Below are 57,671 nucleotides of genomic sequence, written 5' to 3' on the forward strand. Positions count from 1 at the left end.
GCATCGGAGAGCAGGGCGCGGTCGTCGCCGATAAAGCGCGACACACTGGCCTTGGATACGCCAGCGCGCTCGGCGACGTCGAGCATGGTCACGCGGCTGCGCTGGGCGGCGGAAAAGTTGTTCACGGTCATCGACCTTCTTTTCTTATTGGAATGACTGAAACCGGTTTCAGGAAAACACTAAACCAGCAAAGTCGTCAAGAAGATGCAGGGCAAGGCCAGATGATCGGTACGTTCAGACCAGCACACCCAACCAGGTCGCGGCCAATAGCAGCAGGGCCATACACTGGTTGAAACGTTGCATGGCCGTGGCCGAACGAAACACCCGTGAGGCGCCGGCCCCCAACAGAGCCCAAGTGCCCAGGCAAGGTATCGATATCAGGAAAAACACCAGGGACAACTGCACCACCTGGCTTTGGCGCTCGGCCCCCTGGCCGGCAAATATACTCACCACCGCGAGCGCCATCATCCAGGTTTTCGGGTTGATCAATTGCAGGCTGGCTGCGCCAATCAGGCCGAGGGGCTTTTCGCGGGTATTCACTTCGATGGCTTGAGCGGGTGCTCTGAAGATCTGCCAGGCCAAGTAGCTCAGCCAGGCGACGCCGGTCAATTGCATGGCCGTTTGCACCTTGGGCAAATGCACCAGGGATTGGCCCATGCCGGTTCCCACTAGCAATACAAGGCCGGCAGCCCCGGCGCAGGCGCCGAAAATAATGGGCAACGCGGCTCTCAAGCCATACTGCGCGCTGTTACTCAGTACCAGGATATTGGTAGGGCCTGGTGTGATCGAGGCGACAAAGGCAAACAACATGAACGGCAACATGGCAGGTGACTCCGACAAACCGAAGGATGGCGTCGATCTTCCCGGGCCGGTATGTCATCTGTCTGGAAGATTTGAGCAGCGTTTGCGGTAGGCGGCGGGCGTCAGACCGTAGGCACGCATGAACCAGCGGCCCAAGTGGCTCTGGTCGGCAAAGCCCAGGGCAATCGCGACATCGGCGGGTTGCTCGCCCTTGGCCAGCAAGTGCCGGGCGCGGGCCAGGCGCAGTTGCACCAGGTAGGCATGGGGCGGCAGGCCGAATGCGCTCTTGAACGCACGGGTCAGGCGGAAACGGTCGACGCCGCAGGCCAGGGCCAGTTCGTCCATGCCCACGTCCACGTGCAGATGAGCGTGCAGGTATTCCCGCGCCTTGTGCGCAACCAATGGCAGTCGCGGGTCGTCGCGGTAGCGGGTGCGCCAGTAGAGTTGGCCGGTGAGGCGCTCCAACAGATGGTCCATGGCGCGCTGGCGCACGATGCGCAGTTCGCCGCCGTGCAGGGTCTGGAAGGCCTGGCTGGTCGCCATGGCCAGGCGCGGGTCGCTGGTCAAGGTATTGGCGAAACTCAGTTGGCTATCGAGTGGTGCCTCTTCAAACACCGCGCTCACCTCCCGCGCCAACCACTGCGGGTCGAGATAGAGCATGTGGTAAGTGAAGCCGTCGGCAGTGGGCGCATCGCCATCATGCAGTTCCCCGGGCTCCACCAGGAACACCTGGCCGGGCACGCTGTTGTGGCGGGTACGGCGGCAGTTGAATTGCTGCACGCCTTGCTCGGTCACGCCGATCAGGTAGCTGTCGTGCCAATGCGGGTCGTACGCATGGCCTTCGAAATGCGCGCGCAGGGTCTCGATGCCGGTGTCGGCGTCCTGGGACAGGTCGATCCAATTGTGCGCGGCCATAAAACACCGAGGCGGAATAGGTGAGGTAATTAGCGCCCAGCTGGGCATAAGCGTCTAGAAGGTTTGTGCAGCCTCAACCGAATAAGCCAGCGGCGATATTGATCGAGAACCCCAGGATCGCCGTGTTGAACAGAAACCCGATCAATGATTGACCCAGCACTACCTTGCGCATGCCTCGGGTGGCAACCCCGACATCAGAGGTCTGCACCGCCACGCCGATGGTGAAGGAAAAGTACAGGAAGTCCCAATAGTTGGGGGTCTGCAAACCTTCGGCAAAGCGCAGCGCCGGCTCCTTGCCGTCCCAGGTGTAATAAAGGCGCGCGTAATGCACGCTGAAGATCACCCCGATCAGCAACCACGAACCGATCACTGTCAGCCCGGTGAAACCGTAGTGCAGCAGGCGTTCCGAGGTGGCCAGGTCTTTGCTGCCCACCAGTTCGAAGGTGATGGTTGCCAGGCTGGCGAGAGCGGCGATGCACACCGTGAACAGCACCAGCCCGGCATTTTCATCTTCGATTTCGGCGATGCGCTTCACATCCTCGGCCTTGGCCCGCCGGGTCAGCCATAGCATCAGTACCAGGTAGGTCCAGACCCCGGCATTCCAGCCGATGAGGATTTTGCTGACGACGGTGTCTGCCGGCGCCAGGATGCCCACGGCAATACCCAGCACGGCGGCGGCGGAGAGGCGAGGGTGGGTGCGGGCGAGGAACGGCATGGCGGCTCACAATGAAATGTCTCTGCGAGCACCATAGCGCATTCTTTAGTCCCTGACTGACTGCGTCGAACACTCCTTTTTGTCAGTTGCACGTCCTGGCCATCAAACATGGCGGTTACAGCCGTGCTTATTCAACGTGACGGATGGCGCCGTCCCTGAGTTTGACTGCGGGGTAGTGCGCGACAGGAACCAAGATGGCTTCAAACGTCGCATCAAGCATTTTACGTGTAGGGTCCCACACGAAGGTTATGCTTCCGCTACCGGCATGGCGGGTAGGATAGCCGTACCGTTCGTAGGTGAGCTGCGAAGGGTTGCCAGGACCAACCGGTATGGCTGTTCCACCATTCCCAGGGTTATTGACCGTGATGATGAATTCTCCGGCTGAGTTTCCAGTGCCCGGTGCCTCAATACGCAGCAATTGGCTCGTATGGATTACTGTTAAGTCTTCGCTGACAAAAAAACTGTTTCCAATGCCTACCGCCAGGTACCCGTTGGAAAGCAGTAAGCCTGAGTGTTCGCTCATGGGAAGCTTCTCTTTACTGATCGTTCGGATTGAACAAAGGCACACTAAAACGAAAAAGAACCCTGCGAAACTGTCAACATTGACAGTTTGTAAGGGCTCTTTTCAGTGGGCTTGCGTCGGTTGACGTCAATCAGTCGCGGCGCTTTTTAACCAACTTCATCACCACCACAAAAAACACCGGCACAAACACCACCGCCAGTGTCGCGGTGATCATCCCGCCGATCACGCCGGTACCAATCGCTTGCTGGCTGGCGGAACTGGCGCCGGTGGCAATCGCCAACGGCACCACGCCGAGGATGAACGCCAGCGAGGTCATGATGATCGGGCGCAAGCGCAAGCGCGCAGCCTTCAGGGTGGCGCTCATCAGGTCTTCACCCTGGTCGTACAGGTCCTTGGCGAATTCGATGATCAGGATCGCGTTCTTCGCCGACAGGCCGATGATGGTGATCAGGCCCACTTTGAAGAACACATCGTTGGGCATCCCCCGCAACGCCACGGCCAGTACCGCGCCGAGCACGCCGAGCGGCACCACCAGCAACACCGAGGTGGGGATCGACCAGCTTTCATACAGCGCTGCCAGGCACAGGAATACGATCAGCAGCGACAAGCCCAGCAGTATCGGGGCCTGGGAGCCGGACAGACGTTCCTGCAACGACAACCCGGTCCATTCCTGGCCCAGGCCGGCGGGCAATTGGCTGACCAGGCGCTGGATCTCGTCCATGGCCTCACCGGTACTGTGTCCCGGAGCGGCTTCGCCGGAAATCGCGATGGCCGGGTAGCCGTTGTAGCGGGTCAACTGGGTCGGGCCCTGGGTCCATCTGGCTTCGACAAAGGCGGACAGGGGCACCATCTTGCCGGCGTTGTTGCGCACGTTGATCTTCATCAAGTCCGCCACCTGGCTGCGTTGGTCGCCTTCGGCCTGCACCACCACCCGCTGCATGCGGCCCTGGTTGGGGAAGTCGTTGATATAGGCCGAACCGACGGCCGAGGACAGCACATTGCCGACGTCGGCAAACGACACGCCCAACGCATTGGCCTGCTTGCGGTCCACTTCAAGCTGCACTTGCGGTGCCTCGGCCAGGGCGCTTTCGCGCACGTTGGCCAGGATCGGGCTTTTCGCGGCGGCGGCCAGCAACTCGGTACGCGCGGCCATCAACGCGGCATGGCCGACGCCACCGCGGTCCTGCAGGCGGAACTCGAAGCCGCTGGAGGTGCCCAGGCCGTCCACTGGCGGCGGCAGAATGGCGTAGGCGACCGCATCTTTCAGTTCGCTGAAGGCCATGTTGGCGCGGTCGGCAATCGACGATGCGGAGTCATCGCTGCTGCGCTGCGACCAATCCTTGAGCGTGGTAAACGCCAACGCTGCGTTCTGCCCCGAACCGGAGAAGCTGAAACCCATGATCATGGTGGTATCACCCACCCCAGGCTCTTCGGCGTTGTGCGCTTCGATCTGCTCGGCCACCTGCACCGTGCGGTTCTTGCTCGCACCCGGCGGCAACTGGATATCGGTGATGGTGTAGCCCTGGTCTTCCACCGGCAGGAACGAGGAGGGCAGGCGACTGAACATCCAGCCCAGGCCCACCAGCAATACCAGGTAGATCAGCAGGTAACGGCCACTGCGCTTGAGGGCATAGGCCACCCAGCCTTCATAGCGGTCGGTGAGGCTTTCAAAACGCTGGTTGAACCAGCCGAAGAAACCGCCCTTGGCATGGTGCTCGCCCTTGGGGATCGGCTTGAGCAAGGTGGCGCACAGGGCCGGGGTCAAGGTCAGGGCGAGAAACGCCGAGAACAGGATCGAGGTGGCCATCGACAGCGAGAATTGCTGGTAGATCACCCCCACCGAACCGGCCATGAACGCCATCGGCAGGAACACCGCCACCAGCACCAGGGTGATGCCGATGATGGCGCCGGTGATCTGGCCCATGGCTTTTTTCGTCGCTTCCTTGGGCGACAGGCCCTCGGTGGCCATGATGCGCTCGACGTTTTCCACCACCACAATCGCGTCGTCCACCAGGATGCCGATAGCCAGCACCATGCCGAACATGGTCAGCACGTTGATCGAAAAGCCCAGCAGCAACATGGTGGCAAAAGTGCCCATCAGCGCAATCGGCACCACCAGCGTCGGGATCAGCGTATAGCGCACGTTTTGCAGGAACAGGAACATCACCGCGAACACCAGCGCCATTGCCTCAAGCAGGGTGTAGACCACCTTGGTGATCGAAACCTTGACGAACGGCGAGGTGTCGTACGGGATCTTGTATTCCACATTGGCCGGGAAATAGCGCGACAGCTCGTCCATCTTGGCTCGCACCAGGGTGGCGGTGCTCAACGCGTTGGCGCCGGGCGACAGCTGTACGCTGACGGCGGTGGAGGGCTTGCCGTTGAGGCGCGTGGAGAACTGGTATTCCTGGCTGCCGACTTCCACCCGCGCCACATCGCCGATGCGCACGGTGGAGCCGTCCGGGTTGGCCTTGAGCACGATGTCGGCGAACTCGGCCGGCGTCGACAACTGGCCCTTGACCAGGATCGCCGCGGTGATTTCCTGGGTATTGGTACCCGGCAAGTCACCGATGCTGCCCGCCGAGACCTGGGCGTTCTGCGCGCTGATCGCCGCGTTCACATCGGCCGGCGTGAGGTTGAAACCGATCAGCTTCTGCGGGTCGATCCAGATCCGCATGGCACGCTCGGCGCCGTACAGCTGGGCCTTGCCCACACCGTCCAGGCGCTTGAGCTCGTTCATCACGTTACGCGCCAGGTAGTCGCTGAGCGCCACGTCATCGAGCTTGCCGTCGTTGGACGTGAGGGTCACCAGCAGCAGGAAGCCGGCGGAGACTTTCTCCACCTGCAAGCCTTGCTGGGTAACGGCTTGCGGCAGGCGCGGCTCGACCGCTTTGAGGCGGTTCTGCACATCGACCTGGGCCATTTCCGGGTTGGTGCCCGGTTGGAAGGTGGCGGTGATGGTGGCCGAACCCAGGCTGCTCTGGGATTCGAAATACAACAGGTGATCGGCGCCGTTGAGCTCCTGCTCGATCAGGCTCACCACGCTTTCGTCCAGGGTCTGCGCCGATGCACCGGGGTACACCGCGTAGATCTCTACTTTCGGCGGCGCGACGTTGGGGTACTGCGCCACCGGCAACTGCGGGATGGCCAGCAAGCCGGCCAGCAGGATAAACAGGGCGACCACCCAGGCGAAGATCGGGCGGTCAATAAAGAACTGCGGCATGGCGGGTTATTCCTTTACGAGCGGGCTGTCGTCCACTTCAACTTTTTCACCGGGGCGCGCGTGCTGCAGGCCTTCGACGATGATGCGGTCACCGGCTTTGAGACCGCTGCTGACGATCCAGCGATCGTTGACCACCGCGCCCAACTCCACCGGCTGCTGGCTCACGGTCTGCTCGGCGTCCAGCAGCAAGACCATCGGGATACCGGCGCTGTCACGGGTGATGGCGCGTTGCGGCACGCTGATGCCTTGCTTGTCGACGGCTTGCTCCAGGCGCACCCGTACAAAGCTGCCGGGCAGCAGGTCGAGGTCCGGGTTGGGGAACTCGCTGCGCAGGATGATCTGCCCGGTACCCGGGTCGACGCTGATCTCGGCGAACAGCAACTTGCCCGGCAGTGGGTACAGGCTGCCGTCGTCCTCGATCAGGGTGGCCTTGGCCTGGTCCTGGCCGACTTGCTTCAGGCTGCCGGCACGGAAGGCGCGGCGCAGGTCGTTCAGCTCGCGGTTGGACTGGGTCAGGTCGGCATGGATCGGGTCCAGTTGCTGGATGATCGCCAGCGGCGTGGCCTCGTTCTGCCCGACCAGCGCGCCTTCCGTCACCAGCGCCCGGCCGATGCGCCCGGAAATCGGTGCGGTCACAGTGGCGTAACCCAGGTTCAAGCGGGCGCGTTCCACGGCTGCCTTGTTGGCGGCGACTTCGGCGTTGGTCTGGCGTACGGCGGCGCGGGCGTTGTCGTAGTCCTGGCCGCTGATGGCGTTGCCTTCCACCAATTGGCTGTAGCGCTGCTCCTGCAGGCGCGCCTTGAACGCATCCGCCTCGGCCTTGCTCAGGTTGGCCTGGGCGCTGTCGAGGTCGGCCTTGAAGGGCGCGGGGTCGATGCGAAACAGCACGTCGCCCTGTTTCACGTCATGGCCTTCCTTGAACACCCGTTGCATCACCACGCCGGCGACCCTTGCGCGCACTTCGGCGATGCGCGGCGCGGCAATGCGCCCGCTCAGTTCGCTGCTGATCGACAGGGGCTTGGCTTCCAGGGTTTCGATGCGCACTTTGGCCAGGGGCATTTGCGGCGCTTCGGCGGCGGAGTCGCCACACGCGCTCAGGGCCAGGGTGAGGGCCAGCAGGCAAAATGGCGCAAACAGATTCTTCGACATGCTCTTATCCCAATATTGACTGGCGCATCCTAAAGTCACCTGCGCCGTGGTGCTGTGAAGCTGTGTAGCGGGTCTGTGAAGAAATGTAAGGTGCGGCGCGCGGGGCGCCGGGGGCGTATATCCTTGCACAATCCTGCAAACATGGAGATGCCATGTGGGAGGGGGCTTGCCCCCGATAGCGGTGTAGCAGTCGAAATACGCTTCACTGAGCCACCGCTATCGAGGGCAAGCCCCCTCCCACATGGGATTTGTGTACGACCAACAACTGTATTTTCTGGAAACACCTTTATGCCCAACATCCTCCTGGTGGAAGACGACGCCGCACTCTCCGAGCTGATTGCCAGCTACCTGGAACGCAATGGCTACCACGTCAATGTGCTCAGCCGTGGCGACCATGTCCGTGAGCGCGCACGCCTGAACCCGCCGGACCTGGTGATCCTCGACCTGATGCTGCCCGGCCTCGACGGCCTGCAGGTGTGCCGCCTGCTGCGTGCCGACTCGGCGGGCCTGCCGATCCTGATGCTCACCGCCCGCGATGACAGCCACGACCAGGTGCTGGGCCTGGAAATGGGCGCCGACGACTACGTGACCAAGCCCTGCGAGCCACGTGTACTGCTCGCCCGCGTCCGCACCTTGCTGCGTCGCAGCAGCCTGTCCGAGCCCCAGGTGGCCAACGACCAGATCATCATGGGCAACCTGTGCATCGACCTGTCGGAGCGCACCGTGACCTGGCGCGATCTGGCGGTGGAGTTGTCCAGCGGCGAATACAACCTGCTGGTGGTGCTGGCGCGGCATGCCGGTGAAGTGCTCAGCCGCGACCAGATCCTGCAACGCCTGCGCGGCATCGAGTTCAACGGCACCGACCGCTCGGTGGACGTGGCCATCTCCAAGCTGCGTCGCAAGTTCGACGACAACGCCGGCGAGGCGCGCAAGATCAAGACGGTGTGGGGCAAGGGCTACCTGTTCAGCCGTTCCGAGTGGGAATGCTGAGCCATGTTTCGTGTATTGCTGCGCCTCTACCTGATCACCATCGTCACCTACAGCCTGGCGATCTATTTGATCCCTTCGTTGGTGATCCAGCTGTTCGAACACCGCTACATGAACTACAACATCGAGCAGACCCGCGGCCAGCAAAAGCTGATCGTCAAGCAATATCAGCGGGCGCCGGTAGAGCGTTGGTCACAGGTGACCGAGCAACTGGGCCGCGATTTTGCGCCGCTGAAAGTGCAATTGCTGTTGCGCCAGGACGCCAGCTACACCCCGGCGGAAGAACAGCTGCTGGAGCAGGGCAAGTCGGTGGTGCGCCTGGGCGAATGGGGCTGGATGGAGCAGATCAGCTCGCCGATCAATGAGCAATTCGTGGTCAAGCTGACCATTCCGCCCGACCCGATGGACATGAACGTGCTGTATTGGGCGATCAACGTGCTGATCGTCGCCGCGCTGCTGGCCTGCCTGCTCATATGGCTGCGTCCGCACTGGCGCGACCTGGAACGCCTGAAAAGCACCGCCGGGCAACTGGGCCAGGGTAACCTGGCTGAACGCACCGGTCTTCCGGCCAGTTCCAGCATCGGCAGCCTGGCATCGGTGTTCGACGCCATGGCCGACGACATCGAGCACCTGCTCAACCAACAGCGCGATCTGCTCAACGCCGTTTCCCATGAACTGCGCACACCGCTCACGCGCCTGGATTTCGGCCTGGCCCTGGCGTTGTCCGAAGATTTGCCCGAGGCCAGCCGCGAACGCCTGCACGGCCTGGTGGCACATATCCGCGAGCTGGATGAACTGGTGTTGGAGCTACTGTCGTACAGCCGCCTGCAAAACCCGGCGCAACTGCCGGAGCGGGTCGAGGTGGTGCTCGATGAGTTTATCGACAGCGTGCTGGGCAGCGTCGACGACGAACTGGAAAATCCCGAGATCGTCATCGATGTCGCGCTCGACTGCGCCGTGGAGCGCTTCAGCCTCGACCCGCGCCTCACCGCCCGCGCTTTGCAAAACCTGCTGCGCAACGCCACACGTTACTGCGACAAGCGCATTCAGGTCGGCGTAAAGGTCTGCGCCAAGGGGTGTGAAATCTGGGTGGACGATGATGGCATCGGCATCCCGCTTGACCAGCGTGAACGCATCTTCGAACCGTTCTACCGCCTGGACCGCAGCCGTGATCGCGCCACCGGCGGTTTCGGCCTGGGCCTGGCCATCAGCCGGCGCGCCCTGGAAGCCCAGGGCGGCACCTTGACGGCGTTGGCGTCGCCATTGGGTGGTGCGCGGTTCCGGTTGTGGTTGCCCAGCGCCGGCTGATCAGAGCACCTTGACCGCACGGCCGATCGCCTGGATCGGCCCGGTGGGCTTGCCGGTCGGCGAGCCCTGTGAGTCTTCCAGGGTCAGTTCGAACAGCTGGTTCTGTGTCAGCGGCGGCAGTTGGTCCAGCGGCACCGACAGTGTCTGGCCCGGCTTGACCAGCCCCAGGGACACCGGCCCCTGCCAGCCATCACCTTTGGTCCAGAACTGCAGGGCCTTGTCGCCCGGCACGTCCATCACGCCCAATGGAATCAATTGGATCTGCTGGTCATTGCTGGCCTGGATCACCCAGCCCGGCGCCTGGCTTTGCGGGGCGACCAACACGACCACAAAGCTGGGTTCAAGGACAGGCGGACGCGTCAGCAGCAGCGCGGCGAGGACCAGCGTGGTGACCATCCCGGCACCGGCCAGGCTGCGCCATACGGCGAGCAGGTTCCACCAGGGGGGGCGGGCACTTGCCGTGTGGCGCTCGATGCGTCGCCATAATTCAGCGGAGGGGGGCACGGGCTCCGCCAAGGCGGTCAGCGGCAACAGACGCTGCTCCCAGGCGTCCACTGCGGCACGCAGTTCGGCGTCGTGCTGGAGACGTTGTTCCACCTCGGCGCGCTGTTCGCCGGGCAGGGTGCCCAGCACGTATTCGCCGGCCAGTTCGTCCAGAGGGTTGCTCATGCCATGCACTCCCGCAGCGCGGCGAGGCTACGTTTGATCCAGGCTTTGACGGTCCCCAGCGGGGCGTCCAGTTTCCGGGCGATTTCGCTGTGGGAAAAACCGTCGACATAGGCATGCAGGATGCACGTGCGACGGGTCGGGTCGAGCTGCTCCAGGCAGGTATGGACTTGCCCGGAGCGTGTGCTGAATTCAACAGTGTCGGTGGCTGCGACCTGCTCGTATTCATCGCCCAGCGGCACTTCACGGTAGTGGTTGCGAACCACATTGAGCGCCAGGTGCCGGGTCACGCTGAACACCCAGCCACGGGCCGAACCGCGGCTGGGGTCGAAACTGCCGGCACCACGCCAGATATTGATGAACGCGTCGTGCACGATGTCTTCGGCCAGCGCTTTTTCGCGCACGATGCGCAAAGCCACGCCGAGCAAGCGACTGCTGTCCTGCTCGTAGAGCTGGCGCAAGGCGCGTTGCTCGCCGCGGGCGCAGGCCCGCAGGCAAGCTTCGTAATCAAACACGTGGTGCTCCCCCCCAACGATCAGTATGGGGGGCAGCGTAGCCGACTTTGCTCAGTTGGCCGCCCAGAAGATGTAATCCGCCTGGTATTTCACCACTTCCTGCTTGCCTTTGCTGGCCGTGGTGCACGCGCTGCTCGGCGCCACGCCACCCTTGAGCGCCACGCGCTGGATGTAGCTCACGCCGCTCATTGCACCCTTGCCTTCGGCCGGGTTGGCCTTGACCAGTTGATACGGCAGGTTGCCCGCCCCCGCCGGTGCCACGGCCAACTGCGTGCCGGTGATTTTCGAGCCGTCCTCGGCCTGCCAGGTGGCCGGTGGGCCGAAGTAGGTGCCGACTGGTTTACCGCTGCGGTCGTTCAACACTGCCTTGGGCCCGACAAAAGTCCACTCGGTCTGGCCGGCGGCGTTGGCTTTGTCGCGACACTCGTAGGTGATTTCGCCAACGCCGGTGGTCTCCAGTGCCACTTTGTGGCCGTCCGGCACCTTGATGCTGTCGGGCAGGTCGGCCTGGGCAAAGGCGGCAGGCGCGGCGGCGAGCAGGGCGGTGAGGCAGAGCAGTGCTTTAGCGTTCATGGGTACTTCTCCATTTCAGTGAAACAGCGGGGTAACTGAGAGGACTACCCATGGCCGGCACGATTGGATGCAGCGATTAGAAAATAAACCTGAGAGGGCGCACACTGTGCCCCCCCGTTTTACCCGAGGAGAGATTGGCAATGACTGGTGTGCACACGTCTGCTCAACAAGGTTTTTCTGCCCAGGCTGTTACCTACGCCCAGGGGCGACCGGATTATCCGCGGCAACTCACCGGCTGGCTGGCCGACACGTTGCGCATCAGCGCGCAGTCCAGCGTGATTGACCTGGGCGCCGGCACTGGCAAGTTCACCCGCTTGCTCAGCGCCCTGGCACCGACCCTGATCGCGGTCGAGCCGGTGGCGGCGATGGGCGCGCAGTTGACCCGACTGATGCCGGATGTGCGTCTGCTCAATGGCACCGCTGAATCCATCCCATTGCCAGCCGCCAGCGCCGATGCAGTGGTGTGCGCCCAGGCCTTCCACTGGTTTTCCACCGAGGCGGCCCTGGCGGAAATCCATCGCGTGCTCAAGCCTGACGGCCGCCTTGGCCTGGTGTGGAATGTGCGAGACGAATCGGTGGATTGGGTCGCCGCGATCACCGACATCATCACCCCGTACGAGGGCGATACCCCGCGCTTTCATACCGGGCGTTGGCGTGACGCGTTCAGCGGCAAGTATTTTTCCCAGCCCGAAGTCACCTGTTTCCCCTATAGCCATGTCGGCAGTCCTCAAGAGGTGATCATGGATCGCTTTCTCTCGGTGAGCTTTATTGCCGCGCTGGACGATGAGCCCAAGGCCCGCGTTACCGCGCAATTGCAGGCGCTGATCGACACCCATCCGGCGTTGAAGGGGAAGGACACCGTGGCCTTTCCGTATAAGACCCAGGCTTATGTCTGTCATCGACTGGCCTAAAAGGCATAAAGTCAGATCATATTGGTATAAGTCGTTATAAGAAAAATCGCTATCCTGCGGCCAGAAATTTATAAGGCCGCAGGTAGCTGTAATGGATGTGGGTAATTTTGGTTTTGTGGTTGCCGGTCTGATCGTGGGTTTTATCGTGGGCATGACCGGTGTGGGCGGCGGTTCGTTGATGACGCCGATCCTGTTGTGGTTCGGCATCAACCCGGCCACTGCCGTGGGTACCGATCTGTTGTACGCCGCCATCACCAAGTCGGGTGGGGTGCTGGTACACAGCAAGAACAAGAATATCGACTGGACCATCACCGGCTGGCTGACCCTGGGCAGCGTGCCGGCGGTGTTGCTGACGCTGTGGTTTCTGGCCAGCCTGCATACTGACCCCAGCGCCATGAATGCAGTGATCAAGCAGGCGCTCGGTGTGGTGCTGCTGCTGACGGCGTTGGCGATTCTGTTCAAGAAAAGCCTGTTGGCGTTTGCCCAGCGGCATGCGGGCGACAGCTATCACATGAGCCCGCGCAACTTGAATGCGCTGACGGTGGTGACAGGGGCGATCCTCGGCACCATGGTGGCGCTGACCTCCATTGGCGCGGGTGCGCTGGGGACGGTGGCGTTGTTTATTCTTTATCCGTTTCTGGCCACGCGGCGGCTGGTGGGGACTGAGATTGCGCATGCCGTGCCGTTGACCCTGGTAGCCGGGTTGGGGCATGCCAGCATGGGGAATATGGATTGGCATCTGCTCGGGTTTTTGTTGATGGGGTCGTTGCCGGGGATCTATATCGGTAGTCATATGACGGGGAAGTTGCCGGATGGGGTGCTGCGGCCGTGTTTGGCGGTTATGCTCATGGCTATTGGCTATAAACTGGCTTTCTGATTGGGCGCATATCCGTTGTTCAGGTAACGGCCATTTAGGGTTCCGCCATCACCTAAATAACGGATATACACACAGTCAAAAACCTCAACCCACTACGCCAGGCCCATTCCCAATCTGCCAGACAAACGGCGGCTCAGCCCCATTGACCACCCAATCCCCCACAATCCGCGCCTTGTAAATCAGCGGATTATGCGACGACACCGTCCGCGCATTCCGCCAATGCCGATCCAGCGCCTTACCCTGGCGCACATCCGAAGCCCCCAGCGCATTAAACAACTCGCTGGTCGCCCGCTGAATCAACGACGACACCACCACCTGTGCGGTAGCCGACTCAATCTCGGCCGCCACATTGGCTTCGCGCTCTACCGCATCGTCGCCCCCGAATCGCGCCACATACGCCCGTTGCGCGGGCAGTGTCGCCTTCAGCGCGCTCGCTTCGGCGGCATACACCAGCGCCGCCACTTCACCCACCACCTGTTGAATCTGCGCATCCTGGCTGACATGCGCCGCATTGCCATGGCTGTAGATGCGCTTGCGGCTGCGCACCTGATGCGCCACATCGCGCAGTGCGGCACGGCCGATGCCCGCCAAGGTGGCCAGCAGCACCAGTTGGTAGAACGCGGTCTGGTATTTGAAGCGCGTGGCAAAGTCGATCACGTTATCTGCCTCCACCACCGCATCGGTAAAGCGCGACGTGCCGCTGCCGGTGGTGCGTTGGCCAAAGCCATCCCAGTCGTCACTGTGCTCCACGCCAGGCTGACGGGCGCGGGTCGCGGCGATCACGTCGCCACCGGTGTCGCTGCGTTGGGCGTACACATCGATCCAGTCGGCGAAGATGCTGCCGGTGCTATAGAACTTTTCTCCGTTGAGCTTCCAGTGGTCGCCGTCGGGGCTGACCTGGGTGACCACGTCGCCAATGGCCACGTTGCCGATTTCGGTCCAGGCACAGCCGACGATATCGCCGTCCACGAAACGCTTGAACCACACATCGCGGCCGGCGCCGGGCGGTGCATTCAGGCGGTCTTCGGCAAAGGCGAAGTGCCCGCGCAGGGCCTGGGGCACGTTGGAGTCGGCTTCGGCCAGTTCAATCAGCAATTCGAACAATTGCGGCAGTGACGCGCCGCCACCGCCGTATTCCACCGGTACGCGCACCGCGCCAAACCCCGCCTCCTTGAGCCATTGGATCGGCTCATGGGGCAGGGTGCGGCTGTGTTCGCGTGCTACGGCGCCTTCGGCGATGCGCTGGAAGATCGGGCGAAAGCGTGCCGCCAGCGTGGGGTAGTCGACGCCGGTGGACAGCGGGTTGATGACGTGATGTTCGGTCATGGCGAGGTTCCTGGGCAGTGATCGATGCAGAGGCGATTGCACAGTCCGTGCCGGGTGCCGGGGCGCGTATTTACGGGGACAAACGTCGAGTCACTGTTGCCCTGGCAACAGCGGATCGACAAACCGGCGCAATCCAAAACACTGGCGACGCCATAGAGTCGTTGATCCAAACCGCCTGGCCTGGGCGTTTCGCCGGCCTGGCACGCTTGCTGCTCAAGCCCTGGTACATCCCTTTTGTGCGAGGTACCGTCCGATGACTCAACACGCCGTGAAATTTGCCTACTGGGTGCCCAACGTCAGCGGTGGGCTGGTGGTCAGCAAAATCGAGCAACGCACCCACTGGGGCATCGATTACAACCGCAAGCTGGCGCAATTGGCTGAGGCTGCCGGCTTCGAGTACGGCTTGACCCAGATCCGTTTCACCGCCGGCTACGGCGCCGAGAACCAGCATGAGTCCGTGGCATTCAGCCATGCGTTGCTGGCTGCAACCACCAAGCTCAAGGTGATCGCCGCGATCCTGCCCGGCCCGTGGCAGCCGGCGCTGGCGGCCAAGCAATTGGCAACCATCGACCAACTCACCAATGGTCGTATCGCGGTGAATATCGTCAGCGGTTGGTTCAAGGGTGAGTTCCAGGCCATTGGCGAACATTGGCTGGAGCACGACGAGCGTTATCGCCGCTCCGAAGAGTTCATCCGCGCCCTCAAAGGCATCTGGACCCAGGATGACTTCACCTTCAAGGGCGACTTCTACCGGTTCAACAATTACACCCTCAAGCCCAAGCCACTGGGCCAGCCGGAAGTGTTCCAGGGCGGCAGCTCGCGGGCGGCACGGGACATGGCGGCGCGGGTGTCGGACTGGTACTTCACCAACGGCAACACCCCGGAAGGTATCAAGGCCCAGGTCGACGACATCCGTGCCAAGGCAGCAGCCAATAACCACTCGGTCAAAGTCGGCGTCAACGCCTTTGTGATCGCCCGCGACACCGAGGAAGAAGCGCGCGCCGTGCTGGCGGAGATCATCGACAAGGCCGACCCGGAAGCGGTGAATGCCTTCGGCGATGCGGCGAAACAGGCCGGCAAGGCGTCGCCGGAGGGAGAGGGCAACTGGGCCAAATCCAGCTTCGAGGACCTGGTGCAGTACAACGATGGCTTCAAGACCAACCTGATCGGCACGCCGCAGCAGATCGCCGAGCGCATCGTTGCGCTCAAGGCGGTGGGGGTGGACCTGGTACTCGCCGGGTTCCTGCACTTCCAGGAAGAAGTCGAATACTTCGGCAAGCGCGTGTTGCCGCTGGTGCGAGAGCTTGAAGCCAAGGCGGCAATCAAACAGGTGGCTTGATCCGTGCGAGCTTGATCCGTGCAAGTAGTGAGCGGGCTTGCTACAGGTGTTTTTCCAGGCGCAGGGCGGGCGTGTGGTCTTCGTAGTAGTCGTTGATCAGGGCAAAGCGCCGATAACCGTTGCGCTCATAGAGGTTGAGGGCGCCGGGGTTGTCGGTGCGTACTTCCAGACGTATGCAGGTGTAGCCCTGTGCCACGGCGATAGCTTCCACGCCGTTCAGCAACTGCTTGCCCAAGCCAATGCCGCGTGCATGCTCGGCAATGGCAATCGAATACAGGCGCGCCGAGGAGGCGCCCCGACGAAACAACACCAGCGCATAGCCGAGTAACTGCCGGTCATTTTCCGCCACCAGCAACTGGCCGTGGGCGCGGCTGACCATCCACTGGAAACTGCGCGATGACAGCCGGTCGCTGCTGAAGCAGCGCTGTTCCAGTGCCACCAGTTCAGACACATCGTTGGAGGTTGCAACGCGAAAGCAAAGAGCCATATGACCGCCGTAAAAGTTGCGTAACGAAACGGGACTTCTCTAAATGATCGTGCTTAATAGAAAAGGTCGAGTTCTCTAAAGCGGATCAACTATTATGTCGGCGGTACAAGGTCATTGGCGTGAAGTATCGGAGCAAACAGTCGCGACGACAATAACTGACAAGGGTTATTTTCTCGCCCCTATCAAAGGAACCCGTCAAGTCGTGATCATTGTCGAGCGCAAGGAAGATTGGGCCTCCTACTTCCCCAGCGAAGATATCGTCACCGCCCAGGAGTACCTGGAACAGACCCGGGAAACCGAGACTGGCAAGCGTGTGCAGGTGATCAACCTGTGCCGCGGCTACAAGTACCTGGGGCACGGTTATTACTGCTCGCTGCTGGCCGAAGCCCGCGGGCACAAGGTGATTCCGTCGGTGCGCACCATCAGCGAACTGACGAAGAAGTCGCTGTACGGGCTGGCCCTGGACGACCTGGATAAAACCCTCGATAAAGCCTTGAGTCATCATCTTTACAGCAATACCGAAGGCTTTACCCTGACACTTTACTTCGGCCGGACCAATATAGAACCGTTGCAGGACCTGGCCCGTCAGTTATTTGAAGCGTTCCCGTGTCCCATCCTGTTAGTTGATTTCAAAAGGAATAACGGCTGGCATATCGAAGGGATCAAGTCCGGTGTATTGCACAAGTTGCGCGATGACCAGGAAGATCAGTTCGCCCATGCGCTGGACAACTTCAGCCGCAAGATCTGGCGCCAGCCGCGCTCACGTCGCCTGGCCCGTTATGACCTGGCCATCCTGCACGATCCTCAGGAACAGTTGCCGCCGTCCAACGCCAAGGCATTGGATAATTTCATCCGCGTGGGCAAGGGCCTGGGCATCGATGTGGAGTTGATCGAGCGCAAGGACTATTCGCGCCTGGCCGAGTACGACGCCTTGCTGATCCGCGAAACCACCAGTGTCGACAACCACACCTACCGTTTTGCCAAGAAAGCCGAAAGCGAAGGCCTGGTGGTGATGGACGATCCGGCGTCGATCCTGCGCTGTACCAACAAGGTCTACCTCACCGACTTGCTCAACAGCCACCAACTGGGCATGCCCGCCACCGAGATTCTGTACAAGGAACGACCGGAAGACTTCGAACGGGTCGGCGAGCGCCTGGGCTTCCCGCTGGTGCTGAAGATCCCTGACGGATGCTTTTCCCGAGGCGTGATCAAGGTTGAAAGCCAGGAGGCTTTGCTCAAGGCCACCGCCGAGTTGTTCGAGCATTCGGTGCTGTTGCTGGCCCAGGAGTTCTTCTACACCGAGTACGACTGGCGCATCGGCGTGCTCAACCGCAAGCCGATCTTTGCCTGCCAGTACTTCATGTCCAAGGGCCATTGGCAGATCTACAACCACAAGGCCATCGGCCAGGACATTAACGGTGAATGCCGCACCCTGGCGGTCCATGAAGCGCCCAGGGCAGTGGTGGAGCTGGCGGTGAAGACCGCCAACCTGATCGGCGATGGCCTCTACGGCGTCGACCTCAAGCAGTCCGGTGACAAGGTGGTGGTGATCGAGGTCAACGACAACCCCAACCTGGATGCGGGCATCGAGGATGCGTACTTGCAGGACGACTTGTATGGCCTGGTGCTGGAGGAATTCGTGCGGCGCCTGGAGTTGAAACGTCAGGGCCAGGTCTGGTGACCCGGCGATGATCCAGCGTTTCGACCTGACCGATGGCAAGCTGCAGGGCGGGGAGGGTGACGCAGCCCCGGTCATGTTGTTCAACAACCCTGACCTGGCCGAACGTGAGTGGCTGCGCGACCACCACAAGCTGGACGAACACGCCCTGGCCTCGGCCCTGGACCCGGACGAAGTCTCGCGTATCGAATTTCACCCTGACAATCTGTTCCTGATCTGGAAGCGGCCGGAGAACTACTCCGGCGGCGGCAACCTGGTGTTCGAAGTGTCGTCCTGCGGCCTGCTGTTTTCTCCCAGCCGCCTGCTGGTGATCGCCACCGACGAAACCCCGCTCAACGGCCTGGGCAAGCGCCGTCCGCTGCACACGCCGCTGGATGTGCTGCTCGATCTGTTGCTCAACAACATCCACCATTACCTCGGCCACCTGAAGGTGATCAAGCTGGTCGCCCGCGAGTTGCAGCAGCAGTTCAATGCGTCCATGAGCAACCACCACCTGATGCAGATGTTCAACCTCAGCGAGAGCCTGATCTATTACATCAACGCGTTGCACAGCAACGGGGCGGTGTTGTCGCGGTTGCGCAACCACGCGGAAAAGGAACATTTCAGCGCCGAGATCATCGGGCTGATCGATGACCTGATCATCGAGAACCACCAGTGCTACAAGCAGGCGGAGATCTATTCCAACGTGTTCTCCGGCCTGATCGATGCGCGTGGCAACCTGATGAACAACAGCATGAACAACCTGTTGCGCAAGCTCACACTGATCAACGTGGTGTTCCTGCCGCTGAACCTGATTGCGAGCATTGGTGGCATGTCGGAGTTCAGCATGATGACGGCGGGGACGCCGTGGTGGGTGTCGTATCCGTTGTTCCTGCTGGTGATGGGGCTTGGGGCGGGGTTGATGGTGTTGGGGCTGAAGCGGATAGCGGGCGGCGCCAATGTGGTATGAACACCGGCTCCTACAGGGTGTGTGTCGTTCAGGCGCCGGGTTGCAAGGTCAAGACCTCGAACCCATCCGCCGTCACCGCCACGGTATGTTCCCACTGCGCCGACAGGCTGTTGTCCTTGGTGACCACCGTCCAGCCATCCTTGAGGCTGCGTACTTTCGAGCTGCCCTGGTTGAGCATCGGCTCCACGGTAAACACCATGCCTTCACGCAGTTCCAACCCGGTGCCGGGACGGCCAAAGTGCAGGACCTGCGGTTCTTCGTGCATCTCGCGCCCAATCCCGTGGCCGCAATACTCACGCACCACGCTGTAGCCGTTGGCCTGCGCGTGGCTCTGGATCGCGTGGCCGATATCCCCCAGGCGTGCGCCGGGCTTGACCTGGCGGATGCCGGCCCACATGGCTTCAAAAGTCTGTTCCACCAGGCGCCGGGCCTTGGGTGCGACGGTACCGATCATGTACATCTTGCTGGAGTCGGCGATGTAGCCGCCTTTTTCCAGGGTGATGTCGATGTTGATGATGTCGCCGTCCTTGAGGATCTCCTTGGCGCTGGGCATGCCATGGCACACCACCTCATTGATCGAGGTGTTGATGCAGAAGGGGTAGTCGTACTGACCCAGGCTCGCCGGGCGGGCCTTGAGGTCATTGCGGATGAAGGCTTCGACGGCGGCGTCCAGCTCCAGGGTGGAGCGGCCGGCCGCGACGTACCCATCGAGCATGCTGAACACCTGGGCCAGCAGGCGGCCGGATTCACGCATCACCGCCAGTTGTGCGGCAGTCTTGATCATCAACTGCGCCCCCGGATCAGGTCGGGCTTGTCCAACAACAGTTTGTTGATCAGCTCGTTATAGGGCAGGTGAGGATTGAGTTCGGCAAGCAGCCCGATCTTGATCCAGAATTCGGCCTGGGCGTTGATGGAGCGGTCCATCGCGGCGCTGGCCAGGCGCAGTTGTTCGTGCAGTTGGTCGGTGATCTTGACGATGCCCATGGTGTTCACTGTGTGGTAGCAATATACAAAGCGTATATGTTTCGTATATCGATAGTAAACCCCTGGCCGCCAAATGGCGCTTGACCATTGACTTGCCCGCGGGCCGCCGGTTAGTTTCGTCACATGACATTTCAAGCCTTTCGTAGCCAGCCAAGCATTATTACCGCCATTCCTCATTTGGCGGGATAGCACACGGCTGTACCCAAACCCGCCCTAGAGGCGGGTTTTGTTTTTCCGTCTCCAGGGTTTCTGACAAAAAGCCAGGAGACACCCATGAGCACCTGCACCGCGCCTCACACCGCCGACCCGGGACTGTTTGAGCATTACGTGAAGAAGATTCTTGCCGCCCCGGTATACGACCTGGCGGTGCGCACGCCGTTGCAGGCGGCCCCGGCCCTGTCGGCGCTGCTGGGTAACCAGGTGTTGCTCAAACGCGAAGACCTGCAACCGACCTTTTCCTTCAAGATTCGCGGTGCCTACAACAAGTTGGTGCAGCTTACGCCTGAGCAAAAAGCCCGTGGCGTGGTGACCGCGTCGGCGGGTAACCACGCCCAGGGTGTGGCCCTGGCGGCACGGGAACTGGGGATCGAGGCACGCATTGTAATGCCCGCCAGCACCCCGGAACTCAAGGTGCTGGGCGTGCGTTCACGCGGCGCCGAAGCGGTGCTGCACGGCGCAAGCTTCCCGTTTGCCCTGGCCCACGCGCTGCAGTTGGCCGAGTGTTCCGGGTGCACCTTTGTTTCGCCCTTCGATGACCCGGACGTGATCGCCGGCCAAGGCACCGTCGCCATGGAGATCCTGCGCCAGCAGCAAGGGCCACTGGACGCGATCTTCGTGCCGGTGGGCGGTGGTGGCCTGATCGCCGGCGTCGCCGCCTACGTCAAATACCTGCGGCCCGAGGTGCGCATCATTGGCGTCGAGCCCGAAAGTTCCAGCTGCCTGTTGGCGGCACTGCGGGCCGGTGAACGGGTGATACTACCCAGCGTCGACGGGTTTGCCGACGGCACGGCAGTGGCGCAGGTCGGCGCGTATGGCTTCGAGATCTGCCGCGACTGGGTGGATGAAGTCATCACTGTCAGCAACGACGAACTGTGCAGCGCCATCAAGTTGATCTACGACGACACGCGGTCCATCACCGAGCCTTCCGGTGCGTTGGCGGTAGCGGGCATCCGCCACTACGTGGCCCGTCATCAATTCCGCGGACAGACCCTGGTGGCGATCAACTCCGGGGCGAACATCAACTTCGATAGTTTGCGACATGTTGCTGAAAGGGTGGCTGCACAGGGCGCCGTTTAACTTGAAGCCCAGGGTTAAACGATTAATCGCAGCGGTTCGACGACGATTCCGTCGACACTGTTCAACCTCTATAAGAACGCACAGTGCTTATGAGGAAAGGTTACAACGAGGGCCGTTTTTGCCGAGTAGGCTTGGGAGTTACAAGCGTCTGCCAGGGTCGGCAAGACGTGGCGGGCACGCGCCTGCCAGGTTCATGACAATCTGTTGGCAGTCTCAGAAAAGGAGAGGTTGACCATGCTTTCGGAACTAGAGCTTCGCAGCATCATTGAAGGAAGTTTCCTGCCTAAACGGTGCGAATGCACCAAAGCCGAAGATGCCTCGCTGACGATCAAGATCTATGACGACCGTGACCGTGACCGGGTGGATTTGGAAGTCAAAGGTATCAACGCCGACAAACTCGACAGCAGTCGAGCGATTTGCAACCTGATTGCCGGGTTGCGCGAAGACCTCAAGCACACCCATGCACCCGCCCTGCAACGCGCGGGAGGGCGCAGCTTCTATTAGCTTGACGCTTGAGTATGAGGGACCGAAGACCTGTGGGCCTGGATAAACGCCAGGCCCAATACGGTTTCTGTTGCCACCGCCAGCAGGATGCCTGGCCCCGCATTGCCCTTGATCCACTCACCAAACCCCAATAGCGCCAGCACCAGGCACCCGGTGACAAACCCGGTGGTCAGGGCGCGGCGCGTGTCTGAAGGAGGCGCGTGACGGGCGCGGTAGAACATGATGCCGATGCCCAGGAAGAGCGCGGCGTTGCGGCGCGACACCATCCCGGTGGCGTTGGAATACTCCACGCTCCACAACCACAGCAGCAGGTCGGGACGCAGGCCCCAGACCAGTGCGAGGGCGAAGCACAGCAGGGCGGTGAAGGTGGCGAGGGTACGGAAGTTCAAGCGCATGGCGAATCCTTTCAGCCTTATGACAAGCCCGCAAGCGTACGCCTATTTGTGCTGGCCTGGCTCTATTGTTTCAACGCCTCAGTTCTGGAAGTCGCAGGCTTCGGACATTTTCCGGTAGCTCACGTCTTCTACCTTGCCTGCTTTATCCAGGAACTTGATATCCGCCTTGATGACCTTGCACTCATCGGTCGGGGTTTCGTTCATGGCCAGCACCTTGTCGATATTCATCGGCAGGCCGTAGTGGTAAGGCACGGGTTTGACGGCGGCTGTTTGATCGTCGGCCTGGGCCAGGCCAGACGCAGCCGCCAGTGCAAGGGTGGCACCGAGCATCAACGTGCGCAGTTTCATGGTGTTTCTCCGCAACAAGTGAGTACAACTTCACTCTCGGCTTGCGGGATTAACCATCGATTAAAGTTTGCCTGGCTGACAAAAGCTTCATCCAAGCTGATGGCGATAGGGCAGGTCCGGCCCGGTCTTGCCGCAGGTCATCGCCGCGGCGCGAATGGCAAAGCCCAGCATGACGTCGATCTGTGCCCGCGTGAGCTGTTGCAGGCCCTCTACCGAGTCAAGCTGCTGCTCGGTCAGCCAGGCAATCAACGCCGCCTGGAAGGTGTCGCCGGCCCCCACCGTGTCGGCCATCACCACCTTGACTGCCGGTTGCGACCAGTTGCCGTGCTGGCGGCTGAACACACTGGCACCGTCGCCGCCACGAGTGAGGAACACCAATTGGCAACGGTGTTGCAGCCAGCCCTGCAGCACGCTTTCCGGCGACTGGTCCGGGTAGAGCAGGTGCAGGTCTTCGTCGCTGACCTTGATCAGGTCGGCATGCTTGACCAGCTCCGCCACGCGGTCGCGCCACAGCTGGATGTCCGGCTGCGGGTTGAGGCGCACGTTGGGGTCGAGGCTGATCAGGCGTTTGCCGCTTTCGCGCTTGACCAGGTTCAGCAGGGTGTCGCCAATCGGCTGCACCACCAGGGAAAACGAGCCGATATGCAGGCCGCGAATGTCAGCCCCCAACGCGGGCAGGTGGGCGACTTCCAGCAGGCGGTCGGCGCAGCCTTCGCCTCGGAAGTTGTACTGCGGTGAGCCATCGGCACCCACGGCGACCATCGACAGGGTGGTCGGCGCGGCGAACTCCACCAGGAACCGCTCGCTCACGCCTTCATCCTTGAGCACCTGCAATAAGCGGCGGCCAAGGAAGTCGGTGGACAAGCCGCCGAACAACCCGGCCTCGATACCCAGGCGGCGCAGGCCTACCGCTACGTTGAACGGCGAACCGCCGGCAATCGCCTTGTAGTTGACCTTGGAAGCCTGCCCGCTGGCATCTTCCTCGCTGAAGAAATCAAACAGCGCTTCACCACACACCAGATACATAGTCGTTCGCTCTTAAAGGGTTGCCACGAGTTGTTGATAGCGCTCGTAAGCCTGCTGGTAGGCGCCTACGCTGCCCGCCACCGGCAGGGTCCGGCTGGCGGGGTCGACGCTTACGCATTTGTCGCACAGGCTGGCCAGCGCTTCGCCGGACTGGCACCACGCCGCCTGGATCGCCGCGCCCAGGGCCGCGGCTTCGCTTTGTTCGGTGCAGACCACTTCGGTATTCATGATGTCGGCCACCATCTGCCGCCACACCGGGCTCTTCGAGCCGCCGCCGATCAAGCGGATGCTCTGGCTTTGCAGGCCGGTCTCGCGCAGCAGGTCGAGGCCGTAGCGCAGGCCGAAGGTGGTGCCCTCGACCACGGCGCGGCACAGGTTGGCGCGGCTCAGGTTGGTCATGGTCAGGCCGTGCAGGCTGCCGGTGGCGTGGGGCAGTGCGGGTACACGCTCACCGTTGAGGAATGGCAGCATGCTCACGCCGTCGGCGCCGATGGGCGCCTGATCGACCAGGGTGTTGAACGCGGCCAGGTCGAGGTCGAACAGCTCGCGCATGACCCCGGTGGCGTTGGTCAGGTTCATGGTGCAGATCAATGGCAACCAGCCGCCGCTGGATGAGCAAAACGTCGCGACCGAAGCCTGGGGGCTGACGTTGGGTTGGTCAGCAAATGCATACACGGTGCCCGATGAACCCAGGCTCATGGTGATCACGCCGGGCGCGATATTACCGGTGCCAATGGCGCCCATCATGTTGTCGCCGCCGCCGCTGGAAACGATGGCGTTGGGGTTGATGCCCAGGCGTTCGGCGATGGCCGGCAGGATCGTGCCGACGCCTTGATTCGCTTCGATCAACACCGGCAGCGCCGCTTCAAGGCGGCCGCTGGGATCGATGTGCTTGAGCAACGCTACATCCCACTCACGGCTGCGCACATTGAAGTAGCCGGTGCCCGACGCATCGCCGTATTCCGCGACGGCACGGCCGGTGAGCCAGTAGTTGAGGTAGTCGTGGGGCAGCAGGATATGCGCAATGCGCGCAAACAGCTCCGGGTGCTGTTCGCGGGTCCACAGCAGTTTCGATACGGTATAGCCCGGCGCAATCGCCACGCCGAGGCGTTCCAGGGAGCCGTTCTCACCGCCCAGATCGGCCAGCAGGCGCTCGTTTTCAGGTGTGGTTTCGGTGTCGCACCACAGCTTGGCCGGGCGCAGGACCTGGCCTTGTTCATCCAGCAGCACCAGGCCGTGTTGCTGGCCGGACACGCCGATGCCGAGGATGTCCTGGCCGTCCACACCGGCCTGTTGCAGGGCGCGGTGGGTGGCCTCGGTGAAGGCGTCCAGCCATTCCTGAGCGTGCTGTTCGCGGCGGCCGTTGGCGCCGCTGATCAGGGTGTGCGCCGCAGCGCCGAGGCCGAGTACCTTGCCGCTGGAGGCGTCGAGAACGATGGCCTTGGTGCCCTGGGTGCCGCAGTCGATGCCGAGAAACAGGTTTTGCTGGGTCATGAGGGTGTGCTCAGCAGTTTATTGTTCGAGTTGGCAATGCATTCCAATGTGCAAGGGGGCAAGCCCCCTCCCACATGTTCAAGTCGGTTTCTTCAGGAGGTGCTTCAGGGTTTCGGTCACGCCGTGATCACGCAAGCTTGCATAACACCGTTCGAACGCTGCCACAAACTCGGCCGACTTGGGAATAGCCGTGCCAAAAATCTCTTCCACCCCCAGCAGGCGCTTGCTGATCAGTGCATCGTCACTCACCAGTCCCTGGCAGAACTCGGCACGCGGGTCGGGGATCTTGTAGCTCACGCCATGTTCATCCACGCCTTTCAGGTACAACGCCCAGGCCGCTACCACCAGCGCCGCACGCTGCGTCTCGCGCCCATCGGCAATCAACCGGTTGATGGTCGGCACGGTGAACTTGGGAAACTTCGACGAGCCATCGGAACACACGCGCTCCAGTTGATCGGCAATCGCCTGGTTGGAGAAGCGGTCTACCAACGTCTGCTTGTACTCCGTCAGGTCGATGCCCGGCACCGGCGCCAGGTTCGGCGTGACGTCCAGGTCCATATAGGCGCGCATGTAGGCCACGAACAGCGGGTCATTCATGGTCTCGTGCACAAACCGATAACCCTTGAGAAAACCCAGGTAGGTCAACGCCAGGTGGCTGCCGTTGAGCAGGCCGATCTTCATCTCTTCATAGGGCGTAACGTCATCGGTAAACTGCACGCCGACCTTTTCCCAGGCCGGGCGACCGTTGACGAATTTGTCTTCCAGCACCCACTGCACAAAGGGTTCGCACACCACCGGCCAGGCGTCGTCGATACCGTGCTCGTCATGCAATTGCAGGCGGTGGGCGGTGCTGGTCATCGGTGTGATGCGGTCGACCATGGCATTCGGGAAGCTCACATTGGCCTTGATCCAGTCGTGCAACTCGGCATTGTGCAGCGCCGCGAACGCCAGCAGGGCCTTGCGGGTCACGGCGCCGTTGTGCGGCAGGTTATCGCAGGACATCACGGTAAACGCCGGGGTGCCGGCGGCGCGGCGCTGGGTCAACGCGGCGCAGATAAAGCCGAACACGGTTTTCGGTGCGCTCGGGTGCGCCAGGTCGTGCTGGATCTGCGGCAGGTGGGCCATGAACTCGCCGTTGCTGTCGTCGATGCAGTAGCCGCCTTCGGTGATGGTCAGCGAGACGATGCGAATGGCCGGGTCGGCCAGTTTGTCGATCAGCGCCTGGGCGCCGTCTTCGGCCAGCAGCATGTCGCTGATCGAGCCGATCACCCGCACCTCGGTGTCGTCGGTGTCGCCCAGTTCGTACAGGGTGAACAGGTAGTCCTGGCCCGCCAGGTCGTCGCGGGCCTTGCGGTCCTCGGCACGCAGGCCGACGCCGCAGATGCTCCAGTCCAACCCTTCGCCAGTGTTCATCAGCGCATCGGTGTAATACGCCTGGTGCGCACGGTGAAAACCGCCGACGCCGATATGGGCGATGCCCTGGGTGGTGCTGGCGATGGCATAGGTGGGCAGCTTCACTTGCGGTGCCAGCTGGGTGAGGTTGTGTTTATTCAGTTTCATCAGCTCAATCTCGCGAAATCAGGCGGCAGCGCGCAGTGGGCGGGCCACGGCCACGCCATCGGTGTCGAACAGATGGCAGTGCGCCGGGTCCAGGTGCAGGTGCAGCGTCTCGCCGTACTGGCTGGCCATGTCGCCACGGATGCGCATGGTCAGCGGTTCGCCATTGGCGGTGATGACGTGGCAGAAGGTGTCGCTGCCCAGGCGCTCGCCGACGTCGGCGGTGACGGTCAGGGTGGTTTGGCCGGGCGTGGCGATTTCCAGGTGCTCCGGGCGAATGCCCAGGGTCACCGCGCTGCCGGCGCTCAGGGTGGCGCTGCTCAACGGCAGGCTGATGGTGGTGCCGGCATCCAGTTGCACTTCACAGCCCTGGCCTTCGACGCGGGTTACCTTGCCTTTGAGGAAGCCCATCTTCGGCGTGCCGAGGAAACCCGCCACAAACAGGTTGGCCGGCTGGTGGTACAGCTCCAGCGGCGAGCCGACCTGCTCGATACGGCCACTGTTGAGTACTACCACTTTGTCGGCCAGGGTCATGGCTTCGACCTGGTCGTGGGTCACGTAGATCATGGTCGCTTGCAGTTCTTTATGCAGCCGCGCCAGTTCCAGGCGCATCTGCACGCGCAGGGCGGCGTCGAGGTTGGACAGCGGTTCGTCGAACAGGAAGATCTTCGGGTTACGCACAATCGCCCGGCCAATGGCCACACGCTGGCGCTGGCCGCCAGACAGTTGCTTGGGCTTGCGCTCCAGCAGCGGCCCAAGTTCCAGGATGCGCGCCGCTTCGCTGACTTTGCTTTCCACCAGTTTCTTGTCGACACCGGCCAGGTCGAGGGCAAACGACATGTTCTTGCGCACGCTCATGTGCGGGTAGAGCGCATAGGTCTGGAACACCATGGCCAGGTCGCGCTTGGCCGGGGTCACTTCGGTGATGTCGCGCCCGTCCAGTTCGATGGTACCTTCGCTGACTTCTTCCAGGCCGGCGATCAGGCGCAGCAGCGTGGATTTACCGCAGCCCGAGGGGCCGACGAACACCACGAATTCCTTGTCGTTCACTTCCAGGTCGATGCCCTTGATGATGGAAAAGCCTTCGAAGCCTTTTTGCAGATTCTTGATTTTCAGGTTGGCCATGAGGGGCCTCCGCTAGGAATTATTATTTAACGGCGCCGAAGGACAGACCGCGCACCAGCTGTTTCTGGCTGATCCAGCCAAAGATCAGGATCGGCGCGCAGGCCAGGGTCGACACGGCGGACAATTTGGCCCAGAACAGCCCTTCGGGGCTGGAGTAGGAGGCGATCAGCGCGGTCAGCGGCGCGGCGGCGGACGAGGTCAGGTTCAGCGACCAGAACGCCTCGTTCCAGCACAGGATCAGCGACAGCAACACGGTTGACGCCAGGCCACCCTTGGCAATCGGCAGCAGTACACGGACCATTTCCTGCCATAGGGTGGCGCCATCCAGGCGGGCGGCTTCGAGGATGTCCTTGGGGATATCCTTGAAGTAGGTGTAAACCATCCAGACCACGATCGGCAGGTTGATCAGGGTGTAGATGATGATCAGCGCGATGCGTGTATCCAGCAGGCCGAAGCTCTTGGCCAGCAGGTAGATCGGCATCAGCACGCCCACCGGCGGCAGCATCTTGGTCGACAGCATCCACAGCAGCGTGCCTTTGGTGCGCTGGGTTTCGTAGAACGCCATGGAGTAGGCGGCCGGCACCGAGATCAGCAGGCACAGGGCGGTGGCGCTGAAGGAGATCAGCACCGAGTTCCACGCATAACTGAAGTAGTTGCTGCGCTCGTTGATGTGCAGGTAGTTCTCCAGCGTCGGCGTGAAGATGAACTGCGGCGGCGTGGCGAACGCGTCGATCTCGGTCTTGAAGCTGGTCAGCACCATCCAGAAGATCGGGAAGAAAATCAGGATCGCGATGGCCCAGGCCAGGGTGCCGAGCAACAGGCTTTGCAGGCGGCGGGATTGTTGAAGCGTCATGGCGCGGCCCTCAAGGCTTGTCAGTCAGGTTTTTGCCGATCATCCGCACCAGGATGATCGCCGCGATATTGGCGATGACCACGGCAATCAAGCCGCCGGCCGAGGCCATGCCCACGTCGAACTGCACCAGCGCCTGGTTGTAGATCAGGTACGCGAGGTTGGTCGAGGCGTAACCGGGGCCACCGTTGGTGGTGGTGAAGATTTCGGCGAACACCGAGAGCAGGAAGATCGTTTCGATCATCACCACCACGGCAATCGGCCGGGCCAGGTGGGGCAGGGTCAGGTGCCAGAAGATCGCGATGGCGCCGGCACCGTCCAGACGCGCAGCTTCCTTTTGTTCCTGGTCGAGGGACTGCATGGCGGTCATCAGCAGCAGGATCGCAAAGGGCAGCCATTGCCACGACACGATGATGATGATCGACAGCAACGGGTAGTGCGCCAGCCAGTCCACCGGCTCGGCACCGAACAGCTTCCACACGGCAGCGAGAATCCCCGACACCGGGTGGAAAATCAGGTTCTTCCAGATCAGCGCGCCGACGGTAGGCATGATGAAGAACGGCGAGATCAGCAGCACCCGCACCAGGCCACGACCGAAAAACTCACTGGCTTCGAGCAGGGCACTGATCAACACACCGAACACCACACTGATCAGCAGCACGCTGCCCACCAGCAACAGGGTATTGGTGGCGCCGGGCAGGAAGCCCGAGTCGGTCACGAAGTAAGCGAAGTTTTCCAACCCCACGAACTCGTTTTCACCGGGGTAGAGCAGGTTGTAGCGGATCAGCGAAAAGTACAGGGTCATGCCCAGCGGCACGATCATCCACAGCAGCAGCAAGGCCACCGAGGGGCTGACGAGGAACCAGCCGGGGTTGGCCAGGCGGTTTTTGGCGGGTGTATTCATTAGGGTCAAGACCAGTCAGATACGAATCGGAGCGCGGTCAATGTGGGTGGGGGCTTGCCCCCTCCCACATTTGACTGTGGGTGGGGCTGGGTTATTTGGGGTAACCCGCCCGCTTCATCTCACGCTCGGTGGTGGTCTGCGCGGCGGTCAAGGCTTGATCCACTGTCTGCTGACCGGTCAGCGCGCCCGAGAAGAACTTGCCGACCTGGGTGCCAATCGCCTGGAACTCAGGAATGGTCACCAACTGGATACCGATATACGGCACCGGCTTGAGCGTCGGTTTGGTCGGGTCCGCGACTTTCAACGATTCCAGCGTCACCTTGGCAAACGGTGCGGCTTTCATGTACTCGTCGCTGTAGGTCGACTTGCGCGTGCCTGGCGGTACGTTGGCGACGCCGTCGGTCTTGGCGACCAAGGCACCATATTCCTTGGAGGTGGCCCAGCTGGTGAACACCTTGGCGGCGTCCTTCGCCTTGGAACTGGTCGGGATCGCCAGGCTCCAGGAGTACAGCCACGACGTACCTTTGTCGGTCTTTTCATGAGGGGCAAAGGTGAAGCCGACATGGTCAGCCACTTTGCTCTGGGTCTTGTCGGTGACGAACGAGCCGGCCACGCTGGCATCCACCCAGATCGCGCACTTGCCGCTGTTGAACAGCGCCAGGTTTTCGTTGAAACCGTTGCTGGAAGCGCCCGGCGGGCCGGATTTCTTCATGTTGTCGACGTAGAAGTTCAGTGCGTCCTTCCATTCAGGGCCGTTGAATTCCGGCTGCCATTTCTCATCGAACCAGCGCGCCCCGTAGCCGTTGGCCAGGGTGGTGATCAGCGCCATGTTCTCGCCCCAACCGGCTTTGCCGCGCAGGCACAGGCCGTATTGCTCTTTGCTCTTGTCGGTGAGTTTGCTGGCGAATTCGCCGATCTGGGTCCAGGTCGGGTGCTCGGGCATGGTCAGCCCGGCGTCCTTGAACAGATCGGTGCGGTAATAGGTGATCGAGCTTTCGGCGTAGAACGGCAGGGCGTACAGCGAGCCTTTGACGGACAAACCGTCACGTACTGAAGGGAAGACATCGTCGAGGTCGTAGGACGCCGGCAGATCCTTCATCGGCTCCAGCCAACCCTTGGCGCCCCACAGTGCAGCTTCGTACATGCCGATGGTCAATACATCGAACTGCCCACCCTGGGTGGCGATGTCGGTGGTCAGGCGCTGGCGCAGTACGTTTTCTTCGAGCACCACCCAGTTCAGCTTGATCTCCGGATGCTCGGCCTCGAAGGTTTTCGAGAGCTTTTGCATGCGGATCATGTCGCTGTTGTTGACGGTGGCAATGGTCAGGGTCTGCGCGCCAAAGCTGACGGCGCTGAGGGTCATGCAGGTGGTCATGCAGGTAGAGACGAGCAGTGCTTTTGCTGTGAACTTCATCGCGCACTCCATTTCCATGCCCAGGGGGCTACGGAAGGACAGTTATTGTTGTTGTGTCTTCCTACAAGGAGTCAGGAAGAGTGTGCGTCGATTACAGCCTTGAAACGGCGATGTGACAAATCCTTGGGAGCACTAGGACTGATACTTTTTTGCACTTGAGTTCAGGTGGGGGCTTGACGCCGGCGGGCATCCGAAAACCTGGCGCCCTGAATAGCGCGGTGGGGCCAGGTCTTCGCAGGTTACGATGCTACGACTTAATAGGCTCTTTTTTCATGCGTGGTCAGCTCTTTGATCCACTGTGGGTCCACAGGCTTGCGCCATTGGCCACGGGTGTGAATTTTCAGGCCTTTTGCGTCCCACTCGGCCATCTTCTTCTTCACTGACTCGGTGTACTCGGATGCCCTGCATGAAATTTCGGCCCAGGGGTCGACGATCCAGGCGTCTTTCCATTCGGATTGTGAAAAATCAATGGTGGCTTTACCTCCCGAGGCCGGTCCGCCGACAACTGTGAATACGTGGTCGCCTCCTTCCACATACCATGTTTGGGCCTTTCCTCCGCTTTTTTCGATGATGTTTTCGGATAGCAAAGCCATTTCCCCACAGTTTCCAGCCCCGGACTTCACAATCAGGTTTGGATGGTTCAACGCCCCAGGCGGTACGGTGTTGCGCAACCAGTTAATCGTCATATCTGCGGCCTCAGTGCGGGCCAGGTCCGCTTTTGAGTGCATTTGGTTAGCAGGCCCCAGGCCGGTGGCTTTCATGGAACGGTTCACGCTGTCTTGCGCTTGTTGTGCGTAGAATTTGTTTTGCTGTTCAGCGGTCCACGATGTGAAGTTGGCGGGATGGTCCAGCGCGGTAACCTGGTTGGGTTGCAAGGCAATATCCGCTTTATCAATCGCTTTGGCCCGCTGTAGCTGATAGACAACCTCGCGTTGCTGTTCATCCGTCAGATTCTTGCACATTGCTTTTAACTCATCGATGTCCTCTTTCAAGTAGCCCGTGCGCTCCAGATCTTCAAAGGCAAATTTCAATTTTGGCAGCGCAATGAAATTGGCATCAAACGGTAAGTTGGCAGCACCTTGACGGATGCTGAATTTATTCCGGTAAGCCCTCACCATCGGCAGCTCCCTACGCGTGCATTTATTGAACGTCAGCTGGCTGCCGGGTGTCTCCTCCAATCGTGCGTAGTAGAACTCGGCGGTATCCGCCTCGATCACCAGGTATTTGGCGGTACTGCCGTGTGCCTTGTCGTTAACGATCACCCCACGCAGTTCACGTTTATCGTCGACAGCATCAGTGATGCGGTTGAGCTTGACCACGCGTGTTTCTCGCTCCAGCCCCTCACTGTGTTGTGCGCTGAAAAAGCCGAATTCGGGTTCATTTTTGAGTGTGCCGGTGATTTTTGATTTGTAGACGATGGGCTTGGTCCCAGGCACCGGATGCAATTTTGGCCCCCTTTCGCCGTCGACCATTTTCCAGCGGCGGCGTTCGAAAATCACAAACTGGCCCTTGCGCAGGAACTTCGGCGCTGAGGGAAACAGGCGCACGTGCTCAAGCGCCTGAAGTTCCTGCTTCAATTCGCCGGATACCTCCTCGATGAACTTGGTAAAACAGACGTCGTTGGCACCGCGCTTGACGCGGCCGCCGATACTGGGGGCTGGGCACCAGGCTTCAAAGCTTTCCAGCGGCGTGTAGTGGTCGGCTGACTCCAGGTCTCGTAGCAAGCCTGGTTGGCGAGAGTCGTAGCGGTAAACCTTGCCCTCGTTGATCAAGTCGAAGCCATGGGTGCGCGTGACGGTATAGGCATCTGCGGCCAAAGGCTTTTCGGTGACCAGGGCTTTTGTGCCGTCGGAAAAGGTTTCTTGTTTCAGGACCGAGGATGTGTCAGACACAAAACCCTCAAGCGCAGGACCATAAGCGGCCATGGTCTTTGCGTCGTAGGCATACCACTCATTGCCCTGGCGTATGGCGGTGATGTTGGCCCGGTCCTGAGCCCCGGAAAGCCACACGCTGCCATTGGCCATGTCAGCTGTCTGCTCAGTTAGCTGGCCATCCTGAAGCCGGCTCAACGAGCGGATTGATTGCGTGGTAGTGGCAGCCGTGAAGTCCTTGAGCTCAATTGCTTCAACCTCTTTAACGCCAAACTTCTCGATAAACCCCGCGGATACCTTGGCAGCCGCCCAAGATGCAGCAGATTTGGCCAAGCCCCACAAATTGCTGGCGCCCTCTGTGGCAACAAGGATCGCGACATCAATGCCAAGGTCTACGCCTGCTTTCAGGAATTGGCCGTGATAAAGGTCTTCCAAGCTGCTGGTGCCGGGCAAGGAGTGCCATATGGCCTTGAAGAAGTCACGGGGTTGCGTGGCCGTTTCAAGTGTATTGCTGGACCAATTACGGTGAAGGTCGACAAAGTCGGATTTGTACAGGTATGTGGAGTCGACCATCACTTTGGCCAATTTCGATAGTCTTCCAGCCACATAATGGGGGGAGAACGCGTCATTTTCCTGGTGGGCAGGGAAGGACACCGGTAACGGCCAGGGTTCGTTATTGTCATCCAGGAGGCGTTGATCGGTGGCTCTCAAAACGACTTCTGATTTAACCCCCGATTTAGGTTCAGTGCCGGTCTTGAAAGCCTCGGCATCGATTTCCAGGCTGACTTTTTGGCCTAGGGGGGTATCCGGATCAATGTCGGCAATTCTTACAATCTGGCCCCACGTCGGGTAAACCGCAAAATCTCTTCTGGCCCCGTTGTAGATCGACGTGATCACCATGCCGCTGCCGGCGCCTTCAACGTTCAAAAACTCTACGTCGCCATAAAGCAGGCTCTTGCGCTCTTCGACAGGCAGCTTGTTGAGCATGTTCTCGAACAGTGTCGTGGTATGCCGCCTGCGAAGATTGAAATCCGCCTTTATAGCCTTGTCGAATTCATCGTTGATCACTGGAAAGCCAGGTTCCCCGGCCTTTTTACGCAGGCTGTCGAAATCCACATGATTGCCTTCCTGCCCCCAGCTTTCATCCAGCCTGCCTGCTTCATAGATTTCTGCCAGGCTATAGTGTCTCCCGCTGATCAAACCAGCGAGTTCGTTTTCAATCATAAAGCGTTTTTCATAGTCGATATGGCTGCCGAACTGTTCTCTTAGTACTTTCAGTGCCATGTCCCTTCTATTGGGCGCTTCAACTGTTCTCAGCCACTGGACGGCTTCGGCGGTGGCCTGGGTGGCTGCCTGGAGTTTCTGCTGGCTGTCTTTCAATTGCTCCAGGGTGTAGTTGTTCTTATCAACGTTGTTATGGATGGCCGCCCAATCCAATAACGGATTCATTTGCGCGTAGCTGTATATCTGCGCTTCCAGTGCTGAGATAGGCCGGATGTTATGAAGACTCATGATTTCCGGGTACGTCATGTTTGCGGTCGCGCCAGGCGCTGTCCATTCGATCCGGTTGACCGCAGTCGTAAACTCGACATCCTCCGGCGAGCCGAGCGTTACTTGTTTCGGTACATCCTTCACCAGTAATTGCGGTGCCGCCCCTTGTAGAAGCAAGTGCGCAACTGCCGGTGCAAGGTGACGAGGGATGCCTTTGTTCTCAATCAGGTGTTGCGTGAAGCGTTCGCGCCTGAGGTGAGTGCTGCGGCCAACGTTATCGTTGTCGGTCAAATCGGCTCCGGCAATGGTCTTGTGTTGAGTGCCGGCCGTTGGATCAACTTCCAGTATCAGGTACGTCAAAAGCAACTTCCTCAAGCTGGTTGAGGTTACAGCCACCTTAATGCGGGTTTGCAGATCGGTGGCGAGTTCAAGCGCATCACTGCAGGTAAGCAGTTGCTCCAGTGCCTGTTCAGGATCGGTACTGAGGTTGGTAACCCTACTGCTGAGGTAATTGAGGAGCGTGTTATTGGTGCCGATCCTTTTTTTCGCCTCTTCGACCAGCTCATCGCGTTGCGCGGCATTCAGCGGCAGTGGCGTCGACAGGAACCCCCAGCGATTGCCCAGCGGAGGAGAGTGGGGAGCCCGCGTCTGCAAGGCCTTCAGCAAATTGTCGTTGTCTGCTTTTGATGACACTGGGTACCAGTTGTTGTGCGAGATAAATTCGGCAACCGTTGTCACGCCCTTGGGTTGATGGGAAGAGTCTGGATCGACCACAAGGCGCCTGGAGCCGCTGTCCGGTGTCCAGTTTTCCAAGGCTTGGATCAGTCTGTAACGGTCGTTGCTGTCACCCACTGCGGTGTTTTGCCGGGCCAGCCAGCCCACTATGTTTTCTGGGTTATCAGGTGGATTGGGAAATTGTTGGGTGCGGCCCATCAAGGCAGCCTGTTGGTCAAATCTCGTGCTGCCGGGGGTGTCGCTGAGGCTATAAAAGTTGGCCACCCATTGGTAGGGAGCACCGTTGGATTCGGCGTGAAGCAGTGCAATGGGTTGTGTTTGATTCGCGAATGCCTGCGCTGCGGTTAGCACGGGCGCCAGCGCGTCAAAGTAATTGGGGTACTTTTGCGCGAACGCGGTGGCAGTGAAACGCTGTTCTTGCGCCCCAACCTTGCTAACCAGCGCGTTGTCCGTGGGGTCATAACGCAAGGAAGCCAGGTCAACCTTCTGCTCATGCGCCCACGCCTTGAAACCCTGGCTATTGAGGGCTTTGTGCAGGTAGGCCCGCCATTGACCGAACAGGCTGTTGGGCGGTATCAGTTGGATGATTTTCGATGCGGCTTGTTCGGGGGCGAGTTTCAGTTCAAGCATTGCACGATGAACAGTGGTGGCAAGCTCACCTTCGGCGCGCGCCAAAAGGTCTTCGGGGGTGTCCTCAGCTTCCACAAGCGCCGCCCGGCTGGCTTTGATGGCGGCGGCCAGTTTTTCAAGTGGCGAGGGGGAGAGCGGCGTAGAGGCCAGCATTTGCGTCACGGCCTGCTGGTTTTGCCGTACGGCGACAGACTGGGGATCGTTCAACGAGGTGTCGACCAGTGCGCTGAAGGTTTGATTTTGAACCAATGCTAAGCCACGATTTAGCAAGGTGTTCAGTTGGTGTTCTTTCCAGTCGGGTTGTCGGGTGTCTGGCTGAGGGGGCATTTGCTCATTGTAGAAACGCATCACCTCGTTCAGTGTTGCGGTGGGCGGAGCAGGGTAGTGCACATTGGCATGAGAGCCTGCGGCCATCTGCTGCACCGCCTGCTTTATCTTGAGCCAGACATTACTCCACTCTTCTGACTTTTCTGACACATCGTTCAGGGTGAACGTGATTTCCACGCCTTTCACGTTGGCGGTCAGGGTGCCTGTGTCGGGGTTGATGCGGGCCGTCTTGGGATCAAGGCCTTGTTTCTGCGCAAAGTCGGTAAAAGTGGTGCTTGTGAACGCATTCAGAAGCTGCTGGCGAACTTGGTTGAAGGTTGAGTACTCGGGCACTTCATTGAGCATAGGTGGCGTATTGTCATTTCCACCATTCAGCGCTGGCAATTGTTTCAGCAGCGTCTCGCTGCACTGCCATGCCAGCGCCTCGTCGGCCTCCTGAACCCTTTGGGCTGCGGTCAACGGCGCATAGCGAGCGAGGCGTTGATCCAGTTGCTCCGCTGGCAGATCGACGATTTGTTGCTTGGCTTGCTGTTGACGTTGCTTGACGGGGGCATACTGTTGCTCGTAAAGCGGGTCGGAATGACGTAGCGAAGGAAATGTTCCCTCACGAATCAACTGCCCAATGTTGAATAACGTATCCTCATTGTAGTTTCGGGAGTAATCATGGGGCAGTGGCATGCCATAGAAGTTGGTAATCAGCTCAGGAAACGCCCGGTCTCGCCCGAAAAATCTGAAAGGTTCACGACTGGAGCCCGCCACTTTTGTGACCGCTTTGAAAACCGCCGATGTTGCCTTTGAAAAACTGTCTTTGCCGTACTGGCTGATATCAATGTCGTGGTCCTCCTGCTGCAGGAGGAGGCGCCCGGCGGGGTCGATCACCAACGATTCAATATCGATGTCATGGGTTTGGGCAAACGATTTGAAGGGTTCCGAGCGAAGCGCATCATCCAGCTCGGCAAGGGCCAGGCCAAAAGTGGAGTCGGGCTCGACGTGAACCGTGTATTGGGTGCCTTTTAGAGCCAGCTCTTTATCGTTAAGCAACGCGTTGATCAGGGTGTAGGCTGTATTGATCGCCAACTCCGCATCAGCCTTGTCAACCAACGTGTCGGCGAACTTGCGCAGCGAGGCGTTGCCTGTGTCCTGGCTGGGGGGCGCGTTCTGCAGATCTCGACGTAAGCGCGAAGAAACAGGACGAATTTTTGGCGCGCTGGGCACGGGACTATCAATGATTTCTTGAATCAACTGGTCGGTGTTTTTTTGCGGATCGAGCGCACTTGGCTGACCAAGAAGTTTCTCGACCTCTGCCCGTACTGCGGGAGCTGCCAGCGGATCAGGCGAACTCATCACGTGTTGCCTGATCTGCTCGAACAGGCTTGATTGTTCTTTTGTCGCTCTGAATCTGAGCAAGGATTCAATGCGCTGACGCGTGTGATCCGGCAGATCAACCGGCGGGGTGAAAGGTGTCTGGCGTTGGTCGATGGGGTTAGCGAAAAGTCCGATGACGATGGAGGTGACCGAGACGCGGAGCGGGCCAGCCGGTGGTTTCGGGTTATCACGCTGCGCAGTGGTTGTGCGGTGGTTTGAGACTGGAAGCCCGATCATAAGAAGTCCTCAACAGCAGCGGATATAGGCAGGAAATTCCGCGCAATGGAAAATGGAAGACACTTTTCTTACGTGGCAACCAGCGCTGTTAGGTTCCTTTTGAATTCCCCTATAGATCTATCTAGGGAGGCGTCGCTGTTTCAGGCGAGGTTCTGCTCAGTCAGTCGCTGCACCGCCAGGCGACGGTAGTGGGAAGGGGTCATGCCCTTGAGTTGCTGGAAGCGCCGGTTGAAGTTGGAGATATTGTTGAAGCCCGACTCGAAACACACATCCGTCACGGCTTTATCCCCATCGGCCAACAACTCGCAGGATTTGCTGATACGCAACCGGTTGACGAACTCGATGAATGTGCGCCCGGTGGCCTGTTTGAACACGCGAGAGAAGTAAGTGGGCTTCATGCCCAAGTATTCCGCCACTTCTTCGAGCGGCAACTCCCGCGCGTAGTGGGCGAAAATGTAGTCTACGGCGCGGTTGGTGCGGTCGATGCTGTGTTCATCGGCCAGTTGCGGCGTGGTCACACCGGAAAGCAGTTGGTAGTCCTCACAGGCGCTCAACACGTCCAGCAGGATAAAGAAGTGCCCCAGGCGCGCCATGCCTTGGGCGTCCTCGATGCGTTGCATCAAGGTCATGGCCTGGGCGATGGTCTTTTTGCAGCGAAACTCGATGCCGGACTGCGCCCGCTCCAGCAGCGGCGCCAGGCTTTTGAGTTCGGCGAAGATGTGGCTGCCGTGCTCGAACAGCTCATCGGTGAAGTTCACCAACATGTCGCGCTTGGGCACCACCTCGTCTTCCTCCACCTGGCTGATCCAGTTATGGGGCAGGTTGGGGCCGGTGAGGAACAGGCTTTCCGGGTAGAAGTTGCCGATGTAGTCACCGATAAACACCTTGCCGGAGCTGGCGACGATCAGGTGCAGCTCGTATTCCTTGTGGAAGTGCCAGCGCACCAGCGGGCAAGGGAAACCGTGTTGGCGATAAATAATGGACAGGCCGTTGTGGTCGTCCATCAGTTCGTAGGAAGGGTCGGTGATGCGCGTTGCTCGGGTCATGCTGCCGTCGCTTTATTGTGGTTGCTGCGTAGGATAATGCCCCCTTGCGCACGACCTCGCCAGCGTCGATGTTTATACGTTGCGGTTTTTTGCCTCGATCCACTGGGACATGTACTGCGTACTTTTGTGGGCATGGTGGCGCAGCATGCTGCCGGTGAAGTTATCGCGGCGATGGGCCGAAAGGCGCCCGCGGCACTGCTCCAGGCAGGCCACCAGCGCCGGGCCATGGATGTTCTGGTCATACCGTCTGGCCAGCAGTCGGCGACCGTCCTCCTGGGCCTGGTTCCAGCGTTCACAGTCTTGATACAGGGCCACCGCGGCTGCCGCGAGGGCCGGGGCGCTTTGTTCCACGGCACCAGGCCACGGCTGTTCATCCCCCATGGCCTCGGCACCGATCGGCGTGGTGACGTTTGGCGTGCCGCACAGCATTGCATCCGCCAGCTTGCCCTTGATTCCGGCGCCGAATCGCAAGGGTGCCAGGCAGATGCGCGCCGCGGACATCACTTGCAGGGCGTCTTCGGCCCAGTTCATTACATGAAAGCCCTGCGCCGGGTTGTGCAGGGCCGTGGCTTTGGGCGGGGTGTAGGCGCCATAAATGTGCAGTTGCGCTCCCGGGAGTTGCTGGCGGATCAGCGGCCACAGGCTGTTCTTCATCCACAGCACCGCATCCCAGTTGGGGGCGTGGCGGAAGTTGCCGATGCTGAGGAAATGGGCGCGGTCTTCAAATGGCGCGAAGGGCTCGGTCGGCGGTTCCAGCATCAGCGGGCACCAGTGGAGCAGGGCGGCGGGCACCTTGAACTGCTCGGTGAGCAGGCGTGCCTCTGCGTCGGAGATCATCAGGCTGATGTCACAGCGATAAATCGCGGCGATTTCGCGCTTGGCAATGTCAGTGTCGGCCATTAGCCGGAATTCTTCGTCCAGGGCCAAATTGAACAGGGCGCTGAAGTCGTTACTGTCTGGATGCGTCCTCAGGTGGTCCTTGAGGTGCTGGTGCCGGACATCGCGCAGGCTTTGCAGGTCGCTGGTTTCCAGGACGCGAAGGGCATCGGGGCATTGTTTCTCGACACGCCAGCCAAACTGCTCTTCCATCATGAAACGGTCGAACAGCACGATATCCGGGGCGAGTTCGCGGATAAAATCATCGAAACTGCTGTTATTGAGTTCGATTAGGCATTCGGCGATGCCCAGCGCGGGCAAATCGGCCTTGTGCTCGCCGATGGTTGCGGGGCTGCTGAAGGTTATGTCCCAACCTTGTGTCAGAAAGCTCTCAAGAATCTGCATCATATGCCCGCCTGCGGCCGAGGAACGCGGCTCCGGCCAGACATAACCAATGACCAGGACTTTGGTGGCAGGCTGATTCATCAACAACAGGTTCCTTGAAGGGCAGGGCGATCGGCGCGCAATTAAACCATAACCGGCGGCATGAGAATTTATGTCTGGCGGTAGGTAGCCATCGCACTTTGTGGTTAACTTCCGCCTCTCGAATTCGTTTCATCAAACCCAGCATAAGGATTCTGTTCATGGCTCAAGTCACCCTTCGTGGTAATCCTGTCCAGGTTGAAGGCGAACTGCCGAAAACCGGCTCCACCGCTCCTGAATTCAGCCTGGTTGCTGTCGACCTGTCGCAAGCGACCCTGGAAACCTTCGCCGGCAAGCGCAAGGTTCTGAACATCTTCCCAAGCGTTGATACCCCGACCTGCGCGACCTCGGTACGCAAGTTCAACGCCCAGGCCAACGACCTGAGCAACACGGTCGTGCTGTGCATTTCCTCTGATCTGCCGTTTGCCCAGAAGCGTTTCTGCGGCACCGAAGGCCTGGACAATGTGCTGAGCCTGTCGGACTTCCGCAACGCCGACTTCGCTGTCGACTACGGCGTTTCCCTCGCCGACGGCCCACTGCAGGGCCTGACCGCCCGCGCCGTGGTGGTACTGGACGAGAACAACACTGTGCTGCACAGCGAGCTGGTTGCGGAAATCGGCCAGGAGCCGAACTACGAAGCAGCCCTGGCTGTTTTGAAGTAACTGTTTCGGTACGTTACTGTCGTTTTGCAGTAACACGCGTGATGCATGATTGCGGCCTGGCCTAGTCCAGGCCGTTTTTATTTGTGTCTCAACTGCTTAGCGAAATAGCGGGCAGACTAAGATCAGAAGTTAAAAGTTGTAAGCCCAAGGTAAATAGCCGGTAAAGGCGCTTTTCTAAATGCGCCCCAGTGCTTATCTTTCAGCCTCCCAAAGAAGAAGCTCTCGCGCCCAATGGTTGATCACTCCATGCAATCCTCCCCCCGTAAGTCCCGCCGCTGGCTGTTCGGCCTGCTTGTGCTGCTGGTTATCGCCGGCCTGTGCTGGAAGTTCTGGCCCGGCAGCCATAAGGATGGCGCCGAAAAGCCCGCGGGCCATGCCGGCAAGACGGGGATGATGCGCCCGGGGTTCGGCGGCTCCGCCGGCCCGGTACCGGTGCGCGTGGCGCCCGCCGTGCTGGGGGAGTTCCCGGTGTACTACAAGGCGCTGGGCACGGTGACCGCGCTCAACACCATCAATGTGCGCAGCCGGGTAGGCGGCGAGCTGGTGAAGATTGCCTTTGAGGAAGGCCAGATGGTCAAGGCCGGCGACCTGCTCGCCGAGATCGACCCGCGCAGCTACCAGAACGCCTTGCTCCAGGCCCAGGGCACGCTGATGCAGAACCAGGCTCAGTTGAAGAACGCCCAGGTCGATGTGCAGCGTTACCGCGACCTGTACGCCCAGGACAGCATCGCCAAGCAGACCCTGGACACCGCTGAAGCGCTGGTCCTGCAATACCAGGGCACGGTCAAGACCAACCAGGGCGCGGTGGATGACGCCAAGCTCAACCTCGAATTCACCAAGATCCGCGCACCGATCAGCGGCCGCGTGGGCCTGCGCCAGGTCGACGTAGGCAACCTGGTGGCGGCCAACGACACCACCTCACTCGCGGTGATCACCCAGACACAACCGATCAGCGTGGCCTTCACCCTGCCGGAAAACACCCTGGAAACCGTGCTCACCCGCTACCACGCCGGCAACAAGCTGCCTGTAGAGGCCTGGGACCGTGGCGACGTGAAGAAGCAGGCTACCGGCGTGCTGCAAAGCCTGGACAACCAGATAGACGTCACCACCGGCACCCTGAAGTTCAAGGCGCGTTTCGATAACAAGGACCAGGCGCTGTTCCCCAACCAGTTCGTCAATGTGCACTTGCTGGCCGATACCCTGCATAACGTGGTGCTGGCGCCGTCGGCGGCGATCCAGTTTGGCAACACCGGAACCTTCGTCTACGTGCTGGACGGTGACAAGAAGGTCAAGATGCAGCCCCTGGTGGTCGGTGATTCCGATGGCGACAACACGGTGATCAAAGAGGGCCTCAAGGCTGGCGACCGCGTGGTGTTGGAAGGCACCGACCGCTTGAAGGACGGCAGCGAGATCGAAGTGGTCAACGACAGCAGCGAAGTGCCGACCACCCCGACCGAACACCTGCAAGGCAAGCCTGCGGCTAAAGGGGAGACCGGTTCCACCGCCGGCAAGGCGCAAAAGGTCGGTTCATGAACCTGTCGCGGCTGTTTATCCTTCGCCCGGTCGCCACTACGCTGAGCATGCTGGCCATTGTCCTGGCCGGCATCATCGCGTACCGCTTGTTGCCGGTGTCGGCCTTGCCCCAGGTGGATTACCCGACGATCCGGGTGATGACCCTGTACCCCGGGGCCAGCCCGGACGTGATGACCAGTGCGGTCACTGCACCGCTGGAGCGCCAGTTCGGGCAAATGCCCGGCCTCACACAGATGGCCTCCACCAGTTCCGGCGGGGCGTCGGTGCTGACCCTGCGTTTCAACCTCGATATCAATATGGATGTCGCCGAGCAGCAGGTGCAGGCCGCGATCAACGCGGCCACCAACCTGCTGCCCAAGGATCTGCCGGCGCCGCCGGTGTACAACAAGGTCAACCCGGCGGACACCCCGGTGCTGACCCTGGCGATCACCTCCAAGACCATGCTGCTGCCCAAGCTCAATGATCTGGTGGATACGCGGATGGCGCAGAAAATCGCGCAGATCAGCGGCGTCGGCATGGTCAGCATCGCCGGCGGCCAGCGCCAGGCGGTGCGCATCAAGGTCAACCCCGAGGCCCTGGCGGCCAACGGCTTGAACCTGTCCGATGTGCGCACGCTGATCGCCGCGTCCAACGTCAACCAGCCCAAGGGCAACTTCGACGGGCCGACCCGTGTGTCGATGCTCGATGCGAACGACCAGTTGGTCTCGCCCGCGCAATATGCCGAACTGATCCTGGCCTACAACAACGGCGCGCCATTGCGCCTCAAGGACGTGGCGCAGATCGTCGACGGCGCTGAAAACGAACGCCTTGCCGCCTGGGCCAATGAAAACCAGGCGGTGCTGCTGAACATCCAGCGCCAGCCGGGTGCCAACGTGATCGAGGTGGTGGACCGCATCAAGGCATTGCTGCCCAGCATCACCGACAACCTGCCGGCCGGCCTCGATGTGACGGTGCTCACCGACCGTACCCAGACCATCCGCGCCTCGGTCAAGGATGTGCAACACGAATTGCTTATCGCCATCGCCCTGGTGGTCATGGTGACGTTCCTGTTCCTGCGCCGGGTCAGTGCCACGATCATCCCGTCCATCGCCGTGCCGCTGTCGCTGGTGGGCACCTTTGGCGTGATGTACCTGGCCGGATTCTCCATCAACAACCTGACGCTGATGGCGCTGACCATCGCCACCGGGTTCGTGGTGGATGACGCGATCGTGATGCTGGAGAACATTTCCCGCTATATCGAGGAAGGCGAAACACCATTGGCCGCCGCGCTCAAGGGCGCCAAGCAGATCGGTTTCACCCTGATTTCCCTGACGCTGTCGCTGATTGCGGTGTTGATCCCGCTGCTGTTCATGGCCGACGTGGTCGGGCGCCTGTTCCGTGAGTTCGCCATTACCCTGGCGGTGGCGATCCTGATTTCCCTGGTGGTGTCCCTGACCCTCACGCCGATGATGTGCGCGCGCTTGCTCAAGCGTGAGCCAAAGGAGGAAGAGCAGGGGCGTTTCTACAAGGCCAGCGGTGCCTGGATCGATTGGTTGATTGCGCGTTACGGGAGCATGTTGCAGTGGGTGCTCAAGCACCAGCCACTGACCCTGCTGGTGGCCATCGCCACCCTGGGCCTCACTGTATTCCTGTATCTGGTGGTGCCCAAGGGGTTCTTCCCGGTGCAGGATACCGGCGTGATCCAGGGCATTTCCGAAGCGCCGCAGTCGATTTCCTTCGCCGCCATGAGCCAGCGCCAGCAGGAGCTGGCCAAGATCATCCTGGCCGATCCGGCGGTGGAAAGCCTGTCGTCATATATTGGTGTGGACGGCGATAACGCTACCCTCAACAGCGGGCGCCTGTTGATCAACCTCAAGGCCCACGGCCAGCGTGACCTGAGCGCAGCCCAGGTGATCACCCGTTTGCAGCCGCAGATCGACAAGCTGGTGGGCATCCGCCTGTTCATGCAGCCGGTGCAGGACCTGACCATCGAAGACCGTGTGAGCCGTACCCAGTACCAGTTCAGCATGTCCTCGCCGGACGCCGAGCTGCTGGCGCTGTGGAGCGACAAGCTGGTGCATGCGCTCAGCCAGTTGCCGGAACTCACTGATGTGGCCAGCGACCTGCAGGACAAAGGCCTGCAGGTGTACCTGGTGATCGACCGCGATGCGGCCTCGCGCCTGGGCGTGAGCGTATCGACCATCACCGACGCCCTGTACGACGCCTTCGGCCAGCGGCAGATTTCCACCATCTACACCCAGGCCAGCCAGTACCGCGTGGTGTTGCAGGCCCAGTCCGGCGAAACCCTCGGGCCGGACGCGCTGAACCAGATCCACGTGAAAACCACCGATGGCGGCCAGGTGCGCTTGTCCAGCCTGGCCCATGTGGAACAGCGTCAGGCGCAGTTGGCGATTGCCCATATCGGCCAGTTCCCGGCGGTGATGATGTCGTTCAACCTGGCCCCCGGCGTCGCGCTGGGCAAAGGCGTGGAGCTGATCAACCAGACCCAGAAAGACATCGGTATGCCGGTGGGCGTGCAGACTCAGTTCCAGGGCGCAGCCCAGGCGTTCGAAGCGTCGCTGTCGAGCACCTTGCTGCTGATCCTGGCGGCGGTGGTCACCATGTACATCGTGCTCGGTGTGCTCTACGAGAGCTATATCCACCCGATCACCATTCTCTCGACCTTGCCATCGGCGGCGGTGGGAGCCTTGCTGGCCTTGCTGCTCAGCGGCAATGACCTGGGCATGATCGCGATCATCGGCATCATTCTGTTGATCGGTATCGTCAAGAAGAACGCGATCATGATGATCGACTTCGCCCTCGACGCTGAACGCAACCAGGGCCTCGACCCGCAGACCGCCATTTACCAGGCGGCGCTGCTGCGCTTCCGGCCGATCCTGATGACCACCCTGGCGGCGTTGTTCGGCGCGGTGCCGTTGATGCTGGCCACCGGTTCCGGCGCGGAATTGCGCCAACCGCTGGGCCTGGTGATGGTCGGCGGTCTGCTGGTGAGCCAAGTGTTGACGCTGTTCACCACTCCGGTGATCTACCTGTACTTCGATCGCCTTGGCCGCCGCTGGCGCAAAGAGCCGCAAAGCCTGGAGCCGGTTGAGTCATGAACCTGTCCGGACCTTTCATCCGCCGGCCGGTCGCGACCATGCTGCTGAGCCTGGCGATCCTGTTGCTCGGCGGTGTCAGCTTCAACCTGCTGCCGGTATCGCCACTGCCGCAGATCGATTTTCCGGTGATCGTGGTATCGGCCAGCTTGCCCGGCGCCAGCCCCGAAGTGATGGCGTCTACCGTGGCCACGCCGCTGGAGCGTTCGTTCGGCGCGATTGCCGGCATCACCACCATGAGCAGTTCGTCGAGCCAGGGCTCCACCCGGGTGATCCTCGCGTTCGATTCCGACCGCGACATCAACGGCGCGGCGCGGGAAGTGCAGGCGGCGATCAACGCCTCGCGCAACCTGCTGCCCAGCGGTATGCGCAGCATGCCCACCTACAAGAAGATCAACCCGTCCCAGGCGCCGATCATGGTGCTGTCGCTGACCTCGGACGTGTTGCAGAAGGGCCAGTTGTACGACCTGGCCTCGACCATTCTTTCCCAGAGCCTCTCGCAGGTTCCGGGTGTGGGCGAAGTGCAGATCGGCGGCAGCTCCCTGCCGGCCGTGCGCATCGAGCTGGAGCCCAAGGCTCTCGACCAGTACGGCGTGGCCCTCGATGATGTGCGCAACACCATCGCCAACGCCAACCAGCGCCGGCCCAAGGGCTCGCTGGAAGACAATGAGCGTAACTGGCAGATCCAGGCCAACGACCAGTTGGAAAAGGCCAAGGACTACGAGCCGCTGCTGATTCGCTACCAGAACGGCGCTGCCCTGCGCCTTGGGGATGTGGCCAAGATCAGCGACGGTGTGGAAGACCGCTATAACAGCGGCTTCTTCAATAACGACTCGGCGGTACTGCTGGTGATCAACCGCCAGTCCGGTGCCAACATCATCGAGACGGTGCGGCAGATCAAGGCGCAGTTGCCGGCGTTGCAGGCGGTGCTACCGTCCAGCGTCAAGCTGAGCCTGGCCATGGACCGCTCGCCGGTGATCACCGCCACCTTGCATGAAGCCGAGATGACCTTGCTGATTGCCGTGGGGCTGGTGATCCTGGTGGTGTACCTGTTCCTGGGGAATTTCCGCGCCTCGCTGATCCCGACCCTGGCGGTGCCGGTGTCGCTGGTGGGCACCTTTGCGGTGATGTACCTGTACGGGTTCTCGTTGAACAACTTCTCGCTGATGGCGTTGATCCTGGCCACCGGCCTGGTGGTGGACGATGCCATCGTAGTGCTGGAGAACATCTCCCGGCACATCGACGAAGGCGTGCCGCCGATGAAGGCGGCGTATCTGGGCGCACAGGAAGTCGGCTTTACCTTGCTGTCGATGAACGTGTCGCTGGTGGCGGTGTTCCTGTCCATCCTGTTCATGGGCGGGATTGTCACCAACCTGTTCCGCGAGTTTTCCATCACCCTGTCGGCGGCGATCATTGTGTCGTTGATTGTCTCGCTGACCCTGACCCCGATGCTCTGCGCGCGCTGGCTGAAACCCCACGTCAAAACGCAGATGACCGGTTTGCAACGCTGGAGCCAGAAGATCAACGACCGCATGGTCGCCGGCTACGCCACCAGCCTGGACTGGGTGCTGCGCCATCGGCGCCTGACCCTGCTCAGCCTGTTGCTGACCATCGGCATGAACGTGGCGCTGTACGTGGTGGTGCCGAAAACCTTCATGCCCCAGCAGGACACCGGCCAATTGATCGGTTTTGTGCGCGGTGACGACGGCCTGTCGTTCAGCGTGATGCAGCCGAAAATGGAGACCTTCCGCAAGGCGGTGCTCAAGGACCCGGCGGTGCTCAGCGTGGCCGGCTTCATCGGCGGCAACAACGGCACCAACAACGCGGTGATGCTGGTCCGCCTCAAGCCCATCAGCGAGCGCAAGGTCTCTGCCCAGGCGGTGATCGAGCGTCTGCGCAAGGATGTGCCGCTGGTGCCGGGCGGGCGCCTGTTCCTGATGGCCGACCAGGACCTGCAATTCGGCGGTAGCCGCGACCAGACCAGTGCGCAGTATTCCTACATCCTGCAAAGCGGCGACCTGGCGGCATTGCGCCTGTGGTACCCGAAAGTGGTCGCGGCGCTGCGCGAGTTGCCGGAACTCACCGCCATCGACGCCCGTGAAGGTCGCGGTGCGGCGCAGGTCACGTTGATTGTCGACCGCGACCAGGCCAAGCGCCTGGGGATCGACATGAACATGGTCACCGCCGTACTGAACAACGCCTACAGCCAGCGGCAGATTTCGACCATCTACGACAGCCTCAACCAGTATCAGGTGGTGATGGAGGTCAACCCGAAATATGCCCAGGACCCGATCACCCTCAACCAGATGCAGGTGATCACGTCCACGGGCGCACGGGTGCCGTTGTCGACCATCGCCCATTATGAGAACAGCCTGGCCGACGACCGCGTCAGCCACGAAGGCCAGTTCGCCTCGGAAGACATCGCCTTCGACATGGCGCCCGGCGTGACGGTGGAGCAGGGTACGGCCGCCATCGAACGGGCGATTGCCAAGGTCGGCTTGCCGGAAGACGTGATTGCCAAGATGGCCGGTACCGCCGATGCCTTCGCGGCCACGCAGAAGGGCCAGCCGTTCATGATCCTCGGCGCGCTGGTGGCGGTGTACCTGGTGTTGGGCATTCTGTACGAAAGCTACATTCACCCGCTGACCATTCTCTCGACCTTACCCTCGGCGGGTGTCGGCGCCATGCTCGCCATTTACCTGACGGGAGGCGAGTTCAGCCTGATCTCCCTGCTGGGCCTGTTCCTGTTGATTGGGGTGGTGAAGAAAAACGCGATCCTGATGATCGACCTGGCGCTGCAGCTGGAACGCAATGACCGCATGGGGCCGCTCGAATCGATTCGCAGTGCCTGCCTGCTGCGCTTGCGCCCGATCCTGATGACCACCCTGGCAGCAATCCTCGGCGCCTTGCCGTTGCTGCTGGGTGCTGGCGATGGCGCGGAAATGCGCCGTCCCCTGGGCCTGACCATTATCGGTGGCCTGGTGTTCAGCCAGGTCCTGACCCTTTACACCACCCCGGTGGTTTACCTTTATCTCGACCGCGCGCGCCACCGCTTCAACGCCTGGCGCGGCGTGCGTACCGATGCTGCCCTGGACACTGCGCTATGACCGATTCAACCTTTGCCCGATTGGCCCTGTTCCGTGGTTCCCGCGTGGCGAGCCTGGTGCTCTGCGGCGTGTTGCTCAGCGCCTGCGCCGTCGGCCCCGACTACAAACGCCCGGAAGTGGTCGAGCCGGCGCAATTCAAGGAAGCCAAGGGTTGGCGTCAGGCCACCCCCAGTGATTCTCTGGCCCGTGGTGCCTGGTGGGAGTTGTACGGCGACCGCCAGCTCAATGAGCTGGTGCTGCGCCTGAACAGTTCCAACCAGACCGTGGCCCAGGCCGAAGCGCGCTTTCGCCAGGCCCAGGCTTTGGTGCGCAGTTCCCGTGGGGCGTTTTACCCCACCGTCGACCTGAGCGCCGGGAAAACCCGCGCCAGCCAGGGCACCGGCAGCAGCAGCGCCAGCCTGAGCAGTTCCAGCAGCGGTATCCGCGACACCCTCAATGCGCAGTTGGGCGTGAGCTGGGAAGCGGACATCTGGGGCAAGCTGCGCCGGGGCCTGGAAGCCAATGAGGCCAGTGCCGAAGCCAGCTCGGCGGACCTGGCGGCGATGCGCCTGAGCCAGCAGTCGGAACTGGTGCAAAGCTACCTGCAACTGCGCGTCATGGATGAACAGACGCGCCTGCTGCAAGCGACCCTGGAGACTTATCAGCGCTCCCTGCAAATGACCGAAAACCAGTACCGCGCCGGTGTTTCCGGCAAGGACGCGGTGGCCCAGGCGCAGACCCAGCTCAAGACCACCCAGGCCAGCCTGATCGACCTGATCTGGCAGCGCGCCCAGCTGGAAAACGCGATTGCGGTACTGATTGGCGAGGCGCCGGCCAACTTCAACCTGGCGGTGAGCAAGGACATTCCGGCGCTGCCGCAGATCCCGGTGAGCCTGCCGTCGCAACTGCTTGAGCGTCGCCCGGACATCGCCTCGGCCGAACGCTCGGTGATCGCCGCCAACGCCAATATCGGCGTGGCCAAGGCCGCCTACTACCCGGACCTGACCCTGAGCCTGGCCGGTGGTTACTCCAGCAGCACGTACGCCGACTGGATCAGCCTGCCGAACCGCTTCTGGTCGGTAGGGCCCAAGCTGGCCATGACGCTGTTCGATGGTGGCCAGCGCTCGGCGGAAGTCGACCGTACCGTAGCCTCCTATGACGAGACGGTGGCCAAGTACCGCCAGACCGTGCTGGATGGTTTCCGCGAAGTGGAAAACTACATGGTGCAGCTCAAGGTGCTGGAGGACGAGGCGGTGGTCAGCAACGAAGCGCTGGCGGCAGCGCGTGAGTCGCTGCGCCTGACCCAGAACCAGTACAAGGCCGGGCTGATTGCCTACCTGGATGTGGTCACTGTGCAGGCCACGGCCCTGAGCAACGAGCGCACGGTGCTGACCTTGCTGCAGACGCGCCTGGTGGCCAGTGTGCAATTGATCGCCGCGTTGGGCGGTGGCTGGGATGGACAGACACCGATCGCCGACAAAAACTGAAGATCAACTCGATCCAATGGGTGGGCTTGCTGTGATGAACAGGCGTGTTGAGGTTGGCGGGCCCGCTCACCGCAATAAGCCCGCTCACCAAGTCCCACTGCCATATTTGGCCTCAACAAATCCTCGTTTTGAGTCATCCGATTGGCGTCAAAATGCCACTAATGGCGCTCTGATAATTAATCAAGTACTCAAGAATTATTCTCGCTACAATCGCCCGCTTTGCCATTTCGCACGGGCCTTTCGGGCTCGCTGTGCACGAGAAGTCCCATGCTCATCGGTAGTTACTCGCCCTCGCTGGTCGTGATCTCACTGTTCGTTGCGATCCTCGCTTCTTACACCGCGCTGGACCTTTCTGGCCGCATCGCCACCGCCAAGGGGCGCGCCGTTTACTTATGGATCACTGGCGGATCCATGGCGATGGGGGTGGGGGTGTGGTCCATGCACTTCATCGGCATGCTGGCTTTGCGCTTGCCGTTTACCCTGGGCTTCGACCTGGGGATTACCGCGCTGTCGTTGCTGATTGCGGTGCTGTCCAGCGGCTTTGCCTTATGGCTGGTCAGCCAACCGCGCCTGCCGGCCTGGCAGCTGGGGTTGGGGGCGCTGATCATGGGCACCGGCATTGCCAGCATGCACTACACCGGCATGGCGGCGATGCGCATGACGCCGGGCATCGATTACGACCCGACGCTGTTCGGCGCTTCGTTATTGATCGCGGTGGTGGCCTCCGGTGCAGCGTTGTGGATCGCCCATAATCTGCGCCGCAATACGCCGTATGTGCGCCTGGCCCGGGGTGGGGCGGCGGTGGTGATGGGTTTTGCCATCGTCGGTATGCATTACACCGGCATGGCAGCCGCACGCTTTGCCGATGAGAGCTTCTGCGGCGCGGCACTGAACGGTTTGAGCGGCAAGGGCCTGGATAACCTGGTGCTGGTTACCACCCTGGCGGTGCTGGCCATCGCTTTGCTGACGTCGTTGCTCGACGCACGCCTGGAAGCGCGCACAGCGGTTCTCGCCGACTCCCTGAGCCAGGCCAACCAGGAACTGACCCACCTGGCCCTGCACGACATGCTCACCGGCCTGCCCAACCGCACCTTGCTCGCCGACCGCATCCAGCAAGCCATGCAGGCGGTGAAAGAGCAGGGCGGCTGTTTTGCGCTGATGTTTATCGACCTGGACGGCTTCAAGCCGGTCAACGATGCTTTTGGCCACCATATGGGCGACCAGTTGCTGCGCGAAGTCGGCCAGCGCCTGCGTGAAGACTTGCGCAGTCACGACACCCTGGCGCGCATCGGCGGCGATGAGTTCGTATTGCTGGTGCAACTGACCCAGCCGGACGATGCCCTCGGCCTGGCCGAGCGCCAGGTGGTGCTGATCAACCGCGCCTTCCAGGTGGCCGAACATGAGTTGAAGATCTCCGCCAGCGTGGGCATCGCCGTGTTCCCGGGCAACGGCAATAACCCCCAGGAATTGCTGATGAACGCCGACGCCGCGATGTACCACGCCAAGGGCATGGGCAAGAACGGCTACAGCTTCTTTGATGCGTCGATGAACACCAACGCGCGCAAGCAATTGCAGTTGTTGCAGGACCTGCGCAATGCGGTGGAACAGCAACAATTTCGCTTGTACTACCAGCCCAAGTACGATGCGGCCAGTGGCATTGCGGTGGGGGCCGAAGCGCTGTTGCGCTGGGAGCATCCACAACAGGGCCTGTTGTTGCCGGCGACGTTTATCGAATTGGCGGAAAAGACCGGGTTGATCATCCCCATCGGCGAATGGGTACTCGATGAAGCCTGTCGCCAAATGAGCCTGTGGTACGCCCAGGGCTACGAAGATTGGCGTATCGCCGTGAACCTGTCGGCGCTGCAGTTCTGCCACGCCGGGCTGGTCAAGAGCGTGGCTCAAGCCCTTGAGCGTCATCGCTTGCCAGCCAACAGCCTGACCCTGGAAATCACCGAGACCACCGCCATGAGCGACGCCGATGCGAGCATGACGGTGTTGCAGCAGTTGTCGGACATGGGCGTCGATCTTTCCATCGATGACTTCGGCACGGGTTATTCCAGCCTGATGTACCTCAAGCGCCTGCCGGCCAACGAGTTGAAGATCGACCGTGGGTTTGTACGCGACCTGGAGCACGACAGCGATGATGCCGCCATCGTCTCGGCCATTGTCGCCCTCGGCCAGGCCCTGGGCCTGCGTATTGTTGCCGAAGGGGTGGAAACCGATGTGCAACAGACCTTTCTCACGCGCCTGGGGTGTAACTCCCTGCAAGGTTATCTGCTGGGCCATCCGTTGCCGGCGGAAGGGTTCATGGTCGACATCCAGCGTGCCGAAGACACCTTGGCGCCTGACAAAAGCCGTGCATGACGGGTATTCTTGGATCCAGCCCTAAACATCAGGTTGAATCAGGAGACCGCACGCATGGACAAAGTCGTCATCATCACCGGGGGCAGCCGTGGGATCGGCGCCGAGACGGCGTTGCTGGCCGCTCGCCAGGGTTATCGCATCTGCATCAACTATCAGTCTGACGAAGAGGCTGCCCACCGTGTGCTCGAACAAGTCCGCGCCCTGGGCGCCCAGGCGATTACCGTGCGCGCCGACGTGAGCATTGAAGATGAAGTGATTGCACTGTTTCATCGCGTCGACACCGAACTGGGCCGCGTCACCGCACTGGTCAACAACGCCGGTACCGTGGGGCACAAATCCCGTGTTGATGAGATGTCCGAGTTCCGTATCCTGAAAATCATGAAGACCAATGTGCTGGGGCCGATCCTGTGTGCCAAGCACGCGGTGCTGCGCATGTCGCCCAAGCATGGCGGGCAGGGCGGCAGCATTGTCAACGTGTCGTCGGTGGCGGCGCGCCTGGGGTCGCCCGGCGAGTATGTCGATTACGCTGCGTCAAAGGGCGCGCTCGACTCCTTCACCATTGGTCTGTCAAAGGAAGTGGCGGGTGAGGGCATTCGCGTCAACGCGGTGCGTCCTGGCTATATCTACACCGACTTCCATGCCCTGAGCGGCGACCCGGACCGGGTCAGCAAACTCGAATCCGGTATCCCCATGGCCCGTGGCGGGCGCCCGGATGAGGTGGCGGAAGCGATTATCTGGCTGCTGTCGGATAAGGCTTCGTATGCCACCGGGACGTTCCTTGATTTGGGCGGTGGCCGTTAGACGGCGGTGCTATCGGGTCCGCAAATGGCGCAGTGCGTCATAGCCCTTTAATGAAAACGCCTGGAGCAGGCTGGCTTCCGAATTGTAAACGGTGCTGTAGCCATCGCTGTTGAAACCATCGATCTGTCCATTGCGGCTATGGCTACCGTTTAGATAGCGATCGTCCAGGTTATCAAGAAACCGCAACACTTGGTCCAGATAGTAGAGCGCATTGGCCCTGGCTTCCGGGTGCGGGTTGGCTTCGGTGAAGTCACCCACCTGGCGTTTCAGGTCATCAATCAAGTGGTAATTGTCGCGATTGTCCAAAAAATTCTTAAGTACAGGGCTCTGTTCGATAATCCTGTCTGCAGAACGGTGATCGCCGGCAGGACGCCCCGTCGGGCCTGTCATCTCGCGTATTTGTTGCTGTTCTACTGCACGCATGTAATGGGGGGGGATCGGCAGTGGCTTGTCGGACATGCTCATGGGAAAGTTCCGGGTCAAAATGGGGTAAACGCATTCTCCCTTGTGAGAAACTTGCGCTTCTTTATGTGGTTCCTTGTTTTATCGGGTTCCCGTTCAAAACGACCGCACAATCCGCCCCAACGTCTCCATCGCCTTTTCCGACGCCTCGGTCCACGGGCTGCCATAGTTCAGGCGAATGCAGTTGCGAAAGCGCTGGGTCGCCGAGAAGATCGGCCCCGGCGCAATGCTGATGCCCTGCGCCAGGGCCATCTGGAACAGCTTCAGCGAGTCCGTCTGCTCCGGCAGTTCCAACCACAGGAAGTACCCGCCGGCCGGTTGGCTGACCCGCGTCTGTGCCGGAAAGTAGCGCGCGATGGCGGCCAGCATGGCGCTTTGCTGTTCTTCCAGGGCATAGCGCAATTTGCGCAGGTGCCGGTCGTAGCCGCCATGTTGCAGGTAATCGGCAATTGCGGCCTGGGCCGGCATTGAGGGGCATAGCGACGTCATCAGTTTCAAACGTTCGACCTTCTGCGCAAAACGCCCGGCCGCGACCCAGCCCACGCGATAGCCGGGGGCCAGGCTTTTGGCGAAGGAGCCGCAATGCATCACCAAACCTTCGGTGTCGAAGGCCTTGGCCGGCTTGGGTGCCTGCTGGCCATAATACAATTCGGCATACACATCGTCTTCGATCAGCGGCACCTGATGCTCGCGCAGCAGTTCCACCAGGGCCTGCTTCTTGGCTTCCGGCAGCGTCGCGCCCATGGGGTTCTGGAAGCTGGTCATGGTCCAGCAAGCCTTGATCGGGTAGCGCTGCAGGGATTGCGCCAGGGCGTTGAGGTCGATGCCGTCGCGCGGGTGCACGGGGATTTCCACGGCCTTGAGTTTCAAACGCTCCAACACTTGCAGGCACGCATAGAACGCCGGCGCTTCGATGGCCACCAGGTCACCCGGTTCGGTGACGGCTTGCAGGCACAGGTTGAGGGCTTCCAAGGCGCCATTGGTGATCAGCAGTTCCTCCATGGGCAGCATCAGGCCACCGACCATGTAGCGCAGGGCGATTTGCCGACGCAGTTGCGGGTTGCCCGGCGACATGTCGGTGACCACCAGGCGCGGGTCCATTTCGCGGCTGGCGCTGGCCAGGGACCGGGCCAGGCGCGGCAACGGGAACAGCATCGGGCTGGGGAACGCCGAGCCGAAGGGCACGGTGTTGGGGTCCTTGATCGAGTCGAGCACCGAGAACACCAGTTCGCTCACATCCACTTCGGTGGACTCATGCACCTGCTCGCTCACCACCGGCTCGGAAAACGGGCTGGGTGCGTGGGTGTTGACGAAGTAGCCGGAACGCGGCCGTGCCCGGATCAGGCCACGGCGTTCCAGCAGGTAGTAGGCCTGGAACACTGTCGACGGGCTGACGCCGTACGTCTGGCTGGCGTAGCGTACCGAAGGTACCCGCTGGCCGGGGCCGAGCACGCCGGAGCGGATCAGTTCTGCGATGTCGTCGGCGAATTTTTCGTAGCGTTTCATGGGGGCTCAATTAGCTTTTTACAGGTATTTTTCAGCGGTTCAGCGGCGCCACAAAGCGGCTGTCGGCAGCGCTATGGATCCACGGCTCATCCACATCCGAAACTTTGAAGCGCAAGGTCTGCGAGCTGCTCGTGGGTTTGTCCGCCAGCAATGCCACCGACACCGGCACATCGCTGATTTCCCCCGGTGCCAGGCTGATCTCGGTCTTGCCCTGCAATTGGAAGCCGTCGGCGTCCACCAATTCCAGGCGGTAATCCTGGCGCTGCTGGGTCTTGTTGATCACCTTTAGGCTGTAGATGTTTTCAATCTGGCCCTGGGCGTTCTCGCGGAACATGCCACGGTCCTTGGTCACGTCCAGCGAGACCATGGGTCGTTCCACCAAGGCCACCACCAGGGCTGCGATCATCACCAGCAGCACCGCACTGTAGCCGATCAGGCGCGGCCGTAGCAGATGGGTCTTGCCGCCTTGCAGTTGATGTTCGCTGGTATAGCTCACCAGGCCGCGCGCGTAGCCCATCTTGTCCATGATCGAATCGCAGGCGTCGATGCACGCTGCACAACCGATGCACTCCATTTGCAAGCCATCGCGGATGTCGATACCGGTAGGGCAGACCTGCACGCACAGTTGGCAGTCGATGCAATCGCCCAGGCCGACGTCGGCGGGTTTCACTTCACGTTTGCGCGGGCCACGGCGTTCGCCGCGAGCCACGTCGTAGGAAATGGTCAGGGTGTCCTTGTCGAACATCACGCTCTGGAACCGCGCATACGGGCACATGTGCATGCACACTGCTTCGCGCAACCAGCCGGCGTTGATGTAGGTGGCACCGGTAAAGAACAGCACCCAGAACAGGCTGACGCCGCCCATCTGCCAGGTCAGCAGTTCGCTGGCCAGGGGGCGGATCGGCGTGAAATAGCCGACAAAGGTCAGCCCGGTCAGCACACTGATGCCCAGCCACAAGGCGTGCTTGGCCGAGCGCCGCGCCAGTTTGTCCAGGCTCCAGGGCGCGGCGTGCAGCTTGATGCGCTGGTTGCGTTCACCTTCGGTGACCTTTTCACACCACATGAACAGCCAGGTGAATGAACTCTGCGGGCAGGTGTAGCCGCACCACACACGGCCAGCGAACACGGTGATCGCAAACAGGCCGAAGGCGCAGATGATCAGCAAGGCCGACAGCAGGATGAAATCCTGGGGCCAGAAGGTCGCCCCGAAGATGTGGAATTTGCTTTCAGCCAAGTCCCACAGCACGGCTTGCCGGCCACCCCAGTTCAGCCACACGGTGCCGAAAAACGCCAGGAACAGAAAGCCTGCACCGCCTACGCGCAACGTGCGGAACAGGCCGGTGAAACTGCGGGTATGAATCAGGTTGTCGCTGGATTTGGCCTTCACCTTCTTCGGGTGTATGGGCTCAAAGGTTTCCACGGTGGGGATTCTTTCGCTCATGTCGTTCGCTCATCAGCCTCCATCAGGCCAATGAACTATGCGCGGGGGGCTGTTTGCATAACAGACTCAGGTAGTGTGATAAAAAGCGGATCAGATAGGCTGCGCGAGGTGTGCTGCGACAATGCGCTGCACCCCGTATCGCCTAGGGTGCAGCGCTATGACGGGTGTATTGATACAGATCAATCAAATCAGCGAACCAGGCTCTTCGGCCTTCACATGCTGGCGTCCATCGTGGGCTCCGGCGACCGTCAGCGCGTCGGCCTCGGCTTCAGTGATATAGATCCGCTCGGCGGCCAATTCCACGTAGGACATGGATTTTTCGGTGTCGGTCAGGACAGTGACCCGCGTCGCTGGCACGCTCTGTTCCTGGCGGTTGTCGTCGAGCATGAAGTAGCACAGTTGGTTGTCGATACGAATGGGCATGCCGATCTCCTTTCTCATGGGCTATGCAAGGTTAGGGGTAGGCAATGTGCAGGGGTTCCAGGCAACTGACTGGCGGTCGCCGCTGTCCATCCTTTACCAACAACGATAAAGGACGGCATCCATGGACGCCTGGTGGCATGAAGTGTGGCAAACCCTGCAGGCTGAATTCGCTGATATCGGCGACGCCAGGCAACTCACCCAGATCACCGTGCGCCTGCTGATCGCGGCGGTCCTGGGCGGCATCCTCGGCTTTGAGCGCGAGAGCAAGGGCAAGGCCGCCGGGGTGCGCACCCACATGCTGGTGGCGCTGGGTGCCGCGTTATTTGTGATGGTGCCGCAGATGTCCGGCAATCAGGCGGATGCAATGAGCAGGGTGGTCCAGGGTGTAATTGCCGGGATCGGTTTCCTGGGCGCGGGGACCATCATCAAGGGCAAGGACGATGAAGAAGGGCATGTCAAAGGCCTGACCACCGCCGCCGGCCTGTGGATGACCGCTGCGATTGGAGTCTCGGCCGGGTTGGGCCGGGAATCGACAGCGGTACTGAGTACGTTGCTGGCCTTGGCGGTGTTCAGCGTGATGCCCAGGCTTGTGCGTATGTTGGAGAAGTAGGCCTATGCTGGGCGGCCAGCCTCATAGCACCACATCGCTTGGTTGTAGTTGGCCTCGTACTTCCACTTCAAAGGTCGCGTGTCCTGCCCCGTAATTTATCATCAGCGTGCTGACGTTTTCTTTTGGGTCATAGTAAATGGCGCCTTCGCCAGCTATCAGCCCGTGTCCCATCCCCTGCTCGAGGACGGACTCGTTCAAGCGTACCGGCTTGCCGCCGGTTACTGTGCGTATACCCGACACATCAATCTTGTCCTTGCCGCTTTCGAAATCCATGATGGTATCGACGCCGTTGAACATGCTC

Annotated in this window: 46 protein-coding genes and 2 pseudogenes (2 of these 48 cut by a window edge); 17 read left to right on the forward strand and 31 right to left on the reverse strand. The window is 60.9% G+C overall.

Annotation, left to right across the window (positions count from 1 at the left end; translation table 11 throughout):
- The 7 genes from BMX59_RS26430 to BMX59_RS26460 all read right to left on the reverse strand — a co-directional run.
- A protein-coding gene (locus tag BMX59_RS26430) for a LacI family DNA-binding transcriptional regulator (RefSeq protein WP_093127753.1) crosses the window boundary here: on the reverse strand, positions 1 to 125 show its 5' end (the start). The gene continues 889 nt to the left of window position 1, outside the view; 125 of the gene's 1,014 nt are visible here — the first part of the coding sequence; it begins with the start codon at positions 123 to 125; its stop codon lies off the left edge, out of view.
- Between the two features lie 109 nt (positions 126 to 234).
- Entirely contained in the window at positions 235 to 822 is a 588-nt protein-coding gene (locus tag BMX59_RS26435) for a LysE family translocator (RefSeq protein ID WP_093127608.1), read from the reverse strand.
- Positions 823 to 876: 54 nt separating this feature from the next.
- On the reverse strand, positions 877 to 1,716 hold the full coding sequence (locus tag BMX59_RS26440; protein WP_093127611.1) for an AraC family transcriptional regulator: 840 nt from the start codon (positions 1,714 to 1,716) through the stop codon (positions 877 to 879).
- A 73-nt stretch (positions 1,717 to 1,789) separates the two neighbouring features.
- A complete protein-coding gene (locus BMX59_RS26445) occupies positions 1,790 to 2,431 on the reverse strand; it encodes a DUF1345 domain-containing protein (RefSeq protein WP_078048145.1) in 642 nt (213 codons plus the stop codon).
- 127 nt (positions 2,432 to 2,558) lie between these two features.
- Positions 2,559 to 2,954 carry a hypothetical protein gene (locus BMX59_RS26450; RefSeq protein ID WP_092249018.1) on the reverse strand — a complete coding sequence of 132 codons (396 nt, stop codon included), beginning with the start codon at positions 2,952 to 2,954 and terminating at the stop codon, positions 2,559 to 2,561.
- Between the two features lie 130 nt (positions 2,955 to 3,084).
- Positions 3,085 to 6,177, reverse strand: coding sequence for an efflux RND transporter permease subunit (locus BMX59_RS26455; RefSeq protein ID WP_093127618.1), 3,093 nt, complete (start codon positions 6,175 to 6,177; stop codon positions 3,085 to 3,087).
- Positions 6,178 to 6,183: 6 nt separating this feature from the next.
- Positions 6,184 to 7,326, reverse strand: a complete 1,143-nt coding sequence (locus tag BMX59_RS26460; RefSeq protein WP_058424858.1) for an efflux RND transporter periplasmic adaptor subunit — start codon at positions 7,324 to 7,326, stop codon at positions 6,184 to 6,186.
- Between the two features lie 288 nt (positions 7,327 to 7,614).
- Here BMX59_RS26460 and BMX59_RS26465 point away from each other — a divergent pair, with 288 nt between their 5' ends.
- Together BMX59_RS26465 and BMX59_RS26470 are read left to right on the forward strand one after the other, a co-directional pair.
- Entirely contained in the window at positions 7,615 to 8,316 is a 702-nt protein-coding gene (locus BMX59_RS26465) for a response regulator (protein ID WP_092249023.1), read from the forward strand.
- Positions 8,317 to 8,319: 3 nt separating this feature from the next.
- Positions 8,320 to 9,621: an ATP-binding protein gene (locus BMX59_RS26470; protein ID WP_092249025.1), complete on the forward strand. Its 1,302-nt coding sequence runs from the start codon at positions 8,320 to 8,322 to the stop codon at positions 9,619 to 9,621.
- Here BMX59_RS26470 and BMX59_RS26475 read toward each other — a convergent pair whose 3' ends face one another.
- Genes BMX59_RS26475 through BMX59_RS26485 form a run of 3 tightly spaced genes read right to left on the reverse strand, consistent with a single transcriptional unit; the run spans position 9,622 to position 11,375 of the window.
- The gene (locus BMX59_RS26475) at positions 9,622 to 10,290 is read right to left on the reverse strand and encodes an anti-sigma factor (RefSeq protein ID WP_093127625.1); all 669 of its coding nucleotides are present in this window, start codon (positions 10,288 to 10,290) and stop codon (positions 9,622 to 9,624) included. It abuts the gene before it with no gap.
- Entirely contained in the window at positions 10,287 to 10,802 is a 516-nt protein-coding gene (locus BMX59_RS26480) for a sigma-70 family RNA polymerase sigma factor (protein WP_093127629.1), read from the reverse strand. The genes BMX59_RS26475 and BMX59_RS26480 overlap by 4 nt, the downstream gene beginning before the upstream one ends.
- Before the next feature lie 51 nt (positions 10,803 to 10,853).
- On the reverse strand, positions 10,854 to 11,375 hold the full coding sequence (locus BMX59_RS26485; protein ID WP_092249032.1) for a DUF3455 domain-containing protein: 522 nt from the start codon (positions 11,373 to 11,375) through the stop codon (positions 10,854 to 10,856).
- A 140-nt stretch (positions 11,376 to 11,515) separates the two neighbouring features.
- Here BMX59_RS26485 and BMX59_RS26490 point away from each other — a divergent pair, with 140 nt between their 5' ends.
- Positions 11,516 to 12,286: a class I SAM-dependent methyltransferase gene (locus BMX59_RS26490; protein WP_092249034.1), complete on the forward strand. Its 771-nt coding sequence runs from the start codon at positions 11,516 to 11,518 to the stop codon at positions 12,284 to 12,286.
- A 91-nt stretch (positions 12,287 to 12,377) separates the two neighbouring features.
- Positions 12,378 to 13,163: a sulfite exporter TauE/SafE family protein gene (locus BMX59_RS26495; RefSeq protein ID WP_092249036.1), complete on the forward strand. Its 786-nt coding sequence runs from the start codon at positions 12,378 to 12,380 to the stop codon at positions 13,161 to 13,163.
- An 84-nt stretch (positions 13,164 to 13,247) separates the two neighbouring features.
- Here BMX59_RS26495 and BMX59_RS26500 read toward each other — a convergent pair whose 3' ends face one another.
- Positions 13,248 to 14,489, reverse strand: a complete 1,242-nt coding sequence (locus BMX59_RS26500) for an acyl-CoA dehydrogenase family protein (RefSeq protein WP_092249038.1) — start codon at positions 14,487 to 14,489, stop codon at positions 13,248 to 13,250.
- Between the two features lie 253 nt (positions 14,490 to 14,742).
- Between BMX59_RS26500 and sfnG the strand changes: the two genes are divergently transcribed.
- Positions 14,743 to 15,828 carry a dimethylsulfone monooxygenase SfnG gene (gene sfnG / locus BMX59_RS26505; RefSeq protein ID WP_071490612.1) on the forward strand — a complete coding sequence of 362 codons (1,086 nt, stop codon included), beginning with the start codon at positions 14,743 to 14,745 and terminating at the stop codon, positions 15,826 to 15,828.
- A gap of 43 nt (positions 15,829 to 15,871) precedes the next feature.
- Here sfnG and BMX59_RS26510 read toward each other — a convergent pair.
- Positions 15,872 to 16,315 (reverse strand): annotated as a pseudogene (locus BMX59_RS26510) (GNAT family N-acetyltransferase); the annotation flags it as partial.
- Between the two features lie 94 nt (positions 16,316 to 16,409).
- On the opposite strand from BMX59_RS26510, the gene BMX59_RS26515 reads away from it, so the two are divergent.
- Together BMX59_RS26515 and BMX59_RS26520 are read left to right on the forward strand one after the other, a co-directional pair.
- Complete coding sequence (locus BMX59_RS26515; protein WP_092249040.1) at positions 16,410 to 17,996, forward strand: RimK family protein; 1,587 nt, start codon at positions 16,410 to 16,412, stop codon at positions 17,994 to 17,996.
- Between the two features lie 7 nt (positions 17,997 to 18,003).
- Positions 18,004 to 18,942, forward strand: coding sequence for a magnesium transporter CorA family protein (locus tag BMX59_RS26520; RefSeq protein WP_093127637.1), 939 nt, complete (start codon positions 18,004 to 18,006; stop codon positions 18,940 to 18,942).
- 28 nt (positions 18,943 to 18,970) lie between these two features.
- Here the strand turns inward: BMX59_RS26520 and map are convergent, their stop codons facing one another.
- Positions 18,971 to 19,726, reverse strand: coding sequence for a type I methionyl aminopeptidase (map, locus tag BMX59_RS26525; RefSeq protein WP_092249044.1), 756 nt, complete (start codon positions 19,724 to 19,726; stop codon positions 18,971 to 18,973).
- Positions 19,726 to 19,926, reverse strand: coding sequence for a ParD-like family protein (locus BMX59_RS26530; protein WP_003190946.1), 201 nt, complete (start codon positions 19,924 to 19,926; stop codon positions 19,726 to 19,728). Before BMX59_RS26530 ends, map begins: the two co-directional genes overlap by 1 nt.
- Before the next feature lie 273 nt (positions 19,927 to 20,199).
- Between BMX59_RS26530 and ilvA the strand changes: the two are divergent.
- A pseudogene (ilvA, locus tag BMX59_RS26535) lies at positions 20,200 to 21,198 on the forward strand (threonine ammonia-lyase, biosynthetic); the annotation flags it as partial.
- A gap of 258 nt (positions 21,199 to 21,456) precedes the next feature.
- Positions 21,457 to 21,726, forward strand: coding sequence for a DUF1652 domain-containing protein (locus tag BMX59_RS26540; protein ID WP_071490607.1), 270 nt, complete (start codon positions 21,457 to 21,459; stop codon positions 21,724 to 21,726).
- On the opposite strand, the gene BMX59_RS26545 is transcribed toward BMX59_RS26540, so the two are convergent.
- The 12 genes from BMX59_RS26545 to BMX59_RS26600 all read right to left on the reverse strand — a co-directional run bounded on the left by BMX59_RS26545 (position 21,723) and on the right by BMX59_RS26600 (position 39,903).
- Positions 21,723 to 22,121, reverse strand: coding sequence for a hypothetical protein (locus tag BMX59_RS26545; protein ID WP_093127646.1), 399 nt, complete (start codon positions 22,119 to 22,121; stop codon positions 21,723 to 21,725). The genes BMX59_RS26540 and BMX59_RS26545 overlap by 4 nt on opposite strands.
- A gap of 78 nt (positions 22,122 to 22,199) precedes the next feature.
- Positions 22,200 to 22,469, reverse strand: coding sequence for a DUF2790 domain-containing protein (locus tag BMX59_RS26550; protein ID WP_092249050.1), 270 nt, complete (start codon positions 22,467 to 22,469; stop codon positions 22,200 to 22,202).
- Between the two features lie 87 nt (positions 22,470 to 22,556).
- Positions 22,557 to 23,495, reverse strand: coding sequence for a carbohydrate kinase family protein (locus BMX59_RS26555; RefSeq protein WP_093127651.1), 939 nt, complete (start codon positions 23,493 to 23,495; stop codon positions 22,557 to 22,559).
- A gap of 12 nt (positions 23,496 to 23,507) precedes the next feature.
- Positions 23,508 to 24,989: a xylulokinase gene (xylB, locus tag BMX59_RS26560; protein ID WP_093127654.1), complete on the reverse strand. Its 1,482-nt coding sequence runs from the start codon at positions 24,987 to 24,989 to the stop codon at positions 23,508 to 23,510.
- 78 nt (positions 24,990 to 25,067) lie between these two features.
- Positions 25,068 to 26,549, reverse strand: a complete 1,482-nt coding sequence (locus tag BMX59_RS26565; RefSeq protein ID WP_093127657.1) for a mannitol dehydrogenase family protein — start codon at positions 26,547 to 26,549, stop codon at positions 25,068 to 25,070.
- 18 nt (positions 26,550 to 26,567) lie between these two features.
- Positions 26,568 to 27,671, reverse strand: coding sequence for an ABC transporter ATP-binding protein (locus tag BMX59_RS26570; protein WP_093127661.1), 1,104 nt, complete (start codon positions 27,669 to 27,671; stop codon positions 26,568 to 26,570).
- Between the two features lie 22 nt (positions 27,672 to 27,693).
- The gene (locus tag BMX59_RS26575) at positions 27,694 to 28,524 is read right to left on the reverse strand and encodes a carbohydrate ABC transporter permease (RefSeq protein WP_003173672.1); all 831 of its coding nucleotides are present in this window, start codon (positions 28,522 to 28,524) and stop codon (positions 27,694 to 27,696) included.
- A gap of 10 nt (positions 28,525 to 28,534) precedes the next feature.
- A complete protein-coding gene (locus BMX59_RS26580; RefSeq protein WP_071490600.1) occupies positions 28,535 to 29,425 on the reverse strand; it encodes a carbohydrate ABC transporter permease in 891 nt (296 codons plus the stop codon).
- Positions 29,426 to 29,516: 91 nt separating this feature from the next.
- Entirely contained in the window at positions 29,517 to 30,800 is a 1,284-nt protein-coding gene (locus tag BMX59_RS26585; RefSeq protein ID WP_371858640.1) for an ABC transporter substrate-binding protein, read from the reverse strand.
- Positions 30,801 to 31,093: 293 nt separating this feature from the next.
- Positions 31,094 to 37,495, reverse strand: a complete 6,402-nt coding sequence (locus tag BMX59_RS26590; RefSeq protein WP_093127665.1) for a hypothetical protein — start codon at positions 37,493 to 37,495, stop codon at positions 31,094 to 31,096.
- 140 nt (positions 37,496 to 37,635) lie between these two features.
- A complete protein-coding gene (locus BMX59_RS26595) occupies positions 37,636 to 38,541 on the reverse strand; it encodes an AraC family transcriptional regulator (protein WP_071490598.1) in 906 nt (301 codons plus the stop codon).
- A 72-nt stretch (positions 38,542 to 38,613) separates the two neighbouring features.
- Positions 38,614 to 39,903, reverse strand: coding sequence for a glycosyltransferase (locus tag BMX59_RS26600; protein ID WP_092249062.1), 1,290 nt, complete (start codon positions 39,901 to 39,903; stop codon positions 38,614 to 38,616).
- A 158-nt stretch (positions 39,904 to 40,061) separates the two neighbouring features.
- Between BMX59_RS26600 and tpx the strand changes: the two genes are divergently transcribed.
- The 7 genes from tpx to BMX59_RS26635 all read left to right on the forward strand — a co-directional run bounded on the left by tpx (position 40,062) and on the right by BMX59_RS26635 (position 52,928).
- Positions 40,062 to 40,562: a thiol peroxidase gene (tpx, locus tag BMX59_RS26605; RefSeq protein ID WP_092249064.1), complete on the forward strand. Its 501-nt coding sequence runs from the start codon at positions 40,062 to 40,064 to the stop codon at positions 40,560 to 40,562.
- 231 nt (positions 40,563 to 40,793) lie between these two features.
- Positions 40,794 to 42,095, forward strand: a complete 1,302-nt coding sequence (locus tag BMX59_RS26610; protein WP_093127672.1) for an MdtA/MuxA family multidrug efflux RND transporter periplasmic adaptor subunit — start codon at positions 40,794 to 40,796, stop codon at positions 42,093 to 42,095.
- Positions 42,092 to 45,193, forward strand: coding sequence for an MdtB/MuxB family multidrug efflux RND transporter permease subunit (locus BMX59_RS26615; protein ID WP_092249068.1), 3,102 nt, complete (start codon positions 42,092 to 42,094; stop codon positions 45,191 to 45,193). Before BMX59_RS26610 ends, BMX59_RS26615 begins: the two co-directional genes overlap by 4 nt.
- Positions 45,190 to 48,297 carry an efflux RND transporter permease subunit gene (locus BMX59_RS26620; protein WP_071490593.1) on the forward strand — a complete coding sequence of 1,036 codons (3,108 nt, stop codon included), beginning with the start codon at positions 45,190 to 45,192 and terminating at the stop codon, positions 48,295 to 48,297. The genes BMX59_RS26615 and BMX59_RS26620 overlap by 4 nt, the downstream gene beginning before the upstream one ends.
- The gene (locus BMX59_RS26625; protein ID WP_092249070.1) at positions 48,294 to 49,763 is read left to right on the forward strand and encodes an efflux transporter outer membrane subunit; all 1,470 of its coding nucleotides are present in this window, start codon (positions 48,294 to 48,296) and stop codon (positions 49,761 to 49,763) included. Before BMX59_RS26620 ends, BMX59_RS26625 begins: the two co-directional genes overlap by 4 nt.
- Positions 49,764 to 50,030: 267 nt before the next feature.
- Positions 50,031 to 52,127: a putative bifunctional diguanylate cyclase/phosphodiesterase gene (locus tag BMX59_RS26630; protein WP_093127678.1), complete on the forward strand. Its 2,097-nt coding sequence runs from the start codon at positions 50,031 to 50,033 to the stop codon at positions 52,125 to 52,127.
- Between the two features lie 54 nt (positions 52,128 to 52,181).
- Positions 52,182 to 52,928: an SDR family oxidoreductase gene (locus BMX59_RS26635; RefSeq protein ID WP_092249074.1), complete on the forward strand. Its 747-nt coding sequence runs from the start codon at positions 52,182 to 52,184 to the stop codon at positions 52,926 to 52,928.
- Positions 52,929 to 52,937: 9 nt separating this feature from the next.
- Here BMX59_RS26635 and BMX59_RS26640 read toward each other — a convergent pair whose 3' ends face one another.
- The 4 genes from BMX59_RS26640 to BMX59_RS26655 form a co-directional block, all read right to left on the reverse strand.
- Entirely contained in the window at positions 52,938 to 53,393 is a 456-nt protein-coding gene (locus BMX59_RS26640) for a hypothetical protein (RefSeq protein ID WP_256573002.1), read from the reverse strand.
- Positions 53,394 to 53,486: 93 nt separating this feature from the next.
- Positions 53,487 to 54,896: a GntR family transcriptional regulator MpaR gene (mapR, locus tag BMX59_RS26645; RefSeq protein WP_071492582.1), complete on the reverse strand. Its 1,410-nt coding sequence runs from the start codon at positions 54,894 to 54,896 to the stop codon at positions 53,487 to 53,489.
- A gap of 31 nt (positions 54,897 to 54,927) precedes the next feature.
- Positions 54,928 to 56,337, reverse strand: a complete 1,410-nt coding sequence (gene ccoG / locus BMX59_RS26650) for a cytochrome c oxidase accessory protein CcoG (protein ID WP_093127685.1) — start codon at positions 56,335 to 56,337, stop codon at positions 54,928 to 54,930.
- A gap of 183 nt (positions 56,338 to 56,520) precedes the next feature.
- Entirely contained in the window at positions 56,521 to 56,760 is a 240-nt protein-coding gene (locus BMX59_RS26655) for a DUF3203 family protein (protein WP_092249082.1), read from the reverse strand.
- Positions 56,761 to 56,881: 121 nt separating this feature from the next.
- Here BMX59_RS26655 and BMX59_RS26660 point away from each other — a divergent pair, with 121 nt between their 5' ends.
- A complete protein-coding gene (locus tag BMX59_RS26660; protein ID WP_093127690.1) occupies positions 56,882 to 57,370 on the forward strand; it encodes an MgtC/SapB family protein in 489 nt (162 codons plus the stop codon).
- A 21-nt stretch (positions 57,371 to 57,391) separates the two neighbouring features.
- On the opposite strand, the gene BMX59_RS30990 is transcribed toward BMX59_RS26660, so the two are convergent.
- Positions 57,392 to 57,671, reverse strand: the 3' end of a protein-coding gene (locus BMX59_RS30990; protein ID WP_092249084.1) for a M10 family metallopeptidase C-terminal domain-containing protein. Its footprint extends 1,124 nt past the window's final position; the window shows 280 of its 1,404 coding nt (coding positions 1,125–1,404); the start codon falls outside the window, past its right edge; the stop codon is at positions 57,392 to 57,394.

It is taken from the genome of Pseudomonas sp. NFR09 (assembly GCF_900111535.1).
Taxonomy (GTDB): domain Bacteria; phylum Pseudomonadota; class Gammaproteobacteria; order Pseudomonadales; family Pseudomonadaceae; genus Aquipseudomonas; species Aquipseudomonas extremorientalis.

Bases quoted from the DNA above. Each gene is read 5' to 3' on its own strand.
- BMX59_RS26435 (WP_093127608.1), bottom strand. From the start codon at position 822: ATGTTGCCGTTCATGTTGTTTGCCTTTGTCGCCTCGATCACACCAGGC.
- BMX59_RS26440 (WP_093127611.1), bottom strand. From the start codon at position 1,716: ATGGCCGCGCACAATTGGATCGACCTGTCCCAGGACGCCGACACCGGC.
- BMX59_RS26445 (WP_078048145.1), bottom strand. From the start codon at position 2,431: ATGCCGTTCCTCGCCCGCACCCACCCTCGCCTCTCCGCCGCCGCCGTG.
- BMX59_RS26450 (WP_092249018.1), bottom strand. From the start codon at position 2,954: ATGAGCGAACACTCAGGCTTACTGCTTTCCAACGGGTACCTGGCGGTA.
- BMX59_RS26455 (WP_093127618.1), bottom strand. From the start codon at position 6,177: ATGCCGCAGTTCTTTATTGACCGCCCGATCTTCGCCTGGGTGGTCGCC.
- BMX59_RS26460 (WP_058424858.1), bottom strand. From the start codon at position 7,326: ATGTCGAAGAATCTGTTTGCGCCATTTTGCCTGCTGGCCCTCACCCTG.
- BMX59_RS26465 (WP_092249023.1), top strand. From the start codon at position 7,615: ATGCCCAACATCCTCCTGGTGGAAGACGACGCCGCACTCTCCGAGCTG.
- BMX59_RS26470 (WP_092249025.1), top strand. From the start codon at position 8,320: ATGTTTCGTGTATTGCTGCGCCTCTACCTGATCACCATCGTCACCTAC.
- BMX59_RS26475 (WP_093127625.1), bottom strand. From the start codon at position 10,290: ATGAGCAACCCTCTGGACGAACTGGCCGGCGAATACGTGCTGGGCACC.
- BMX59_RS26485 (WP_092249032.1), bottom strand. From the start codon at position 11,375: ATGAACGCTAAAGCACTGCTCTGCCTCACCGCCCTGCTCGCCGCCGCG.
- BMX59_RS26490 (WP_092249034.1), top strand. From the start codon at position 11,516: ATGACTGGTGTGCACACGTCTGCTCAACAAGGTTTTTCTGCCCAGGCT.
- BMX59_RS26495 (WP_092249036.1), top strand. From the start codon at position 12,378: ATGGATGTGGGTAATTTTGGTTTTGTGGTTGCCGGTCTGATCGTGGGT.
- BMX59_RS26500 (WP_092249038.1), bottom strand. From the start codon at position 14,489: ATGACCGAACATCACGTCATCAACCCGCTGTCCACCGGCGTCGACTAC.
- sfnG (WP_071490612.1), top strand. From the start codon at position 14,743: ATGACTCAACACGCCGTGAAATTTGCCTACTGGGTGCCCAACGTCAGC.
- BMX59_RS26515 (WP_092249040.1), top strand. From the start codon at position 16,410: ATGTCGGCGGTACAAGGTCATTGGCGTGAAGTATCGGAGCAAACAGTC.
- BMX59_RS26520 (WP_093127637.1), top strand. From the start codon at position 18,004: ATGATCCAGCGTTTCGACCTGACCGATGGCAAGCTGCAGGGCGGGGAG.
- map (WP_092249044.1), bottom strand. From the start codon at position 19,726: ATGATCAAGACTGCCGCACAACTGGCGGTGATGCGTGAATCCGGCCGC.
- BMX59_RS26530 (WP_003190946.1), bottom strand. From the start codon at position 19,926: ATGGGCATCGTCAAGATCACCGACCAACTGCACGAACAACTGCGCCTG.
- BMX59_RS26540 (WP_071490607.1), top strand. From the start codon at position 21,457: ATGCTTTCGGAACTAGAGCTTCGCAGCATCATTGAAGGAAGTTTCCTG.
- BMX59_RS26545 (WP_093127646.1), bottom strand. From the start codon at position 22,121: ATGCGCTTGAACTTCCGTACCCTCGCCACCTTCACCGCCCTGCTGTGC.
- BMX59_RS26550 (WP_092249050.1), bottom strand. From the start codon at position 22,469: ATGAAACTGCGCACGTTGATGCTCGGTGCCACCCTTGCACTGGCGGCT.
- BMX59_RS26555 (WP_093127651.1), bottom strand. From the start codon at position 23,495: ATGTATCTGGTGTGTGGTGAAGCGCTGTTTGATTTCTTCAGCGAGGAA.
- xylB (WP_093127654.1), bottom strand. From the start codon at position 24,989: ATGACCCAGCAAAACCTGTTTCTCGGCATCGACTGCGGCACCCAGGGC.
- BMX59_RS26565 (WP_093127657.1), bottom strand. From the start codon at position 26,549: ATGAAACTGAATAAACACAACCTCACCCAGCTGGCACCGCAAGTGAAG.
- BMX59_RS26570 (WP_093127661.1), bottom strand. From the start codon at position 27,671: ATGGCCAACCTGAAAATCAAGAATCTGCAAAAAGGCTTCGAAGGCTTT.
- BMX59_RS26575 (WP_003173672.1), bottom strand. From the start codon at position 28,524: ATGACGCTTCAACAATCCCGCCGCCTGCAAAGCCTGTTGCTCGGCACC.
- BMX59_RS26580 (WP_071490600.1), bottom strand. From the start codon at position 29,425: ATGAATACACCCGCCAAAAACCGCCTGGCCAACCCCGGCTGGTTCCTC.
- BMX59_RS26585 (WP_371858640.1), bottom strand. From the start codon at position 30,800: ATGACCACCTGCATGACCCTCAGCGCCGTCAGCTTTGGCGCGCAGACC.
- BMX59_RS26590 (WP_093127665.1), bottom strand. From the start codon at position 37,495: ATGATCGGGCTTCCAGTCTCAAACCACCGCACAACCACTGCGCAGCGT.
- BMX59_RS26595 (WP_071490598.1), bottom strand. From the start codon at position 38,541: ATGACCCGAGCAACGCGCATCACCGACCCTTCCTACGAACTGATGGAC.
- BMX59_RS26600 (WP_092249062.1), bottom strand. From the start codon at position 39,903: ATGAATCAGCCTGCCACCAAAGTCCTGGTCATTGGTTATGTCTGGCCG.
- tpx (WP_092249064.1), top strand. From the start codon at position 40,062: ATGGCTCAAGTCACCCTTCGTGGTAATCCTGTCCAGGTTGAAGGCGAA.
- BMX59_RS26610 (WP_093127672.1), top strand. From the start codon at position 40,794: ATGGTTGATCACTCCATGCAATCCTCCCCCCGTAAGTCCCGCCGCTGG.
- BMX59_RS26615 (WP_092249068.1), top strand. From the start codon at position 42,092: ATGAACCTGTCGCGGCTGTTTATCCTTCGCCCGGTCGCCACTACGCTG.
- BMX59_RS26620 (WP_071490593.1), top strand. From the start codon at position 45,190: ATGAACCTGTCCGGACCTTTCATCCGCCGGCCGGTCGCGACCATGCTG.
- BMX59_RS26625 (WP_092249070.1), top strand. From the start codon at position 48,294: ATGACCGATTCAACCTTTGCCCGATTGGCCCTGTTCCGTGGTTCCCGC.
- BMX59_RS26630 (WP_093127678.1), top strand. From the start codon at position 50,031: ATGCTCATCGGTAGTTACTCGCCCTCGCTGGTCGTGATCTCACTGTTC.
- BMX59_RS26635 (WP_092249074.1), top strand. From the start codon at position 52,182: ATGGACAAAGTCGTCATCATCACCGGGGGCAGCCGTGGGATCGGCGCC.
- BMX59_RS26640 (WP_256573002.1), bottom strand. From the start codon at position 53,393: ATGAGCATGTCCGACAAGCCACTGCCGATCCCCCCCCATTACATGCGT.
- mapR (WP_071492582.1), bottom strand. From the start codon at position 54,896: ATGAAACGCTACGAAAAATTCGCCGACGACATCGCAGAACTGATCCGC.
- ccoG (WP_093127685.1), bottom strand. From the start codon at position 56,337: ATGAGCGAAAGAATCCCCACCGTGGAAACCTTTGAGCCCATACACCCG.
- BMX59_RS26655 (WP_092249082.1), bottom strand. From the start codon at position 56,760: ATGCCCATTCGTATCGACAACCAACTGTGCTACTTCATGCTCGACGAC.
- BMX59_RS26660 (WP_093127690.1), top strand. From the start codon at position 56,882: ATGGACGCCTGGTGGCATGAAGTGTGGCAAACCCTGCAGGCTGAATTC.